The organism is uncultured Aggregatibacter sp. (assembly GCF_901873365.1).
Lineage (GTDB): Bacteria > Pseudomonadota > Gammaproteobacteria > Enterobacterales > Pasteurellaceae > Aggregatibacter.
In genome coordinates this window covers 1-57,671 of sequence record NZ_CABFLM010000126.1, presented here as the reverse complement: position 1 = coordinate 57,671, position 57,671 = coordinate 1, and the positions used below count along the sequence as shown (strand labels likewise).

Here is a 57,671-nt window from a genome sequence, read left to right as displayed (position 1 = left end):
CGATCTCGCCATGATGCAAGTTGCCGATGTCGGCGTGGCTTATCACGCCAAACCCAAAGTACAACAATTGGCGCAAGTTATCGTCAATTTTACCGATTTAACCGCACTTTTATGTATTTTAAGTGCAAACGACAAAATGAAATAAGGAGAAAACCATGCCATCATTCGACATTGTTTCCGAAATCAGCGGACACGAAATCCGCAACGCCGTGGAAAACGCCAACCGTGAACTGACTAACCGTTGGGATTTCCGCAATGTACAAGCCGCGATCGAATTTAACGAAAAAAACGAAAGCATTAAAGTGAGCAGCGAATCGGATTTCCAAGTGGAGCAACTCATCGACATCTTACGTAACGCGTGCATTAAACGTAACATCGAATCCAATTCCTTGGATATTCCTGCCGACTATGAACACAGCGGCAAAATCTACAGCAAAGAAATCAAGCTGAAACAAGGCATTGAAACCGACATGGCGAAAAAGCTCACCAAGCTTATCAAAGATTCCAAAATCAAAGTCCAAAGCCAAATCCAAGGCGAGCAAGTCCGTGTTACCGGTAAATCCCGCGATGATTTACAAGCCGTGATTCAACTCGTTAAAACCGCCGAACTGGGGCAACCATTCCAATTCAATAATTTCCGCGATTAAAAACGCCTTCAAAGGTGACCGCACTTTCACAATAAAAAAATAAGACCGCCACAACGAGCGGTCTTCTTTTTAGACGTAGATCATATTTTTAAACATTTCCGCTTGAAAATCACAGGCAAGGTCACTATGTTAGAGATAAGGATTCAAACCGAGTCGTTCGACTCATTACACAAGAGGTAAATGCTATGACAGTGAATATCACCAGCAAACAAATGGACATCACCCCTGCAATCCGTGCGCATGTTGAAGAGCGTCTTGCCAAGTTAGACAAATGGCAAACTCAGTTGATTAATCCTCATTTTATTTTGAATAAAACCCCAAAAGGTTTTTCTGTGGAAGCCTCTATCGGCACGCCGAACGGCAATCTTTTAGCCACGGCAGAAGCAGAAGATATGTATAAAGCAATTAACGACGTGGAAGAAAAACTGGAACGTCAACTCAATAAGTTACAACACAAAAGCGAAGCGCGTCGTGCCGATGAGCGTTTGAAAGATTCGTTCAAAGAATAAGCATTAGCTCTACGAGACAGAAATGTTGTTGTAAAAACATAAAAATAAAACACCGCACTTTATTTTATGAGATAAAGTGCGGTTTGTTTTTAGTTAATATTTTCATTCGTGCAAAAAGCAGAAAGCGTATTGCCCAAAGGCGTGATTAATCAATCAAACCCGCCTTCATTAAAAAGCGATAAATGCCGTCTTGGTCAAGCGGTTCCGCCACATGATCGGCAATCGCTTTGAGTTTTTCATGACCGTTGCCCATCGCCACACCTACGCCAACAGTGCTTAACATTTCCAAATCGTTTAATTGATCACCGAACGCCATCACATTATCCATTTGCAGCCCCAAATGTTTCACCACCGCTTGAATACCGCGAGCCTTTGAACCTTCCGCATCAAATAAATCCACGGAATCTTCATGCCAACGCACCACACGCAAGCCATCCAATACGCCTGAATTCCGCACCAACTCATCCTGTTCCACGCGATAAAACGGCAACACTTGTCCAACATCATTTGTTTCAAAAAAGGTTTTATCCACGATGTAATCTTTCAATATCGGATCCATCGCGAACTGCACCACGGAATTCCGCTCCGAAACCGCCACCGTATGATCCGCGACAAACGCATAAGGCATATTATGTTGCTCAAAAAAATGCACCAAACGGCGAATTTTTTCCGTTGGAATCACATGTTTCTCAATGACTTGCCCATGATAACTCGCCATTTGCCCGTTCATGGTCACAAATAAATCAATGCCTTCCTGCTCAATCACCTGATTTAATTTATGCGGGAAAGCACAGCGAGTACGCCCTGTGGCAATGGCAGGAATAATGCCGTTTTCTTTCAATTTACGCATAAACACAGGCACCGTTGCCGGCAGAAAATCACGTTGTTTCATAAACAATGTGTCATCGATATCAAAAAAGACGACTTTAATTTGGTCGCGATAATTCGGGATTGTCATGCTTTTCTCTTCTTTAAATTCAACGTTTGGCAGAAATGTTGCCGGATTTTAGCATTTTTGCGAGGCGGATCCTAAAGTTGGGCAAAAAAACACCGAAAAAAAGCACCGCACTTTATGATGTGCCGATTTTCTTCATTAAGTGCGGTCGCTTTTATGAACGTTTTTCTATCCAGCTGCGTGCATTGCCATGCGCCTCTTAAACTTGCCAAACATGGCTTATGTAGCCGTTGTAACCGAACCATTCGGCGTTTTCCTTATTGCGGTTGCTGCGGTGCGGAACTAGCAGAAAACGCCTTGCACTGTGGCAACTGTTTACAACAGGAGCCCGCGTGGGATCGCATGGTGATTATCGGGCGTTACAACGAACCGCTTTCCACACTGATTCATCGGTTTAAATTTCAACGGCAATTTTGGCTGGATCGCACGCTGGCACGTTTATTATATTTAGCTATTCGCAATGCCCGTCGTACGCACGGATTAATGCTGCCTGAGGTGATTCTGCCCGTGCCGTTACATCATGTTCGCCAATGGCAGCGGGGATATAATCAAGCAGATTTATTGGCGCGTCAACTGAGCAAATGGCTCAACATTCCCGTCAAAAACGACTTAATCATCCGTACCAAACGCACACCGACCCAACGGGGCTTGAGCGCCAAAGATCGGCGAAAAAACTTGAGAAATGCCTTCCAACTTTCCGCCAAACACCGGCATTTTCCGTATCGTCATGTGGCATTAATTGATGATGTGATCACCACCGGTTCAACATTAAACGAAATTGCCAAGTTATTGCGCCAAGCCAATGTGGCACATATTCAAGTATGGGGATTGGCACGAACATAAAACACATGATAAGGCATTTTTATTACACCAAAAGGTGGAAAAAAAACCACATGAAGCGTATCATATCCGACAAATTTAATTAGGTTTTATTGTGGGAGCGTTATGCAACAAATTACTATTTCAGCGGAAGCACAAGCCCATTTCCGCCGTTTATTAGATCAGCAAGAAGAAGGCACTAACATTCGTATTTTCGTTGTCAATCCGGGTACGCCAAGTGCCGAGTGCGGTGTGTCTTACTGCCCACCCAATTCGGTGGAAGCAAGCGATACCGAAATGAAATACGACACCTTTTCCGCCTTTGTGGATGACATTAGCCTACCGTTTTTAGAAGATGCCGAAATTGATTATGTGACGGAAGAATTAGGCGCACAACTCACCTTAAAAGCGCCAAATGCCAAAATGCGCAAAGTGGCAGATGACGCGCCGTTAATTGAACGCGTGGAATACGTCATTCAAACTCAAATCAACCCGCAATTAGCGAGCCACGGCGGTAAAATCACCTTATTAGAAATCACCGATGACGGCTATGCGATTCTACAATTCGGCGGCGGTTGTAACGGTTGCTCCATGGTGGATGTCACCTTGAAAGACGGTGTAGAAAAACAATTGGTTAGCCTTTTCCCTGAGGAGTTAAAAGGTGCAAAAGACGTGACGGAACACCAACGCGGGGAGCATTCTTATTATTAAGATCCCATGATCAAGCCCGTAGCATGAGCCAAGCGAATTCCTTGGCTCTTTTTTCATGCGTATGAATTTCCATGAAAAAAGGCTACAATGAGGCGTTTATTTCATTTTAACAAGAGAAATTATGACTGCACTTAATGTATTAATTTACCCCGAAGATCACCTGAAAGTGGTTTGCGATCCGGTTGCGAACGTGAGCGATGAAACACGCAATATTATTGATGATATGTTCGACACCATGTATCAGGAAGAAGGCATTGGCTTGGCCGCACCGCAAGTGGATATTTTGCAGCGCATTATCACTATTGATATTGAGGGCGATAAACAAAACCAGTTAGTGTTAATTAACCCGGAGATTTTGGCGTCTGAAGGGGAAACCGGCATTGAAGAAGGTTGTTTGTCGATTCCGGGCTTTCGTGCGTTAATTCCTCGTAAGGAAAAAGTCACCGTTAAAGCGCTTGATCGCAATGGTCATGAATTTACGCTGGAAGCAGACGGCTTATTGGCGATTTGTATTCAACATGAAATCGATCATCTCAACGGCATTTTGTTTGTGGATTATCTTTCTCCGCTCAAACGCCAACGGATTAAAGAAAAGCTCGTTAAATTGAAAAAACAGCGAGAAAAGCAAAAACCATTGTAACGTTCCCAAAGTGCGGTGATTTTTAACCGCACTTTTTTCATGTTATACCTCTCCCTCAATGTCATCAGTAATAGGACAATTGTCATGTGGTTTAAAAATGCCCTGATTTATCGAATCACCAAGCCGTTAGATTGGTCGCTCGACACCCTTGCGCCACAGCTTGAACAACACCGCTATCAGCCTTGCGCACAATCGGACATCCTTAAGTTTGGTTGGTCAACGCCGTTGAAAGGCAGCGAATCCCTGTATTTTGCCGTGGGCAAACAGATTTTATTGCTTGCCCAAAAAGAAGAAAAAATGTTGCCGGCACACGTCATTAAGCGTGAATTGGATGCGCGCGTAGAAAAAATTGAACAGGCGGAAAACCGCAAGTTAAAAAAAGTGGAGAAACAAACCTTAAAAGACGACGTGATTGCTACGTTATTGCCGCGCGCGTTTAGTAAATATCAACAAACTGCCTTGTGGATTGATGCGGAAAACCAGCTTATTTATGTTGATGCAGCGTCCGCCAAACGTGCAGAAGAAACGTTGGCGTTGTTACGCAAGTCGTTAGGATCTTTGCCGGTCGTACCGTTAACGTTTGCTAATGAACCCGGACTTGTGATGCAAGAATGGATCGCTCAGACGCAGGTGCCGGAATGGCTGGTTCCGTTAGAGGAAGCGGAGTTGCGCGATGTCAACAATGGGGTTATTCGTTGCAAACAACATGCGTTGGATAACGAAGACATCCTCAGTCTCGTCCATTCTCGATATGTCACGAAGCTGGCGTTGGAATGGGAAGACCGCCTCAGTTTCATGTTAAACGAAGACTGTAGCTTGAAGCGTCTCAAATTTGCCGATGCCGTTCGGGAAAAAAATGACGATATTTTAAAAGAAGATTATGCGCAGCGTTTCGATGCCGATTTCGTGCTGATGACTGGTTTACTCAGTCAGCTCACTGAAAACCTCTTGCACGACTTCGGCGGCGAAAAAGCGCGGTTATAATTTGATATGAATTTCATCTCGTTAATGTAAGGAAAAAATAATGTGGTCAGAGATTTTTATTGGCTATGGCGTATTTATTTTAGAAGTGATTACGTTGCTTTTGATCATTGCCGCCGTGGTGACAACGGTTATCTCAATTAAACAGAAAAAACACACGCAACAAGGGGAGTTGGTGATCACGGATTTATCCCAAACCTTTGAAGAAACCGGTAAAGCATTGCGCGAATTTCATCTCTCGGAGGAGGAATTAAAAGCGGTGGAAAAAGCCGAGAAGAAAGCAGAAAAAATGAAAGCAAAAGCCCTGAAAGCACAGCGCAAAAAAGGCGAAGCAACAGAGGAAGAACAAAAGCCGACGCTTTATGTGTTGCATTTTAAAGGGGATATTGCCGCCAGCGAAACCATGGCGTTAAGAGAGGAAATCAGCGCTATCATTCAAACTGCGAAGCCTAACGATGAAGTTTTGTTATGTTTAGAAAGCCCGGGCGGCATGGTGCATGGCTATGGCTTAGCTGCCTCACAGTTGGCACGTTTAAAACAGCATGACATTAAACTTACGGTTGCCGTGGATAAAGTGGCGGCGAGTGGCGGTTATATGATGGCCTGTGTTGCCGATAAAATCGTTTCGGCGCCCTTTGCGATTATCGGTTCAATCGGCGTGGTGGCACAGGTGCCAAATGTTCATCGGTTACTGAAAAAACATGATGTGGATGTAGATGTCATGACCGCGGGTGAATATAAACGCACGGTGACGATATTTGGAGAAAATACGGAAAAAGGAAAACAAAAATTCCAACAAGAATTAGACGAAACCCATCAACTTTTCAAACAATTTGTCGCTCAACATCGACCGCACTTAGACGTGGATCGTGTGGCAACGGGAGAACATTGGTTTGGACAGCAGGCGTTACGGTTAAATTTAGTGGATGAGATCCTCACAAGCGATGATGTACTATTACAGGCAATGAAAGAAAAACGTGTTTTGGGGCTTCGCTATACAGTGAAAAAGCCGTTATTACAAAGGATCGGTAAACAAGCGGAAGAAAGTGCCGATAACCTATTATTAAATTTACTAAAAAAGAATGGAAGTACACTTATGTAAAATAAGGATCGTTGTCATGGATCCTTGACAACAAGAATAACTTATTGACTTTGTTATACTTGTTATTTTTAGGGTGTCAATTTTATGTAAATCCCTGTGATTTTTCCGTTTTTTGTTTTACATGGGTAAGGAAAGTTTGTTAATATGAGTCGCTTTTAACCAAAACTTACACATAAATCATTTCACTAACCTATAAGGTAAATTAAATGAAATTATCACATTTTTTACTTTCAGCTATCGCAGTCACGACGTTGGTTGGTTGCGGTAACCTCAGCAAAGTATCCAAAGAAGGGACACCTGTTGAGGGAACAGAGTTAGTGTGGCCGAAGATTGAAAAATCTAAGTTTAACCACGATGGCACACAACTCGGTTCATGGCCGAATTGGGATAATGTTCGTATGATCGAAAGAGGTATGAACAAAGACCAAATTTATAACCTCATCGGCGTACCTCATTTTAGCGAAGGCTTATTTGCTGTTCGTGAATGGGATTATGTATTTCACTATCGTGAAAACGGTGAGCATAAAATCTGCCAATACAAGATCTTATTTGACAAAAACATGGATGCCCAAAGCTTCTTCTGGTATCCAAACGGCTGTAACGGCAACTCCACATTTTCTTTAACGGCTGATTTCTTGTTTGACTTCGACAAAGATACCTTAACCGAACAAGGCAAATCCGTAGTAGATAACGTGGCAATGCAATTAAGATCATCTCCGGCGAAAGAAGTAAGAGTCGCTGGTTATACTGACCGTTTAGGCTCTGAATCTTATAACTTGGATCTTTCCCAACGTCGTGCAGAACGTGTTAAATCACGTTTAATCGAACGTGGTATCGCGCTTCCAATTACGGCTATCGGTTACGGTAAAGCGCACCAAGTGAAGGCGTGTAACAGTGAAAAAGGTCAAGAATTAATTCGTTGTTTACACCCTAACCGTCGCGTTGAAATTACCTCTTTCAACACCGCCTCAGGCGCAATGCCAACATTGAAAGGTGTTCAAAGCGGACATCGCGATCCAGCATACTTGTACTAAGTACGCATTGTCATATTGACATCAAGCCATTCCATAGAAAGGGCAATTTAATCTGCCCTTTCTTTTTCGTTTTTCTTAATGTTACCTTTCCTCTTAATTCTTCAAATTTTTCTTTCAAGCACCTCACAGCGTTGTAACACATCATGCACAAGCTTATTGGCCAGTGCCACATAGTTGCCATGAAAACGGCTACTGAAGTTAAGCAGATGATAAAGCTGATAAATGATTTTCCGCGCTTGATACCCTTCCTCTAACGGGAAAGTGCGGTGGTAATTTTCATAGAATTCTTGTGGGAACGGCTCGAATAATTCGGTAAAAGCCAAATCACATTCCCGATCGCCCCAATAACAAGCCGGATCATAAGTCACCGTGTGTCCATCAATGTTGGCGCAGTTTTCAATCCACAAGTTGCCGTGCAAAAGCGAGGGTTTTGGCTGATGTTTTGCCAATAATGTAGCAACGGCTTTAATGATTTTTTCGTTATCCCCGAAATGTAGATTTTTTTCCGCGCAGAGTTGCAATTGCCAACCAATGCGTTGTTCACTGAAGAATTTCGCCCAATGGGAGCCCCATTCGTTCGGTTGATATTGTGGCCCGAGCCAGGTATCAAAAGATAAGCCGTAATTTTCAGAACCTTGATATTGGTGTAAGCGAGCCAATTGCTCACCAAATTCCGCCATATTTTGTGGCGTATTCGGCTGCATTGCTAATCCTTCCAACAACAGAAAACTGTGATTTTGAGAACAACCGACGCCATAGACTTCCGGCACACGAACGGTATTGGTTTTTGCCAACATGATTAACTGATCCGCTTCGGCACGGAACATGGAACGGTAGGACTTTTCATTCATTTTCACAAAAACAGGCTGAATGCCATCATCAATGATCCAAGATTCATGCATTTCGCCGGTATGAATTTTGGTTTTATTTTTGATGGAATAATACGCCCCGAATTGATCAGCTAACACTTGAGAAATCGACTTCCACATACGCTGTTCCTTTTGCTGGTGAATCATAAGGACAGTGTAAAAGATTAAGGGAAAATTACTGTGATATAAGTCAAAATTTGAGCATTTGGTTGTCATTCTAAAATATGCTAGAATTTCGTACCGCACTTGGCTTGTCCATGGTAAGGATGATAAAAGTGCGGTGCTTTTTTAAAACGTTTTTTAATGAAAGAAAACAAGCCACCTTGCGTATGGGTGACCACTGTATAAGGATGCATTATGCCAGTTATTACTTTACCTGACGGTTCACAACGTCAATTCGATAAACCTGTTACCGTATTAGAAGTTGCACAAAGTATTGGTGCAGGTCTTGCCAAAGCGACCATTGCCGGTCGTGTCAACGGCGAACGTAAAGACGCCTGCGATCTGATTACCGAAGATAGCACATTAGAAATTATTACTGCCAAAGACGAAGACGGTTTGGAAATTATTCGTCACTCCACGGCGCACTTACTCGGTCATGCGATTAAACAATTATTCCCGGATGTCAAAATGGCCATCGGTCCGACGATCGACAACGGTTTCTATTATGACGTGGATTTAGACCGCTCTTTAACCCAAGAAGATATTGATGCCCTTGAAAAACGCATGTTGGAGTTGGCGAAAACCAATTATGACGTGATTAAAACGCCGGTCAGTTGGCAAGAAGCAAGAGATACGTTTGAAAAACGTGGCGAGCCGTACAAAATGGCGATTCTAGATGAAAACATCGAACGTACTGCAACGCCTGCGCTTTATCATCACCAAGAATATATTGATATGTGTCGTGGCCCGCATGTGCCGAATATGCGTTTCTGCCATCATTTCAAATTACAAAAAGTGGCCGGAGCATACTGGCGTGGCGACAGCAAAAACAAAATGTTGCAACGGATTTACGGCACAGCCTGGGCAGATAAAAAACAACTGGATGCCTATTTGCAACGCCTAGAAGAAGCGGCAAAACGTGACCACCGTAAAATCGGTAAAGCACTTGATTTATATCATATGCAAGAAGAAGCACCAGGTATGGTGTTCTGGCACAACGATGGTTGGACAATCTTCCGTGAATTGGAAACCTTCGTACGTACTAAATTAAAAGAATACGATTATCAAGAAGTAAAAGGTCCGTTCATGATGGACCGCGTGTTATGGGAAAAAACCGGTCACTGGCAAAACTACGGTGATTTGATGTTTACTACACAATCAGAAAACCGTGAATATGCGATTAAACCGATGAACTGCCCGGGACACGTTCAAATCTTTAACCAAGGGTTAAAATCTTATCGTGATTTACCAATTCGTATGGCGGAATTTGGTTCTTGCCACCGTAATGAGCCTTCCGGTTCTTTACATGGTTTAATGCGTGTACGCGGTTTCACCCAAGATGACGCCCATATTTTCTGTACTGAAGACCAAATTGAAAGCGAAGTGACCAGCTGTATTCGCATGGTTTACGATATTTACAGCACCTTTGGCTTTACCAATATCTTCGTTAAACTTTCAACCCGTCCGGAAAAACGTATCGGTGCGGATGAAATGTGGGATCGCGCAGAGCAAGGTTTAGCCAACGCGTTAAAACACAATGGTCTTGAATATGAAATTCAAGAGGGCGAAGGCGCATTCTACGGTCCGAAAATTGAGTTTGCTTTACGCGACTGCTTAGACCGTGAATGGCAGTGCGGGACTATCCAATTAGACTTTGCACTACCGGGTCGTTTAAATGCGTCTTATGTGGCGGAAGATAATGATCGCCGTACGCCTGTTATGATTCACCGTGCGATTTTAGGTTCTATCGAACGTTTCATCGGTATCATTACCGAAGAATATGCCGGTTTCTTCCCGGCATGGTTGGCGCCAACGCAAGCGGTCGTGATGAACATCACTGACTCTCAATCCGAGTATGTGCAAAAGGTGGCGAAACAGTTATCTGATGCAGGTTTACGTGTGAAAACCGATTTACGCAACGAAAAAGTCGGTTTCAAAATCCGCGAACACACCTTACGCCGCGTGCCTTATATGCTGGTTTGTGGTGATAAGGAAATCGAAGCCGGCAAAGTGGCGGTGCGTACCCGTAAAGGTCAAGATCTCGGCACATTCACGGTGGAAGAATTCTTAGAGATTCTGAAAAAACAAGTGAGAAATCGCGACTTGAAATTATTAGGCGAAGCGTAAGTTCCGCTATTTACGCAACCACATCAAAGTGCGGTTAAAATTAACCGCACTTTTTTTATGCCTGCCCTTGTTGCATAATAATCGACATTCAAGAAAGACGCACTGTCGTATGCCCCGTGTTGCAGGAAAAGATCTGCGCCACAGCATTCGCACCGCAAACGGTAAAATCACACTGACCATAACGTAGAACATGATGAAACCACTCAATATTATCTTTGCCGGCACGCCGGACTTTGCTGCACAGCATTTACACGCTTTGCTCAATTCTTCCCATAACGTTATTGGCGTTTACACTCAGCCGGATAAACCTGCCGGGCGTGGTAAAAAATTACAAGCCAGCCCTGTGAAACAGTTAGCTGAGCAACATCAGATTCCTGTCTATCAACCGAAATCCCTGCGAAAGCCGGAAGCCCAATCCGAATTGTGTGCGTTGCATGCAGATGTCATGGTCGTGGTGGCTTACGGCTTAATTTTACCCCAAGCCGTTTTAGATGCACCAACCTATGGTTGCTTAAATGTACACGGTTCTTTGTTGCCACGTTGGCGTGGTGCGGCACCGATTCAACGATCAATTTGGGCAGGCGATGCACAGACCGGTGTCACGATTATGCAGATGGATGCCGGGTTGGACACGGGCGATATGTTGCACAAAGTGTATTGTGATATTTTGCCGACAGAAACGTCCACAAGCCTTTATCACAAACTGGCAGAGCTTGCGCCGTCGGCGTTAATTGATGTATTGGATAATTTAGGAACCGGTAAATTCACCGCGGAAAAACAAGATGATACGCAAAGCAATTACGCTGACAAACTTTCCAAAGAAGAAGCCAAGTTAAATTGGCAGCTATCGGCAGCGCAGTTGGAACGAAACATTCGCGCGTTTAATCCTTGGCCGATGGCTTATTTGGAATTAATGGATGGACAGAATAACCCGCAAACGTTGAAAGTGTATCAAGCAACCGTGTTGCCCCATGTGAATAAAACACCGGGGACGATTTTAGCCGCTGATAAACAGGGTATCCAAATCGCAACAGCGGATGGCGTACTGAATTTATTGCAATTACAACCGGCGGGCAAGAAACCGATGTCGGCGCAGGATTTATTAAACGGACGGGCTGATTGGTTCCAAGTGGGTAAGGTGCTTGCCTAATGGAAAAACAATACTCATCTAAAAAAACACCTCCAAAAACCACCGCACTTTCGACACGAGCGATGGCAGCGAAAGTGATTTTGCAAGTGTTGGATGAAGGGAAATCCTTGTCCACGTTGATACCGGAAGCGCAATCTTCGGTAAAAGCGCAAGATTTACCGTTGTTGCAAGAAATCTGTTTTGGTGTATGTCGCGTCTTGCCTCGTTTAGAACAGATCATCAAACGTCTTGTGGATAAACCACTTAAAGGCAAAATCCGCATTGTGCATTGTTTGCTATTGGTCGGTTTATATCAGCTGCTTTATATGCGAATCCCTGCGCATGCTGCGGTAGATGAAGTGGTGAATGCGACAAAATCCTTAAAATCTGACAGTTTTCGTGGTTTGGTGAATGGGGTGCTGCGTCGATTTTTGCGTGAACAAGAGGATATTCTTGCGATTGTGGATAAACATTGGCAAACGCTGCATCCCGATTGGTTTGTGAATAAACTGAAAAAGGTTCATCCGAACTGGCGCGAGATCATTGATGCCAATAATCAAAAGCCACCCATGTGGTTGCGGGTGAATACACAAAAAAACAGCTTGGAAACTTACCGCACTTTATTAGCAGCGCAGCAGATGGAAACGCAGGTGACGTCTCATCCGCAGGCACTGGGGTTAACTCAGCCGACAGCCGTGCAACATTTACCGTTGTTTGCTGAAGGTGGTGTGACAGTCCAAGATCTTCATGCGCAATGGGCTGCGTTATTATTACAGCCACAAAATCATGAGGTTATTTTAGATGCCTGTGCGGCACCGGGCGGCAAAACCACCCATATTTTAGAATTGGCGCCACAGGCTGATGTGATGGCGTTGGATGTGGAAGAAAACCGTTTACAACGGGTGAAAGAAAATTTAGCGCGGATGCAACAGCAGGCGACTGTGGTGTGTGGCGACGCGGCGAATCCACAAGCATGGCTAGACAAATTAGGCAAAAGTGCGGTGCGTTTTGATCGCATTTTATTAGATGCACCTTGTTCTGCCACCGGAGTAATTCGCCGTCATCCGGAGATTAAATGGTTGCGTCAAGAGGCTGATATCGAGCAGTTAGTCGCTTTGCAAGGGCAGATTTTGGATGCATTGTGGCATTATTTGAAACCGAATGGGGTATTGTTATATGCAACCTGTTCTGTGCTTGCAGAAGAAAATGCGCAGCAAATTGAGCGCTTTTTACAAAAGACACCTGATGCGCAATTGCTCCCGTTGGATTTACCGTCTGATGTGCTTGCGTGTAATCAAAGTGCGGTCGGTTTTCAGTTTATTCCGCAAGTCAACGGTGGCGATGGCTTTTATTATGCGAAATTGGTAAAACGTCAGGGCTAACGTTAGCCATGGAGAGAATCAAATGAAGATAATTATTTTAGGCGCCGGACAAGTGGGGTCGACCTTGGCAACGAATTTAGTGAGTGAAGATAATGACATCACGCTGGTTGACGATGAGTCGTTGAATTTAGAACATTTACAGGACAAACATGATTTACGCGTCATGCAAGGCCTCGCCTCTTCGCCTAAAATTTTGCGTGATGCCGGTGCGCCCGACGCAGATTTATTAATTGCGGTAACCAGTTCTGACGAAATTAACATGGTTGCCTGCCAAATTGCCTATACCTTGTTTAATACGCCAACTAAAATTGCCCGTATTCGTAACAGTGAGTACTTGAAAGAAAAAGAAAAATTATTTTCTACCGATGCCTTTCCGATTGATCACATTATTTCTCCGGAAAATTTGGTCACGCAGGATATTGTCCGTTTAATTAGCTATCCCGGTGCATTACAGGTGGCGTATCTTGCGAAAGATAAGATCAGTTTGGTTGTGGTGAAAGCCTATTACGGTGGGCCGTTGGTGGGGTATTCCATTTCCACACTAAAAGAACATTTGCCGCACATTGATTGTCGTATCGTATCGATTTTGCGCCAAGATAAAGTCATTCGCCCACAGGGCTCAACAATCATTGAAGCCGGCGATGAAGTTACCTTTATTTGTGCTACCGTACACATTAAAGCGGTCATGAGTGAACTGCAACGCCTCGAAAAACCCTATAAGCGCGTGATGATTGTCAGTGGTGGGAATATCGGTGCCGGCGTCGCAAAACAACTGGAAGCCCATTGCTCGGTGAAACTCATTGAACGAAATGCCGAACGGGCAACTGCGCTGGCAGAAAAATTGTCAAAAACCTTAGTATTTCACGGAGATGCCTCCGATCAAAACCTATTATTTGAAGAACATATTGAAAACATTGACGTGTTCCTTTCCCTTTCAAGTGACGATGAAGCGAATATTATGTCGGCGTTGCTTGCCAAGCGTCTTGGTGCGAAAAAAGCGATGGTATTAATTCAGCGTATGGCCTATATCAATTTGATTCAAGGCGGTACCATTGATATTGCCATTTCGCCACAGCAAGCCACGATTTCAGCCTTGCTAGGTCACGTCCGCAAAGGAGATGTGGCAAACGTCGTGTCTTTACGCCATGGTTTAGCGGAGGCATTAGAAATTGTGGTTCATGGCGATGAAAACACCTCTAATGTCATCGGCCGTGAAATAGGGTCGCTGAAACTGCCGACAGGGACCTTAATCGGTGCTATTTTGCGCGACAATGATGTAATTATCGGCAACAGCCAAACGCTGATTCAAGAGGGAGATCATGTCATCGTGTATTTAAGTGAGAAAAAATACATTTCTGATGTGGAGAAATTATTCCAACCGAGTGCGTTCTTTATTTAAACAAGAAAAAATTGTACTTCCGGCATAAACTGCCTATAATGTGCGCGATTTTTTAAACAAGCGGGGAAGATGAACCCGAGTATTCTCATAATTATTAGGAGATTTCTATGAGTTTTATTAAAGAGTTTCGCGAATTTGCCATGCGTGGCAATGTTGTGGATATGGCTGTCGGTGTGATCATCGGTGGCGCATTTGGGAAGATTGTCAGCTCATTAGTGGCAGATGTTTTTATGCCGGTATTGGGTATTTTAACCGGTGGTGTGGATTTTAAAGATCTTAAAATCACGCTCGCCGATGCTGTGGGAGAAACCCCGGCAGTGACATTAAATTACGGTGTGTTTATTCAAAACGTTTTTGATTTCATCATTATCGCATTTGCAATCTTCATGATGATTAAAGCGTTAAATAAACTGAAAAAACCGGAAGAGAAAGTCAAAGAACTGACCGGCGAAGAAAAATTATTAACCGAAATTCGCGATTTATTGAAAAAATAAGAAACATCACATCAAAATCTTCTCCTTGTGAGAAGATTTTTCTTTTTATTCCTGTATCATATTTGCACTCGCCCATCCCATTTTTAACAAGGAATCCCTATGAGTCATTTAGATGAATTAAAAGCCGAAACCCGAGACATTATTACTGATTTATTAAATGACGGCAGCGATCCGGATGCGCTGTATATTATTGAACACCATATTTCTCATCATGACTTTGATAAATTAGAAAAGATTGCCATGGAGGCGTTTAAAGCCGGCTATGAAGTGTCCGAAGCGGAAGAGTTTGAAGAAGAAAATGGCAACGTGGTATTCTGTTGCGATATTATCAGCGAAGTGGAACTGAAACCGGAAATCATTGATGCACAACAAAAAGAATTATTGCCATTGTTAGAAAAATATAAAGGCAACTATGACGGTTGGGGCACTTATTTTGAAGATCCGAATGCAGAAGAAGATGAATACGGTGATGATGGCGAGTTTTTTGATGATGAAGATGACTTAGATGATGACGAAGAAGCATTCATTAAGCATTAAAACATCCGGAAAATCCACCGCACTTTATATCCACCACACGTTATTTAGGAGAGTCGCATGAAATTAAAATCGTTCACTTTATTACTCTTGCCTTTAAGCCTTGCGTTAACCGCTCACGCAGAACCCCAATCTGTCGATGAAACGAGCAAAAATGTTATTTCTTTTGGCACAGAAGTGTCCAAAGAAGTGGATTATGACGTAATGGCCGTGACACTTTTCATCAAAGAAGAAAATAAAAGCTTAAAAGCCTTAAACCAAACCATCAATGAAAAAGTCAATGCCGCCTTAGATGTGATTAAAAAACAAAGTGCGGTAGAAATTAAGAAAAATGCCCGTAACACACAAGTGCGTTACGATGACAAAGGCAAGCAAGCCGGCTGGGCTGAACGTGCCGATTTAGTCTTAGAAAGCAAGGATTTTGTGGCACTGTCTCAAGTGATTTCTGACCTCAATGACACCTTCGCCATTGCCGATGTGATGCAAAAACTGTCCAAAGAAGCTACGGCTAAATTTGAAGATGAAATGATGAAAAGTGCTTTAGCGCAATTCCAACATAAAGCCCAATTAATCCAAACTTCACTCAATGCAAAAGGCTATGAAATTCTCAATTTAAATTTGGATAGCCGAAATGAACTTCCCTATTTTGAAGGTCGCATGATGCCACTGGCTAAAGCGAGCGCATTCGCTTCAGAAAATGCAGATGAAGTTAACTTAGATAGCCACAGTAAGGCGGAATTAAAAGCGACAGTGAGCGCACAAATTAAGTTATTCAACTAATCTCTTTTTCCCGAAAGCGATTTTTTATAGAATGACAATGTTTTTTACGGTAAAGATTGCCGTAGAAATCTTCCTTTCAACAAATGAGGTAAACAATGAAAGTTGCAAAAAATGTGGTGGTAAGTATCGCTTATCAAGTTCGTACTGAAGACGGTGTGTTAGTGGATGAAGCACCGGCAAATCAACCGTTACAATATTTACAAGGTCATAATAACCTTGTGATCGGTTTAGAAAATGCCTTAGAAGGCAAATCGGTAGGTGACAAATTTGAAGTTCGTGTAAAACCGGAAGAAGGCTACGGTGAATACAACGAAAACATGGTACAACGCGTGCCGAAAGACGTGTTCGTTGGTGTAGATGATCTGGCGGTAGGCATGCGCTTTATTGCCGACACCGATATGGGACCGTTGCCTGTGGTCATTACGGAAGTGGGTGACAATGATGTTGTCGTCGATGGTAACCATATGTTAGCCGGTCAAGAGTTACATTTCACGGTAGAAGTCATCGATACACGCGAAGCAACATTGGAAGAAATCGCACACGGCCATTTACACCAAGAAGGCGGTTGCTGCGGCGGTCATGACAGCGATGAAGAAGGCCATGGCTGCGGTTGTGGCGGTCATCACCACCATCATGATCACGCTCATGAGCACCATGAAGAAGCGCATGAAAGCCATGGTTGTGGCTGTGGATGTAACCACTAATCAACAAAAACAAATGAATGGCACCTCATTTTATTGTGATTGAGCGCCACCACTAAAAAAAATCCTAACGGGCAAACGCGCGTTAGGATTTTATTTTCACAGAAGGATTCCTCCCCCGTAGCGTGCAACTTGTTGCACGAATGATTAATCTCGATGCGTAATTCACAATTTCGTGCGTAGCGTGCAACTTGTTGCACAACCAAACCACGCACTGAACGTTATTTCCCTCTTTCGGACATTCACGATTTCGTGCGTAGCGTGCAACTTGTTGCACGACCAAACCACACACAGAACGTTATTTACCCCTTTCGGGCATTCACGATTTCGTGCGTAGCGTGCATCTTGATGCACGACCAAACCATGCACAGAACGTTATTTCACACTTTCGGGCATTCACGATTTCGTGCAACAAGTTGCACGCTACGATTCAAAAAAAATCCTAACGGGCAAAAGCGCATTAGGATTTTATTTTCACGGGAGGATTATTTTAATCCTGCCGCAGCACGTAAGTCTGCTGCGCGATCGATTTTTTCCCAAGGGAATTGTTCACGACCAAAGTGACCATAAGCCGCTGTTTGGCGATAAATCGGTTGGATTAAATCTAACATTTTGATTAAGCCGTACGGACGTAAATCAAAGAATTCACGCACTAAATTGACCAACAATTCATTGGCAACTTTGCCTGTGCCGAAAGTTTCGATCATGATAGATGTCGGTTCAGCCACACCAATCGCATAGGAAAGTTGGATTTCACAACGATCGGCAAGGCCTGCTGCAACGATGTTTTTTGCCACATAACGGGCAGCATAAGCAGCAGAGCGGTCAACTTTCGACGGGTCTTTACCGGAGAATGCACCGCCACCATGACGGGCTGCGCCGCCGTAAGTATCCACAATAATTTTACGACCGGTTAAACCGCAGTCACCCATAGGGCCACCGATAACGAAACGACCGGTTGGGTTAATGAAATATTTGGTATCTTTGGATAACCAATGCGCCGGCAATACCGGTTTGATGATTTCTTCCATCACGCCTTCGTGCAAGTCTTTTTGGCTGATGGTTTCAGCATGTTGAGTAGAAAGCACCACGGCATCAATGCCGACAATCTTGTGATCTTCATATTTAAAGGTTAATTGGCTTTTAGCATCCGGGCGCAACCAATCTAATTTGCCGCTTTTACGCACTTGTGCTTGGCGTTCCATTAAACGGTGCGCATAAGTGATAGCGGCCGGCATGAACACATCGGTTTCATTGGTGGCATAACCAAACATAATGCCTTGGTCGCCTGCACCTTGGTCTAACGGACTTTCACGATCCACGCCTTGGTTGATGTCGGCAGATTGTTTGCCAATCGCATTTAATACCGCGCAAGAACGACCATCAAAGCCCATTTCAGAGCTGGTATAGCCAATGTCGCAAATCACTTCACGCGCTAAGTTTTCAATATCAACCCAAGCAGAGGTGGTGATTTCACCGCCCACTAATGCCATCCCGGTTTTCACATAGGTTTCGCAGGCAACACGGGCTTTCGGATCTTGTTTAATGATTTCATCTAATACCGCATCAGAAATTTGATCGGCGATTTTATCCGGATGCCCTTCAGAAACGGACTCGGACGTAAATAAATATTGACTCATACTCTTCTCCAAAAATAATTCTGTGTAATAACAAACGCAAAGATGTTTAGAGGGATTTACATCTAGACGGCTATAATACGCCTTTAGCCCTAAAACGCAAGGTAATTCAGGTGGGATTTTTATCGATTTTATGCGTAGCGTGCATCTTGATGCACGAACAAACCACACACGGAACGTAAAAAAACGACCGCACTTTGGGTGGAAAGTGCGGTCGATTTTCGTCTTATTTTAAATCTTCGGCTAAGCAAGGCTGAATGTTATTCAACATTTCTTTTAACACGCGTGGTGCTGCGGCAACAATATGGCCGGCTTTTAAGTAACTATGACCGGCATGATAGTCGGTCACGATACCGCCTGCCTCACGAACGATTAAATCGCCAGCTGCCACATCCCAAGCTTTAATGCCATATTCAAAATAGCCGTCAACACGACCGGCTGCCACATAGCAAAGATCTAACGCTGCAGAACCGGTGCGACGGAAATCAGCCACCTCTTGAATAAGACTTTCCATCATGCGAAATTGCATTGGCATATATTTAGCTTGTTTAAACGGAAAACCGGTGGCAAGTACAGCGCCAGATAAATCACGCTTATTTTCCACGCGTAAACGTAGGTCATTTAATTTTGCGCCTTCACCGCGCACAGCAGTAAATAATTCGTTACGGATAGGATCATAAACCACGCCCACTTCGGTGCGGCCTTTAACACGAATAGCAATAGAAACGGAGAAATGAGGCAAACCTTTTACAAAGTTTGTGGTGCCATCCAGCGGATCAATCACCCATTGAACATCGTTATCACTGCCCTCTAACGCACCACTTTCTTCAGTGATGATGGTATGGTTAGGGTAAGATTTTTTGATGACCTCAATAATGGCTTCTTCCGAAGCTTTATCGACATTAGTCACATAATCGTTTTTACCTTTTTCCATCGTGATGATGTCGTCACGACGCTCATAATTTTTTGCAATAATATTGCCTGCTTTTCGTGCTGCACGAATCGAGATATTTAACATAGGATTCATAGATTCCACCGGATTTTAAAGAACAATTTAGGTGCGAAATTATAAGAGATTTAAAAGAAAATAGCTATCAGAAAAATTTTTAGAATTGTTGACTAAAAACAAGGGGTATTTATGGTAGAATACGCCCCGCTATTGAATAAGATAAAAATGATCATGTTGGAAAATATTCGAATTGTTTTAATTGAAACCTCGCACAGTGGCAATATCGGCTCTGCAGCGCGGGCAATGAAAACAATGGGATTAACCGATTTGGTGTTGGTGGCACCGAAACAAGGCATAGACGATCAAGCGATTGCGCTGGCTGCCGGTGCGGAAGATATCGTGAAAAGTGCGGTTGTCGTCAACACTTTTTCCGAAGCGGTTGCCGATTGTTCTTTAGTGATTGGTACCAGCGCAAGATTGCGTCATTTGCAAAACTCGCTGATTGAGCCGCGCGAATGTGGTGAAAAAGCCATTCACCATGCAATAAACGGAAAAGTTGCGATTGTCTTTGGGCGTGAACGTGTGGGGTTGACCAATGAAGAATTGCTCAAATGCCACTATCACGTCGCTATCCCTGCCAATCCTGATTATGCGTCGCTTAATCTTGCTATGGCAGTGCAATTGATCAGTTATGAAATACGCATGGCTTATTTAGCCACCACGACAGAAGCGAAAGCCACATCCGTCAATGCCGATATTTATCCATCGATGCAGGAACTGGAATATTTTTATCATCATACGGAGCAGCTTTATCAATCCCTTGGCTTTATTCAAAATCAAGGAGTTATACAAAAACTCCGTCGTTTATATGGTCGTGCCGAGTTGGAAAAAACAGAGCTCAATATTCTGCTTGGAATGCTAAGTGCGGTGAGAAAAAAGCTTAAATCGTAAAAGAATAATAGTTGACTGTAAAAGTCAACAATGTAAGATTTCTTTGTTTAGTTTATTATTTAGGAACATAAAAGATGAAATTAACCTCAAAAGGTCGTTATGCAGTCACCGCAATTCTCGATATTGCCATTCATGCCAATGATGGGCCCGTAAGTTTATCTGATATTTCCGAGCGCCAAAACATTTCTCTTTCTTACTTAGAACAATTATTCGCTAAGCTACGTCGCAATCATTTAGTCAAAAGCGTACGCGGTCCGGGCGGTGGTTATAAATTGGGTTATGCGCCTGATGAAATTTCCATCGGCATGATCATCGCTGCTGTTAATGAAAATATCGATACCACCAAATGCCTAGGGAAAGGTAATTGCCAAAATGGAAGCGAATGTCTCACACACAAATTATGGGACAAACTTAGCCAACGCATTGCCGATTTCCTCAATGAAATTACTTTGGCGGAATTGGTTTCTCAACATAAAGAGAAACAAAATGTTCGTCATCATAAACACGAGGATTTTGAAAATCTACTCGTGATTACAAATGCCCCACAACATAGCTAGAAGTGCGGTTTAAAATAAAACTATTTAGGAGTGAATAATGAAATTACCTATTTATTTGGATTATGCGGCGACTTGTCCGGTGGACGAACGTGTTGCAAAAAAAATGATGGAATATTTAACCATTGACGGTGTTTTCGGCAACCCGGCATCGCGTTCCCATAAATTCGGCTGGCAAGCAGAAGAAGCCGTTGATATTGCACGTAATCAAATTGCCGATCTCATTGGTGCGGATTCCCGTGAAATTGTATTCACTTCCGGTGCAACAGAATCAGACAACTTGGCAATCAAAGGTGCGGCGCATTTTTATCAAACCAAAGGCAAGCACATTATCACTTGCAAAACCGAACACAAAGCGGTGTTGGATACGTGCCGCCAATTAGAACGTGAAGGATTTGAAGTCACCTATTTGGATCCGGAATCTGACGGCTTAATCGATTTAGAAAAATTCAAAGCAGCACTTCGTCCAGATACGATTTTAGTTTCTATCATGCACGTGAATAATGAAATCGGCGTGATTCAGGATATTCAAGCTATCGGCGAATTATGTCGTGCGAATAAAACCATTTTCCATGTGGACGCGACCCAAAGCGTGGGCAAAGTAGAGATCAATCTTGCCGAATTACCGGTCGATTTAATGTCGATGTCCAGCCACAAATTATACGGACCAAAAGGTATCGGAGCCTTATATGTACGTCGTAAACCACGTATCCGCTTAGAAGCCATTATTCACGGTGGCGGTCATGAGCGTGGCATGCGTTCCGGGACATTGCCTGTCCACCAAATTGTGGGCATGGGTGAAGCTTATCGCATCGCAAAAGAAGAAATGGCAACAGAAATTCCACGCATTAAAGCCCTTCGTGATCGTTTATACAACGGTTTAAAAGATATCGAAGAAACCTACGTTAACGGCTCCATGGAACACCGTGTCGCCAACAACCTCAACATCAGTTTCAACTATGTGGAAGGTGAATCCTTAATGATGGCATTACGCGACATCGCGGTATCTTCCGGCTCCGCGTGTACTTCTGCAAGCCTTGAACCGTCTTATGTGTTACGTGCGTTAGGGCGCAATGATGAATTGGCACACAGCTCGATTCGTTTTACCTTAGGTCGCTTCACCACCGAAGAAGAAATCGACTACACCATCAGCTTAATGAAAAGTGCGGTAGAAAAATTACGCGCATTGTCTCCGCTTTGGGATATGTTTAAAGAAGGTATCGACTTAAACACCATTGAGTGGGCGGCTCACTAATTTGACGGGCGAAACAAACGCCCAATAAAAACAATATTTTAGGAAGGAATAAAAAATGGCATACAGCGAAAAAGTGATCGATCATTACGAAAATCCACGTAACGTGGGTTCTATGGACAAAAAAGACAGCGCCGTCGGCACCGGCATGGTGGGCGCACCGGCATGCGGTGACGTGATGCAATTACAAATTCGTGTAAATGACGAAGGTATTATCGAAGACGCCAAATTCAAAACCTACGGCTGCGGTTCCGCAATCGCTTCCAGCTCGTTAATCACTGAATGGGTGAAAGGTAAATCCTTAGAAGAAGCAGGTGCAATCAAAAACAGCCAAATTGCTGAAGAACTCGAATTACCGCCGGTGAAAGTACACTGCTCTATTTTGGCAGAAGATGCCATCAAAGCAGCGATTGCTGATTACAAAGCAAAAAAAGGCTCTTAAGACAATAAAAGTGCGGTCAGTTTTCAACGCATTTTTTAAATGCTGAGAAAACAAACCGCACTTTGTCTTTTCCTTAAGTCAGGAAAGACGATAATGACGAATAGAGTATTTTGATATCCTGAGTGTTACTTCCGTCTACTTATAACACCGCGAACCCCTTAAGTAGCATTTGATTTTGGAGAAATAAAATATGTCAGTCACATTAACCGAAAGCGCAGCAAATCGCGCCAGAACATTTTTAGAAAAACGCGGGAAAGGGATTGGTTTACGTTTGGGGATCAAAACTTCCGGCTGCTCCGGCTTGTCTTATATGCTGGAGTTCGTGGACACATTAAACAAAGACGATCAAGTGTTTGAACAACATGGCATAAAAGTGATCGTGGACACCAAAAGTCTCGTGTATTTAGATGGCACCCAATTAGACTTTGTCAAAGAAGGCCTAAATGAAGGCTTCAAATTCACCAACCCGAATGTCAAAGACGAATGCGGTTGTGGTGAAAGTTTTAACGTGTAATTGAGACGATGATGAACAATCCCTTTGCTTTATTTGATTTACCCGTTGCTTTTCAAGTGGACAGTGCGTTATTAAATGAACGTTATTTAGCCCTGCAGAAGTCCCTTCATCCGGATAATTTTTCGGCTGCGTCCGCACAAGAACAACGTCTTGCGATACAAAAATCAGCAGAAATTAATGATGCGCTGCGCATTTTAAAAGATCCGATTACGCGTGCTGACAGCATTATTGCGATAAATACCGGCGAAACAGAAAATCCGGAAGAAAAAAGCAATAACGACATTGATTTTCTGATGCAGCAAATGGAATGGCGTGAAACCTTAGAAAATATCGAAAACCGTAAAGACACGGATGAATTAACCGCATTTGCCCAAGAAATTAACCAAATCCGTCATGCCATTTTAAGCGAATTATCCACCGCACTTGATGCGCAACAATGGGACATTGCACGGGCAATCACAGACAAATTACGTTTTATCAAAAAACTTCAAGCAGAAATTGAGCGAGTTGAAGAGACTCTTTTAGATTTTTAATGTAAAGCATATCGAGAAACAACATGGCGTTACTTCAAATTGCAGAGCCGGGACAAAGTGCCGCACCCCATCAACAAAAACTTGCCGTGGGCATCGATCTCGGCACCACAAACTCCCTGATTGCCACCGTACGCAACGGCCACAGCGATGTTTTATTAGACGAACAAAATCGTCCGTTATTGCCCTCTGTTGTGCATTTTGGCAAAGATGACAACGTGATTGTCGGCTACGAAGCCGCCGAACTTGCCACGCAAGATCCGCAAAATACGGTGATTTCCGTCAAACGCTTAATCGGTCGCAGTCTTGCGGATATTCAACAACGTTATCCGAATTTACCTTATCAATTTGTCGCCAGTGAAAACGGTTTGCCTTTATTAGCAACACACCAAGGTGTACGTAGCCCGATTGAAATTTCCGCAGAAATACTGAAAAAATTGACCGCACTTGGTGAGCAACGCTTGGGCGGAAACCTTGTCGGCGCAGTAATTACTGTGCCTGCCTATTTTGATGATGCACAACGCCAAAGTACCAAAGACGCGGCGAAATTGGCAGGGCTCAATGTTCTGCGTTTATTAAACGAACCGACTGCGGCAGCCATTGCGTACGGCTTGGATAGCGGACAAGAAGGCGTGATTGCCGTGTATGATTTAGGCGGTGGCACCTTTGATATTTCCATTTTGCGCCTCTCCCGCGGCGTGTTTGAAGTGTTGGCGACCGGCGGCGACACGGCGCTAGGCGGTGATGATTTCGATTTGGTCTTAGCTAATTGGATTATCGAACAATCTGCCGTAAAACCGGAAAATGACAGCCAATATCGCGAACTGATTGAATTAGCTAATCACGTTAAAGTGGAATTAACTCACGTAACGGAAGCTAAAATTCAGTATCGCAATTGGCTTGGCAACATCAGCCGAGAACAATTTAACGAACTGATTCAACCGTTGGTTAAACGTTCTTTACTTGCTTGTCGCCGTGCCTTAAAAGATGCCGGCGTAGAAACGGAAGATGTGCGTGAAGTGGTGATGGTGGGTGGATCTACCCGAGTGCCTTATGTGCGCGAACAAGTGGGTGAATTTTTCCAAAAACAACCGCTGACCTCTATCGATCCCGATAAAGTGGTTGCCCTTGGCGCGGCGATTCAAGCCGATATTCTCGCCGGCAACAAACCGGATTCCGAGCTATTGTTACTGGACGTTATTCCGCTTTCCCTCGGCATCGAAACCATGGGCGGTTTAGTGGAAAAAATCATTCCGCGCAACACCACTATTCCTGTGGCACGTGCGCAAGAATTTACCACGTTCAAAGACGGGCAAACCGCGATGTCGGTGCATATCGTACAAGGTGAACGGGAACTGGTGAACGATTGCCGCTCTCTTGCCCGCTTCACGCTGCGCGGTATTCCACCGATGGCGGCGGGTGCGGCACATATTCGCGTGACCTACCAAGTGGATGCCGATGGATTGCTCAGCGTCACCGCCATGGAAAAAACCACCGGTGTGCAATCCTCGATTCAGGTGAAGCCGTCTTACGGTTTAACGGATAATGAAATTGCCAACATGCTGAAAGCCTCCATGGAAAACGCCAAAGAGGATATTCAAGCGCGTTTATTGGCGGAACAGCGCGTAGAAGCGGAACGTGTACTGGAAAGCGTACGCTCTGCTCTGGCACAAGATTATGATTTATTAGATGACGACGAATTAAGTGCGGTCAAAAACGCGATTATTTCGTTAGAACAATTAAAACAGCAAGATGATTCCCTTGCCATCAAACAAGGTATCAAAGCGCTGGATTTAGCAACGCAGGAATTTGCTGCCCGTCGTATGGATAAATCCATTCGCACCGCGTTAGCAGGTCACTCCGTTGACGATATTGTAGGAAAGTAAGGATGTTAAAATGCCAAAAGTGATTTTTTTACCCAATGAAGAATTTTGCCCGGAAGGCATGGTAGTTGACGCCGCCGCCGGCGACAATTTGCTTGAATTGGCGCTCAATGCTGGCGTAGAAATTCACCACGCTTGCGATGGCTCTTGCGCTTGCACCACATGCCATGTGGTGGTGCGTGAAGGAGGCGATTCTTTAAATGAACCAAGCGATCAAGAAGAAGATATGTTAGATAAAGCTTGGGGCTTAGAAATGGACAGCCGACTGTCTTGCCAATGTATTGTTGGGGATGAAGATTTAGTTGTCGAAATTCCAAAATACAACATTAACCACGCAAACGAGGCGGCACACTGATGAAATGGACGGACGCCCAACGCATTGCCGAAGCCTTATATGACAACAATCCGGAGTTAGATCCAAAAACCGTGCGTTTTACCGATTTGCACCGCTGGATTTGTGAGTTAGAGGATTTTGACGATGATCCGCAAAAATCAAACGAAGGGATTTTAGAAGCTATTTTGCTGAAGTGGTTGGAAGAATACGAGTAGAAATTCGTTCAGAAAAGTCACCGCACTTTGATCGCAAACTTTAATCGTAGGGGACAGGCTTATGCCTGTCCTATTCGTATAATCAGATTGTCGGACAGACATAAAGTCTGCCCCTACAATGTGGAATGATGCTTACTTCACCTGCATTCCCGCTTTCACGCCTGCATCAGCAGACAACAGGAATAAATCCGCGCCGCCGGTGCCCGCACTTAAAATCATGCCTTCGGACACACCAAATTTCATTTTGCGTGGTGCTAGATTTGCCACCATAATCACAAAGCGTCCTTCCAGCTCTTCCGGCTTATCGTAAGCCGCCTTGATACCGGAGAAAACTTGGCGTTTGTGATCGCCCAAATCCAGTTCAAAGCGCAATAATTTATTAGATTCCGGCACGGCTTCGCATTTCAACACTTTCGCCACGCGCATATCTAACTTAGCAAAATCATCAATCGTGATGGTCTCTGCAATCGGCTCAATTTCCCCCGCAGATTCATTTGTATTTTTGACCGCACTTTTCACGACAGGTGTAGCGTTCGCTTGTGCATTTTCTGCTTTAGATGCCTCAATCATCGTTTCAATTTGCTTACCATCCAAACGGGAGAACAAGGCTTTAAACGGTGCAATTTGATGATTTAACAATGGCTGCGCTAAATTTGCCCAGGTTAATTCTGCTAGCAAGAAGCCCTCTGCACGTTCTGCAAGTTTCGGTAACACCGGTTTCAAATAGCCTATAAGCACTCGGAATAATTGAATCCCCATGGAACACACCGCTTGCAACTCCGCGTCTTTACCCTCTTCTTTCGCAATCACCCAAGGGGCTTTATCATCAATATATTTGTTGGCTTTATCGGTTAATGCCATGATTTCACGAATGGCTTTGCCGAATTCACGATTTTCGTAATACGTGGCGATTTGCTCAGATTGTGCAATAAATTCATTAAATAACGCCTGATCATCTAATGCTGCCGCCAACTTGCCGTCAAAACGTTTTTGGATAAAACCGGCGTTACGGGAAGCCAAATTCACCAGTTTATTCACCAAATCCGTATTCACGCGCTGAACGAAATCTTCTAAGTTCAAATCCAAATCATCAATGCGATTACTTAATTTCGCCGCGTAGTAATAACGCAAGCATTCCGGATCCAGATGTTTCAAATAGGTTGCTGCTTGAATGAAGGTACCGCGGGATTTTGACATTTTCTCGCCGTTCACCGTCACATAGCCGTGCACAAAAATATTGCTCGGTTTACGGAAACCGGCACCTTCTAACATGGCAGGCCAGAACAGACTGTGGAAATACATGATGTCTTTGCCGATAAAGTGATAAAGCTCAGCATCGCTGTCTTTGCACCAGAAACTGTCGAAATCGATGTGGCTTTCGCGTTTGCACAGATTTTTGAAAGACGCCATGTAACCGATAGGCGCATCCAACCAAACGTAGAAATATTTGCCTTCCGTATTCGGAATTTGGAAACCAAAATATGGCGCATCGCGTGAAATATCCCATTGTTGAAGACCCGCTTCAAACCATTCCTGCATTTTATTCACCACTTCCGGCTGCAAAGATCCGGAGCCCAACCAGTTTTTCAACATGGCTTCAAAACTTGGCAAATCAAAGAAGAAATGCTCGGAATCTTTCATCACAGGAGTCGCACCCGACACCACAGAACGTGGGTTAATGAGTTCTGTCGGGCTGTAGGTTGCTGCGCATACTTCGCAGTTATCGCCATATTGATCCGGCGATTTACATTTCGGGCAGGTACCTTTCACAAAACGATCAGGCAAGAACATGCCTTTTTCCGGATCATAGAGTTGGGAAATGGTGCGGCTTTTAATAAAACCGTTTTCTTTTAAACGGTTGTAAATGAATTCTGAAAACTCACGATTTTCTTCGCTATGGGTGGAATGGTAGTTATCAAAACTGATATTAAAACCGGCAAAATCCGCCATATGTTTATGGCGTACATCGTCAATGAGTTGCTCCGGCGTAATGCCCATTTGGTCGGCTTTTAGCATGATTGGTGTGCCGTGTGCGTCATCGGCGCATACAAAATAAATTTCATTGCCACGCATCCGTTGAAAACGCACCCAAATGTCCGCCTGAATATGCTCCAACATATGACCTAAATGAATAGGGCCATTGGCATACGGCAAGGCACAAGTGACTAAAATTTTACGCTTGGAATTCGACATAATATTGACCTTCAAAATCCTTAAAAATACAGAAAAAAATTGGCGTTTATGTTACCTTATTGAGGGTATTTTTTCTAGTTTAATCATGATTTAGGCATTTTTAACTTAACAGATAAAGGCGTGCATGATTAAATAGCGCCCGACGAATTTATGACATAAAAAAGGAAGCATTATGGCGACATTATTTTCCGACAATTTAACGGAACAGCAAAAGGAACACCTTGTTCAGCTATTTAAACACTTTCAACATCCTACTCTGCAAAAAGATCTTGTTTCACTCAACGCGTTGAAAAAAGTCGAAAAAGGTGGAAATACGCTACGCGTGGAATTATCCATGCCTTTCGCTTGGAACACCGCGTTTGCTGAATTAAAAAATGCTTTAACCGAACCGTTAAAAGCGGCGGCAGACGTAGAAAATGTCAAATGGCAACTTAGCTACCAAATCGCCACCCTCAAACGCGCCAACAACCATCCTGCTGTGAAAGGCGTAAAAAATATTATTGCGGTGAGCTCCGGTAAAGGCGGCGTGGGTAAATCTACCGTTTCCGTCAACCTTGCCATTGCGTTACACCAACAAGGTGCACGCGTGGGAATTTTAGATGCGGATATTTACGGTCCTTCCATTCCGCACATGCTTGGTGCACCGCATCAACGCCCAACCTCACCGGATAACCAACACATCACGCCAATCGAAGCACACGGTTTGTATGCGAACTCCATCGGTTTCCTCATGGACGAAGACAACGCCACCATTTGGCGCGGTCCAATGGCAAGCAGCGCATTAAGCCAACTCTTACAAGAAACCCTATGGCCTGACTTGGATTATCTTGTGATCGATATGCCTCCGGGCACCGGCGACATTCAGCTGACGTTATCCCAACAAATTCCGGTAACCGGCGCCATTGTTGTGACAACCCCTCAAGACATCGCTTTGTTGGATGCGGTGAAAGGTATTGCCATGTTTGAGCGCGTTTCCGTGCCGGTATTAGGTATTGTGGAAAACATGTCCATGCACATTTGCAGCAACTGTGGCCATCAAGAAGCGATTTTCGGCACCGGTGGTGCAGAACGCATTGCGGATAAATACAATATCAAAGTATTAGGACAACAACCGTTACACATTCGCCTGCGTCAAGATTTAGATCGCGGCAAACCGACAGTTATCGCTGCGCCTGAAGACGACATTGCCAAATCCTTTATGCAATTGGCCGAAAAAGTGGCAAGCGAACTTTACTGGCAAGGATCGGTGATTCCGAGCGAAATTATGTTCCGCGAAGTAAAGTAACCACGTTGCATTAAATTACCTTACCTAAAAGCAAAGTGCGGTGAAAAATCTCAGTATTTTTCGCCGTATTTTTATCTCAACCATGCCATACCGTCTCCCTTTGATACCGAGAAAGAACGTCATAAGCCACGTATTTTTTCTCTACAATTTCCCAAAATACCGCTAAAATTACGCACGCTATCTTCATTGCCGTTGGTTAAACCAAGACTCAAAATCCATTGGATTTTTTGACCGCACTTTTTGTTATTTTAAGGATGTTTATGTCACCGCCACGTTTTGTTCATTTGCAGGTTCACAGTGATTTTTCCATGATTGACGGTATTGCCAAGGTGAAACCGTTGGTGAAAGCCTGTGTAGAAAACAACATGGTGGCGATGGGGCTAACGGACTTTACGAATTTCTGTGGTTTGGTCCGGTTTTATGGGGAGGCATTATCTTCCGGCGTGAAGCCGATTATCGGGGCGGATGTGCTGGTGCAAAGCGAGCTGTGTGGTGAGGAAAGATTCCGTTTAACCTTATTGGCAAAAAATAACGAAGGCTACAAAAATATCACGTTGTTGCTTTCTAAAGCCTATGAACGTGGTTATGCCGATGTGCCGTATATCGATCAGCAGTGGCTGGTGGAACACCGTGCCGGGGTGATTGTTTTATCCGGTGGCGTTAATGGCGATGTCGGTAAAAAATTACTGCGTAGTAACACTGATGAACTCAAAAGTGCGGTGGATTTTTACCACGAATTTTTCTCTAATCATTTTTATCTTACCCTTACCCGTACCGGTCGTCCCGATGAAGAACGTTATATTCAAGCGGCGTTAGCACTGGCCGAACGGGAACAGTTGCCGGTGGTGGCGACCAATGATGTGTGCTTTTTACACGAAGACGATTTTGAAGCCCATGAAATTCGCGTGGCGATTCATGACGGTTTCACATTAGATGATCCGAAACGTCCTAAAAATTATACTAGTCAACAATATTTCCGTTCCGAACAAGAAATGTGTGATTTGTTTGCCGATGTGCCGAGCGCACTGGAGAACACGCTACTGATTGCACAACGCTGTAATGTCACCATTCGATTGGGCGAATATTTCTTACCGAAATTTCCAACCGGTGATTTAAGCACCGAAGATTACCTTGTGAAACGCGCTAAAGAGGGCTTGGAAGAGCGCCTTAAGGTGTTATTCCCTGATGAAAACGTGCGTGCAGCGCGCCGTCCGGAATATGATGAACGCTTGCAGGTGGAACTGGATGTCATCAACCAAATGGGCTTCCCTGGATACTTTTTGATCGTGATGGAATTTATTCAATGGTCAAAAGATAACGATATCCCTGTCGGGCCGGGGCGGGGTTCCGGCGCGGGATCTTTGGTGGCTTATGCGCTAAAAATTACCGATTTAGATCCATTGGAATTCGATTTGCTCTTCGAGCGTTTCCTTAATCCGGAACGGGTTTCCATGCCTGACTTTGACGTGGATTTCTGTATGGACGGACGCGACCGCGTGATTGAACACGTTGCTGAAATGTATGGACGGGGTGCGGTGTCGCAAATTATTACGTTCGGTACCATGGCGGCAAAAGCGGTGATCCGCGATGTGGGGCGGGTGTTGGGACAGCCTTATGGCTTTGTGGATCGCATTTCTAAACTAGTGCCACCTGATCCCGGAATGACGCTCGCCAAAGCGTTTGAAGCCGAGCCAAAACTGCAAGAAATTTACGATGCCGATGAAGAAGTCCGCGCCATTATTGACATGGCACGCAAGCTGGAAGGCGTCACACGAAATGCCGGTAAGCATGCTGGTGGAGTGGTGATTTCGCCGACGCTAATTACGGATTTCTCGCCGCTGTATTGCGATTCGGAAGGTAAACATCCGGTCACCCACTTCGATAAAAATGACGTGGAATACGCCGGTTTGGTGAAGTTTGACTTCTTAGGTCTGCGTACCTTAACCATCATTAAATGGGCGTTGGACATGATTAACGCGCGCATGGAAAAAGAAGGCAAACCGTTGGTGGATATCAGCGCCATTCCGTTGGATGATCATCAATCTTTTGAAGTGTTGCTCAATGCCGAAACTACGGCAGTGTTCCAGCTGGAATCACGCGGCATGAAAGATTTGATTAAGCGTCTTAAGCCGGACTGTTTTGAAGATATTATCGCGTTGGTAGCCTTGTTCCGACCCGGCCCATTACAATCGGGCATGGTGGATAACTTTATCGACCGTAAACACGGGCGCGAAGAAGTGTCTTATCCGGATGCGAACTATCAACATGAATCCCTTAAGCCAATTTTAGAGCCAACCTACGGCATTATTTTGTATCAAGAGCAGGTCATGCAAATTGCGCAAGTGTTGGCGGGTTATACGTTAGGTGGTGCGGACTTATTGCGTCGTGCGATGGGTAAGAAAAAACCGGAAGAAATGGCGAAGCAGCGTTCCGTATTTAAAGAAGGCGCCATCAAAAACGGTGTAGACGGCGATCTTGCCATGAAAATCTTCGATTTGGTGGAAAAATTTGCGGGGTATGGCTTTAATAAATCGCACTCTGCCGCCTATGCTTTGGTGTCTTACCAAACCCTGTGGCTGAAGGCACACTACCCGGCGGAATTTATGGCGGCGGTAATGACTTCGGAAATGGATAATACCGACAAAATCGTTGGCCTGTATGACGAATGTATGCGCATGGGCTTGAAGGTCGTTCCGCCGGATATTAACACCGGGAAACATCATTTTAGTGTGAATGAAAACGGCGAGATTGTATACGGTATCGGTGCGATTAAAGGCGTGGGCGAAGGACCGATTGCGGCGCTAGTGGAAGCCCGTGAGAAAGACGGTATTTTCAAAAACTTGTTTGATTTATGTGCCCGGGTGGATTTAAAGAAAATCAATCGACGCACGTTTGAAAGCCTGATTAAATCAGGTGCTTTCGATAAACTTGGGCCACATCGCGCTGCCTTGCAGCAAAATCTGGAAGATGCCTTGCGTGCTTCCGATCAACATGCCAAAGACGAGGCTTTAGGGCAGACGGATATGTTCGGCGTGTTGACAGAAACCAACGAGGAAGTGGAACATTCCTATGCCAATATTGCCCCTTGGACGGAAAAAACGATTTTAGACGGTGAACGGGAAACTCTCGGACTGTATCTCAGCAGCCATCCGGTGAGTCGTTATTTGAAAGAATTGTCCCATTACAGCCCGGTTCGCTTGAAAGAATTGACACCGAATTATCGCGGACAAATGAGCACCGCCAGCGGTTTGGTGGTGAATACGCGCATTGCCGTGACCAAAAAAGGCAACCACATCGGCATTGCTACCATTGATGATCGCTCTGGTCGTTTAGATTTAACGCTGTTTGGCGAAGCGCTGGATAAATTCGGTGAGAAACTGCAAAAAGACAGGGTAATCGTGGTGTCGGGACAAGTCAGTTTTGACGATTTCTCACAAGGTTTGCGTATGTCTGTGCGGGATTTGATGACGATTGATGAAGCCCGTGCACGTTATGCGAAAAGCCTGGCGATTTGCCTGTCTCAAGAACAGATTACACCGCAATTTATTAAACAATTTAAACGGATTTTACAGCCTTACAGTGGCAATTCTCTGCCGGTGCATATTTATTACCAAAGCCCACAAGGCAGAGCCTTAGTCAAAATGGGCGTGCAATGGTCGGTCAATCCAACCGATGAATTGCTGACAGAACTTGTGACGTTGCTTGGTGAAAGTGCGGTTGAATTGGAGTTTGAATAAGAGGAGCGGGTAAAGCAAAACGCATGATGCTTGCCATGACTTACCATGCCAAATAGAAGCCTTTCGTTAATGCGATGAAATCGGTATGGTACTGATTCTGCACATCATAAATCGTCAGTTGTTGATATGCCGTTTGTTGTGCTTGCGCAGAAAAAGTCAATAACACGCGCTGAGGTGTTTTTCCGGCTTTCGTCACTACATCGCAACGGGCAATGCAAGAAAGTGCAGTGGATTTTAGCAACGTTTCGGCGGCCTCAAAAGGTAAGACAAAGCTGATTTTGCCCTGTGACGTGAGGCAAGAATGTGCTGCCTCCAACCACGCAACATGAGATTGAATCACATAGCGTGCGGTGTTGCGCTGAGTGTCTCGGCAAGCAATGCCGCTTTCAAAATAGGGCGGATTCGCCACAATTAAATCAAACTTTACTGAGGTTTGCTGACAAAACGTAAAAACATCTTGTTGATACACATGAACCTTTTCCGCCCAAGGCGAGGCGGCGACATTTTCTTGTGCCTGTTGTGCGGCAGCAGGATCCAATTCAACGGCATGAATTTGACTTTCTGCGGCACTGCGTTGCGCTAACATTAACGCAATCAATCCGCTGCCGGTGCCTAAATCTAAAATCTGTTGGGCGTAATTTACATCCGCCCAAGCACCTAATAAAACACCGTCAGTACCCACTTTCATGGCGCAACGATCATGATTGACATGAAATTGCTTAAAACGAAATCCTGCACTGCGCATGGTAGAAATTCGTGCTTATTCCGCCGGAAAAATAAACGGATTTAAGCCACTTTTCATAAAGCCTTTTTCTTCCATTTCCATGTCTAAGAAAAGAGAAGCCAAATCATCGGCAATCACTTCCACTTTCGGTTCTTTTTCTTGGAACATAATTTTTAAATAACTTTTACAACTGCCGCAGCTTTCGCTTCGAATGGCTGCCATATAATCATCAATTGACCAATAATCTAATTCTTTGTTTTGTCCACAATTAGAACATTGGCTACGTACCATATTCCATTCGCTTTCACAAAGCGCACAGTGCAAATAACGCAGACCTTGTTGGCTGCCGAAATGCACTAAACTTGCCGTTGGCGCAGTGTTACACACCGGACAACAATGAAGGTTTTCCGTGCTTTCTTGTTTCGCATTATGAGGAATTTGTTGCACTAATTGAAGCCAATACAAGGATAATGCAGCCCAAACAAAGACGGCTTTGTCACTGGAAATAGTGGCAAATTCTTGTGCCAAGACGTTATCGGCCAGTTCTTCTAATTCACTGTCTGCCGCTTTTTCTAACCATTCGATAGTGGTGAGAATCTGGTCGTTGGCAGAAGGTTTTAATTTCTCTAAAAGTGCGGTCAATAATTTGCGCCAAATTGGATCACGCTGCCAATGTTGTGCATTTAACGGTTGATGCGCTAATTGTTCGCCGGACAGTTTTTCCAATCTCGGATCTTGCGGAATCGGCATATTTTCAAGCAGTTCTAATTGTGCATCGGCAATCGCGGCGGCAAACAACAGATAATCAGCGAGTGGATGATCCTGCGCTAACTCTCTTAAACGCGCAGCGCGACGTTGATATAAATTTTTCGGGCTAGAAAACAACAACGGTGGCGCAGTATAAGAGGCAGCTGCTTGTTTAATTTCATTTTCAGGTAGAATTCGAATACTCATAATTTTAGGGTTTATTGTTAATAGAAAGTAAAAATTCGCGCCTATTATAGGCGCATAATTTTGTGGTTCAATGACTGGAATGGGTAATTTTTATTTATTTGCCAGCCAGCGTTTAATGCGGTTTACCCCTTCTTGCAAATGCTCGATGTTGCGTGTGTAAGCAAAACGCAAATAATGTTTCGTGCCGTTTTGTCCGAAATCAATGCCCGGCGTGGTGGCGACCTGAATTTCATGGAGCATTTGTTTGGCAAATTCGTAACTGTCATTGGTGTATTTGGAGACATCCGCCCACAAATAAAAAGCGCCTTGCGGTTTAAATTCAATGGTGAAAATGTCTTTTAATGCGTTATATAAAAAATCGCGACGTGCTTGGAATTGCTGTTTTACCTGCGCTAAATGTGCTTCATCGAAGGCCTCTAATGCCGCATATTGGCTTAATGTCGGTGCGGAAATAAAGATATTTTGCGCAATAATTTCCGCTTCACGCACTTTATCCTCCGGCACGATAATCCAACCTAAACGTAATCCCGGCATACAGAAATATTTAGAAAAACCGTTGATGACATACGCCTTGTCGTTAAATTGCAATGCTGTTGCAGCCGTTTCGTCATACACCAAACCGTGATACAACTCATCGGAAATAAACGCAATGTCGTGTTCGCGGCAATAGTCATTAAGCGCTTTCAAGCGTTCGGTGGTGTAAATATTGCCTGTCGGGTTTGCCGGCGAGGAAATTTGTAACGCTTTAATTTGATGGCGTTTTAATTGCTCCACGCCTAATTGATAACAATCTTGTTTATCTACCGGCATGAATTCCGGCTGAATATCCATCATATAGGCAAAATTTTTATAACAAGGATAAGACGGATCCGTTAAACCCAATTTGTCACCGTGATTTAAGGTAAGGGCATAAGCCACTAGGAATGCACCGCTGGTACCGGGCGTAAGCAAAATACGATTCGGGTTAATTTTTACCTGATAAGTGCGGTCATAATACGCGGCGATTTTTTCTCGCAACGCCAGAATCCCAAGGCTTTCTGTGTAACTAAACTGATTGTGCTGCACGGCATTTTGCAGTGCGGCTTTGACCTTATCGGAAGGCGGTAAATCCGGCTGACCGATTTCAAAATGAATGGCGTTCGGGTATTTCGCCGCTTCTCGTACAATATCCATCACAATAAAAGCGGACATGTTGTCGTAACGCATAATATTTCCTTTTTTCTCTTTTTTTTAGAAAATTTTAAGCTTCTTAATCTTTTCTTAATTTTTACTTGATTTAATTACTCGCAACAAAGCAAGGGGCTTTGTGATAATGAACTTTATGAAGGAGATTTCAAATGAAGAAACGTAGTTTAGCAACAATTTTCGTATTAGCAACCGTTGCCGCAAGCGGCGCTTTTGCCAAAGGTGGTTTCCAAGATCCTAATGCGTCACAAGTACAACACCATCAAAAAGGGGATTTTAAACGTGGTGGGTTCGTTAATGGCGAACAAACACTAAGCAAAGCAGCAGACGCCACTTCGTGGGTTGACGATCAATATGTGATTTTACAAGGCAATATCGTTAAACAAGTGGGTAAAGATGACTATATTTTCAAAGATGCCAGCGGTGAACTCCAAGTAGAAATCGACCGCAAAGCATGGCGTGGTCAGGATATTTCACCAAGCGATGAAGTGAAACTTTACGGCGAAGTGGATAAATCTTGGAATAAAACGGAAGTGGATATTGATCGTGTCGAAAAAATTGTAAAATAATCTGACAAAAAACAGAAAGTGGTGATGAGCCACTTTTTGTTTGTTTTTATTATGGCGATCTCTCAAGTGAAAAGTGCGGTGATTTTTTTATGCGAATTTTATTAATCGAAGACGATGCGCTTATTGGCAACGGCATTCAAATCGGTTTGACCAAATCAGGTTTTGCGGTAGATTGGTTTACTGACGGCAAAAGCGGATTGACGGCAGCGCAAGGTGCACCTTACGATGCGGTGGTGTTAGATTTAACCTTGCCCAAAATGGACGGTTTAGACGTGCTGCAGGTATGGCGTAAAAACGGGCAGGATGTGCCGGTGTTAATTCTGACTGCGCGAGATACCTTAGATGAGCGCATTACGGGCTTACAACGCGGCGCAGACGATTATTTATGCAAGCCGTTTGCGTTGGCGGAAGTGGTGGCACGCTTGCAAGCATTGATTCGTCGTCGTTATGGACACGCCAGTCCGATTATTCAGCATAGCTGTGTCAAATTCGATCCGAATCAACACAAAGTGTTGTTGAATGAACAAGAAATTGCATTAACCACGCGTGAATACAAACTGCTTGAGCTGTTTATGCTGAATAAAGAACGTGTCCTCACCCGTGATTTTATTGAAGAAAAACTTTACAACTGGGATGACGAAGTCAACAGCAACGCCTTGGAAGTGCATATTTATAATTTGCGCCAAAAACTCGGTAAACAATTTATTCGCACCGTGCATGGCGTGGGCTATGCCTTAGGAAAAAATGATGAAGAAACTGAATTGGCACAAGCGTAGCCTCCGTTTTCGATTAATTGCCACCTTGTCTCTGGCATCGATTTTCGTGTGGTTGCTTTCCACGGCAGTGGCGTGGTTTCAAGTCCGTAAAGAAGTGAACCAAGTCTTTGATGCACAACAAATCCTCTTTGCTGAACGGCTAGCTTCCTCTGACTTACGGAATCTTTTAATGGAACGTCATGATAAAGAGAAACCACGCCGTCCTTTTAAAAAGCACCGCTTTGATGATGATGCCCTAGCCTTTGCGATTTTTACTCCCGACGGCAATATCGTGCTTAGCGATGGTGAAAATGGTGAGAATTTTATTTATGCGCCTAAAAAAGGCTTTTCACTCAGTAAAATTCGAGAGGACGATGATGACTGGCGTATTTTCTGGTTGCCTGTCGCCGGTGGGCGTTTGCTGGTTGCCGTGGGGCAGGAACAGGAATATCGCGATGAACTGATCAATAAAATGGTATTCGGACAAATGTGGATTTGGTTTGCCGGTTTGCCGTTTTTATTGGCGGCACTCGGATTGATTATCCGCCGAGAATTACGCAGCCTAAAAGCCGTGGGCGAACAAGTGGCAAAACGCTTGCCTGACGACACGTCGTTGTTACCGACCGACAACCTACCAACGGAAATCTTGCCGTTAATTCAAAATTTGAATCAATTTTTTGACCGCACTTCGGCCACCTTATTGCGTGAACGTCGTTTTACGTCCGATGCCGCCCATGAATTGCGCAGCCCGCTTGCCGCTTTGCGTATTCAAACGGAAGTGGCACAACTTGCCGGTGATGACGCCCACTTACGTGAACAGGCATTGGAAAATCTGACCAAAGGCATCGATCGCGCAACCCAGCTGATCGAGCAATTATTAACCCTTTCTCGCTTGGATAATTTGAAAGAACTGGAGAATTTACAGGAAATTCATTGGGAACAGTTGATTCCGTCGCTGATGGGGGAATTGTATTTTCATGCGGAAAAACACCAAATCACGTTGGCATTTGAGCCAATCGCCGCGCCTCCGGTAAAAATGGGGCAGCCGTTGTTGCTGGCGCTTATGCTGCGTAATCTGATCGACAACGCCATTCATTATTGCCCGGCGGGCAGTCAGGTTAAAGTGCGGTTGGAAAAAAACAAGATTTTGGTGGAAGACAACGGTGGCGGTGTGGATGAGGCGGATCTGGCTAAACTCGGTCAACGGTTCTATCGCCCCGCAGGTCAAAATGAAAAAGGCAGCGGATTAGGCTTGTCTATTGTTCGCCGCATTGCCGAATTGCATCATTACCAACTCAACCTTTCTAACCGTAAAAATGCTGCCGGCGAACGCATCGGGTTGTGTGCGGAGATTTTGTTGTAAAGTCGATAAAAAGGCGGGGCTAAAAGTGCGGTGAATTTTCACCGCACTTTGTGCTTTTAGTGCGCCTCCTTACGTATCCCTACGACAAATTACGATAACGTTTAGCACGAATTTCATCAGGCAAATCCATTCATTCTGTGGCATAATTGACAAGATTTATTCACAGTGAGGAAAACCAAATGCGAATTTTACACACAATGTTACGTGTCGGCGATTTACAACGTTCCATTCAATTTTATCAAGACGTGTTGGGGATGCGTTTATTGCGTACCAGCGAAAATCCTGAATATAAATATTCTTTAGCATTTTTAGGCTACGATGATGAAGACAAGGCGTCCGTCTTGGAATTAACTTATAACTGGGGTGTTGAGAAATACGACTTGGGCAATGCCTACGGCCATATCGCCATTGGGGTTGATGATATTTACGCCACCTGCGAAGCCGTGCGTCAAGCGGGCGGCAATGTTACCCGCGAACCGGGCCCGGTGAAAGGCGGAACCACTGTGATTGCTTTCGTCAAAGATCCGGACGGTTACAAAATCGAATTCATTGAAAATAAAAGCGCACAAGCCGGTTTAGGCAACTAAGCTAAAAGTGCGGTGAAAATTTCAACTGTTTTTTAACGTGGATTATGAACGATAATCCACGTTTTATTTTTAGGAATAGGTATGTCTGACACGCAAGAAACCATCAACTATCATTTATTAAAACACCGCTTCCGGGGGTATTTACCGGTCATTATTGATGTGGAAACCGCCGGCTTGAACGCAAAAACCGATGCGCTATTAGAATTGGCGGCGATTACGGTCAAAATGGATGAACAGGGCAATCTCTTACCCGATCAAAAATGCCATTTTCATATTCAACCTTTTGAAGGCGCCAATATTAACCCGGAAGCGATTAAGTTTAACGGCATTGATGTTGATAACCCATTGCGTGGCGCCGTGAGTGAAACTATTGCCATCAGCGAGATGTTTAAAATGGTGCGACGTGCGCAAAAAGAGGCGGACTGCCAACGTTCTATTATTGTGGCGCATAATGCCGCTTTTGATCAGGGATTTATTATGGCGGCAGCACAACGCACCAATGCTAAACGCAACCCTTTCCATCCCTTTTCCACCTTCGACACCGCCACATTAAGCGGTTTTATGTTCGGTCAAACGGTGCTGATCAAAGCCTGCCAAGCGGCAAACATTCCTTTCGATAGCCGACAAGCACATTCCGCCCTTTACGACACAGAACGCACCGCCGAGCTGTTTTGTTATATGGTAAATCACCTAAAAGCCCTCGGTGGATTCCCGCATATTGTGACAAAAGAATAACGCGACAAGGTATAGTCCACTTGGTCGCGTGCATTTTGATGCACGATAAATTTTCCTCATGCGCGTATTTTCATTTATCCCTGTAGCGTGCATCTTGATGCACGACCTATCCATCCCATGAGCGTATTTTCATTTCGTGCAACAAGTTGCACGCTACGAGGGGATGGATTCTCCTCATGTGCGTGTTTCATTTATCATTGTAGCGTGCATCTTGATGCACGACCTATCCACCTCATGTGCGTATTTTCATTTCGTGCAACAAGTTGCACGCTACGAGGCGACATATCCATCTCATGAGCGTGTTTTCATTTCGTGCAATAAGTTGCATGCTACAAGGGGACGGATTCCCCTCATGTGCGTGTTTTCATTCGTTCAACAAGTTGCACGCTACGAGGCGACCTATCCCTCTCATGAGCGTGTTTTCATTCGTGCAACACGTTACATGAAATGTGGGGAATGGAGTTTTGATATCGTCTATTTGTGGTGAAAATTTCCTGCGCCATCGCTTTTTTTGAGGTAAAGCAATGTCCATAGCAAGGCTATGCCGAAAAGGGCGGAAGTGAGGAACGTGTAGCTGAATGCCTGTTGTAGTTGCTCGCCTTGTTCGCCGATAACATGGCGGTAACGATCTAAAATGACGGCAGAGACGGCGATGCCGATGCTGATGCCGACTTGTTGGATGACGCTGAGGTACGTGGCGCCTGTACTGGCATTGTGGTCGCTGAGTTCACAAACAGTGAGGGTGTTGATGGCAGTGAAGATAATGGACATACAACAACCATACCATGCCAAGACACAGACAAGCAGCCATAATGCAGCGTGTTGATTAAGTAGGCTCATAGCAATAACTGCAATCGTCATGGAAAGTGCGGTGGAAATAAGCGTTGTTTTGTAGCCGAAACGCGCTAAAACTTTGCCGGCAAAGGATTTTGTGATAATGGAACTGAGTGCAATAGGCGCAAGTAACCAGCCGGCAATATCAGCGCCGTAATGGAAGACGAGCTGTAACATCAGAGGCATGAGGAAAGGAATGCCCGAGGCGGTTAAACGGATAAAGATGTTGGCAATCATGCCAATACGAAACGTACGAACCCGAAAGACATTCAGCGGTAACAACGGATTTTGCGCACGTTTTGCGTAGAAATAATAAAGCAGAAAACTGATGAAACCTGCACTTAACATGACAGCGGTGAGCCCTGAATTGGCGCGCTCTTCCGACAGCAAGTCCAACCCGAGGGTAACGCCTGCTAAGCCACCCGCAAATAAGATGAAACCAATCCAATCCAGCTTCTTTATTTTTCCTGTGCTATTTGGCATATAACGGCCGGCAAATACTATGCCAAGTACGCCAATGGGAATATTAATTAAGAAAATCCAATGCCATGTGGCATGTGTGACCAACCAACCGCCCACGATAGGCCCTAATACAGGGCCGATAAGTCCTGCCATCGCCATAGCGTTCCACGCAGCAACCAACTGGGTTTTGGGAACATTTCGAATAATCGTTAAACGCGCAACAGGCATCATCAACGCACCGCCCACACCTTGCAAAATCCGTGACCAAATTAAGGCGTTTAGCGAATTTGCCATGGCACAAGCCACCGATCCCAACACAAAAACACCCACGGCAGCACGGAAAACATTTAACGTGCCATATTTATCTGCCATCCAGCCGGTGAGTGGAATAAACAAGGCAACCGTGAGTGAATAGCTGATAATCGTCATTTGCATTTCTAATGGCGATTCATTCAAGCTGGCGGAAATCGCCGGCAACGCGGTATTGAGAATCGTTGCGTCAAGGGATTGCATAAACAATGCCATGGCGGCGATAAGGGCAAGGTGTCGGTAATGTTGATGCTGAGTCATAAAAATACGCTTAAATTTCACCGCACTTGTGTTGGTACCACGCCACAATAAAGTCGGCGATTTGATCGATGTGATTGATGTCTAAAACCGGTTTTTCGCAGGCTAACGAATAATCGGTCGCCACGGCAAGAACATAGTCGTCAAGCGCTGGCAATGGCTTTGTCATTCCTTGGCGGTGAAGCAGAATTTTTTCAATCGGCTCTTGCTTAAAGCCTTCCACCAACACAAAATCGGTTAATGCACGGTCAAATTGTTGGGCTAAATAAGTCAAAGAGACACTTTGTGGCGTTTCCGTCATTAACGCCCAACGTTGATCACAGGCCATAATCACTTGCGCCGCGCCCGCTTCTTTCATGCGCCAACTGTCTTTGCCTTCTTTGTCAATTTGCGCATTGTGATGACTATGTTTAATCACGGCTGGGCGTAAATTGCGCTGTTGCAATGCCGGTAACAATTTTTCTAATAATGTGGTTTTGCCGCTACCGCTGTAACCGGTAATACCAAGCATGGGAAGCATATAAGATCCTTAGAGAGGGGTGAATGAGGTCGATTATATAACAACCTGAGACAGAAAAGGAATTCGCTGAAGTACGCTTGTTTCTTGTTTTCTCTCCGGTTTTAACGTACTTTCCGAGCAGTTTGTTGTAACATATCTTCTTTCTTAAGGGCATTACCGAATAGGATGCCTTAATCCATCCCCGAATAATCGCGAGTAATATGACGTCATGAAGAAACCGCACGTTTTTCCACATACGGCTTGGGCTGCCAAATCGCTATGGTCGATTGAATTAAAATCCCTTAGCGTTTTGCTATGCGCCTTGACGGTCATTGGATTCGGCGAGGGGTTGCTATTGCTGTCAGATTTAGGCTCAGCGCCTTGGACGGTATTATCCCAAGGCGTGGCAACACAAGGACAATTTAGCGTAGGTTGGGCCTCTTGGATGATCAGCCTTATTGTCATGTTGGCGTGGTTTCCGTTAAAACTCAAACCTGGGCTTGCCACCGTCATAAACATTTTTGTGATTGCGTTTGTTTTGGGCGTAACGACCTATTTACTGCAAAAACCCACCGCACTTTATGCCCGTTTTGCTTATGCTATTGTCGGCATTTTGTTGTTCGGCATCGGCACCGCCTTTTATTTAACCTGCCACCAAGGCTCCGGCCCACGAGATGGCTTAATGGTCGGCTTATGCCAACATTTTCATTGGAAAATCGGCATCGTACGCACGTCTATTGAAGTGTTGGTTTGTGTGTTCGGTTTCCTACTTGGCGGCGTATTAGGCATTGGCACGCTCATGTTTGCCTTCGGCATTGGCTGGGTGGTGCAATATACCTTATTTTTTATCAGCCGCGTGCCATATTTTCGTCATAAAACCGATAATTTCCTCTAGCTTTTCTTCAATCTTAATTTGCGTTAAATCCGTTTGGCTGGCTTTATCATTCGGTGGGCAGAACGCTAAATGCTTATGGGCATCATTAATCGGCTGCCAACGCAAAGGCGTCGCGGAACGACGGCTTGGGTAAAATCCGATGGTCGGCACGTTTAACGCACCGCTTAGGTGCAAAGGTCCGGTGGAACCGGCGATAAATAAATCAGCACAGGCTAAAGAATGCGCAAAATCCACCAACCCTTTATTTTTATCATAAATCACAACACGTGAATCCTGCACCAGTTCCGCTAATTCATGGGCTTTTTCACTTTCAGTTGGGCCGGCGGTTAAAATCACATAGACATCCAAATGGCACAAGAGACCTTGGATTAATTGCGCATATTGCGTAAGCGACAAATTATTGGCAGAGCCACCGGAGCCGCTGTGTAGAAAAATCCATTTTTTCGAGGTATCGATCTGGAGCTGGTCGCACAAAAATTTACGCTGAATCTCCACCGCACTTTGCTCAAAGGAAAGATACGGTGTGCGTGGCTCAACCACAGGGATTTTGTGATCGCGTAAAAATGCACGCGCCAAATCCAAGTTATATTCAAATTCCGGCTTGGCCGATTGAGAACGACGTTGCGTCAGACGATGATTATAAAAAAACTGCACCCATTTGGTCGCCGGTGCCAAGCGGTAAGGAATGCGGCATTTCCACGCTAATTTAGCGTTATGTGTATTGGAAAAGAAGCTGATCATCGCATCAAATTGCCGTGCTTTAATCTCACTGACAACGCGCTGAAATGCCATTTTGTCGTTTTTAGGTGCATCAATGATGACATCATCTAAATAAGGGCAAGCACGCGCCAACTCGGCAGTGTAAGACGGCACAAGTGCGGTCAGTTTTAACGATGAATCTGACGCTTTCAACATCGCAAACGCCGGCCACGCCAACATAAAATCGCCCAATTTATCGTTTCTGATCACTAATACGTTCATGATGAAGTTTCCATTCTTTAGCCCAAATTGGGCGTATTCTAGCCCGACTGCGACAGATTAAAAAGATTTATGCCAATGAAAATCGCCTAATTAACTAATTGTAAAATAAATGCAACATTCGTCACATTTTTGTTAAATTCCTTAAATTTCCCCTGAAAAACAACGGATTGCCTATAGAAGTGATGAATTTTTTCTGTTACATTGAAAATCCTTTCCTGATAGATAAGAAAAATTTATTTATCACATAAATTTTCCTATTGTTAAGCCTTCAATATGGATTGAGGTCAATAACCATCAAAAAGAGGACAGTCTATGAATTTTAATACCTATGAAACCCTCGCATTAGCCGGCTTTGTGCTGTTGCTTGGGTATTTCCTTGTAAAACGTATTTCCATTTTAAAAAACTATAATATTCCTGAACCCGTTGTCGGTGGTTTTTTAGTCGCAATCGCATTGACCGTGTTATACCAAGGTTGGGGCATTTCTTTTACTTTTGACACCAACTTACAAACTGCCATGATGCTTGTCTTTTTCTCTTCTATCGGGTTAAGTGCAAACTTTGCTCGCTTAGTAAAAGGCGGCAAGCCGTTAATTATTTTTGTTATTGCGGCCGCAATTTTAATCGCTTTACAAAACATCTTAGGCATCGCAGGTTCTTTATTGCTGAATATTGATCCGGCCTATGGTTTAATCGCGGGTTCCGTTACCCTCACCGGGGGGCATGGTACCGGTGCTGCTTGGGCGAAAACCTTTACAGAAACCTTCGGATTACAAGGCGCCACTGAATTAGCCATGGCTTGTGCCACCTTTGGTTTGGTGTGCGGCGGCGTGATTGGTGGCCCGGTCGCGCGCCATTTATTAAAGAAAATGCGTCGTGATGAAAGCCCTGAAAATGATGAACATAGCGATATTCAAGAAGCCTTCGAACATCCAACGTTCCAACGTAAAATTACTACCCGCTCATTAATTGAAACCATCACCATGCTTGTTTGTTGCTTATTGGTCGGTCAATTTTTAGATGCGCAAACTAAAGGCACGGCATTAGCCTTGCCAACCTTCGTATGGTGTTTATTTACCGGTGTAATCATTCGCAACACCCTTACCCATGTGTTTAAATTTAACGTGGCGGATTCCGCCGTGGATGTCTTGGGTAACGTCGGCTTATCTTTATTCCTTGCCATTGCGTTAATGTCCCTAAAATTATGGCAATTAGCCGGATTAGCATTACCGGTGATGATTATTTTGGCGTTACAAGTGATACTCATGGCAGCCTTTGCCATTTATGTGACCTACCGCATGATGGGGAAAGACTACGATGCAGTGGTGTTAAGTGCCGGTCACTGTGGGTTTGGCTTAGGAGCAACACCAACCGCCGTTGCCAATATGCAAGCCATCACCAGTCGTTTTGGACCGTCTCACAAAGCCTTCTTGATTGTTCCGATGGTCGGTGCGTTTTTTATTGACTTAGTGAATGCCGCCTTGTTGAAAGTCTTTATGGTGGTTGTCACTGCCTTACATTAATATTGTAAAACAATAAAAAACCCTATTGAGGTATCAATAGGGTTTTTTATTATAGTCATCCAAAGTCTGGCTATAAAAACCATACGCTATGCGTATGGAGTCCTTCCTCGTAGCGTGCAACTTGTTGCACGAATAATTAACCTCGATACGTAATTTACGATTTTGTGCGTAGCGCGCAACTTGTTGCACGAATAATTAACCTCGATACGTAATTCACGATTTCATGCGTAGCGTGCATCTTGATGCACGACCAAATTACGCACGGAACGTTATTTAACGCTTTCGGGCATTCATAATTTCGTGCAACAAGTTGCACGCTACGATTCACTAAAATAGTGATATGAAAATAAACACGGTTACCAGTTTTAGGGGAGCCTAAAAACCGCACGTTTTAGGTGCGGATTGTTATTGTTTATTTTTATGCGTTTTTCACCGGAATTTCTGCCAATAATTTGGTGATTAACGACCAATAAATTTGCACGGCAGGAATATGGACTTTTTCATCCGGCGAATGGGCGTTTTTAATGGTTGGACCGATGGATACCATATCCATATTCGGATAGATTTTCTTCAACAAACCACATTCCAAACCGGCATGAATAACTTTAATTGCCGGCTCATAACCTAAAACCTCCGCATAGATTTTATGGGTTAAATCCACAATTTCAGAATGTGCTTGTGGTTCCCAGCCCGGGTAAGTGCCGGAGAATTCCACTTTTGCGCCGCTTAATGTTGCCAATGATTTTAACATCGCAGCCACATATTCTTTACCGCTTTCAATTAAAGAACGCACTAAAATCGTGGCTTTCACTTGTGCCTCTTCCGTTTTTAGCACGCCGACACTCAATGACGTTTCCACCACATTGTCCAACACATCGCTATTGCGAATCACGCCGTTAGGCAACACATTCAACAAATGAATCAGACGTTGGCTGTCGGTGACAGAGAAGATTTGCGCCGCTTTTTCGGCGGCTTGTAATGTCAATGTGAGGTTCGGTTCAATTAATGCCAGTTCGGTTTTTAATAAAACGTTGAAATTTTCCACCGCACTTTTTAACGTGGTGACATCACCGTCAAAGGCTAATGTCGCAAACGCTTCACGCGGAATCGCATTGCGCACGGAACCGCCGCGAATATCGCTCAAGGCAAAAACAAAGTGCGGTTGATTTTGTGAAAATTCCGCTAAGAATCGCGCCATGACTTTAATGGCGTTGGCGCGTCCGGTATGAATGTCGCAACCGGAATGTCCTCCGCGCAAGCCTTTTAACACCAGCTGATAACTGTGTGTGAAGGCATTATTTTCATATTGAATCGGGAAAAGGATGTTCGCATTTTCACCGCCGGCACAGCCGACATAAATTTCCCCATTTTCTTCGGTGTCGGTATTGATCATGATTTCACTTTGTAACCAATTGGCGCGTAAGCCAAGGGCACCTTCCATGCCGCGTTCTTCGGTCATGGTGAGTAACACTTCCAAATCCGGATGAGCGATATCGTCGCTGTCTAAAATGGCTAAAGTGGATGCCATGCCGATGCCGTTATCGGCACCTAATGTGGTGTTGGTGGCGTGAACCCATTCACCGTCAATGTAAGGCAAAATCGGATCGGTGGCGAAGTTATGGTGGCTACCTTCATTGGCTTGCGGCACCATGTCTAAATGGGCTTGTAGGGCAACTTTTTTGCGGTTTTCCATCCCTTTGGTGGCCGGTTTGCGGATTAAAACGTTGCCCGCCTCGTCACGTTCTGCATAAAATCCTTTGCCTTTTGCCCAATTAACAATAAATTCCGCCAGTTCATTTTCTTGATAGGACGGGTGCGGAATGGCACAAATTTGATCGAACCATTTCCACAATGAAGTTGGGTTGAGTTGTTGTATTTCTGACATATTTCCTCCTTAAAAATGAGTGAAAATAATAGCATAAAATGCCATTTCAGGTTATCCTAACGCCATTTTATTTCTTGGGCTATGCGCCACAAAAATCCTGAAAGGTGAATATTTATGAGTGAAAAATACGTTGTGACGTGGGATATGTTTCATATGCACGCACGAAAATTATCCGAACGCTTACTTCCCGCTTCTCAATGGAAAGGCATTGTTGCCGTCAGTCGTGGCGGCTTATTTCCGGCTGCCGTATTGGCCCGTGAGTTAGGCATTCGCCATGTGGAAACCGTGTGTATTGCCAGTTATAATCATGACAAACAAGGCGAATTGCAGGTGTTACACGCAGCACAATTAGACAATGGCGGTGAAGGTTTCATCGTGATTGACGATTTAGTGGATACCGGCAACACCGCTCGCGCCATTCGCGAAATGTATCCGAACGCCCGTTTTGTTACCGTTTTTGCAAAACCGGCCGGTGCAGAATTGGTGGATGATTATGTGGTGGATATTCCACAAAATACATGGATCGAACAGCCTTGGGATATGGGCATTTGTTTCGTTCCACCGTTGGCTCGAAAATAATGTAAAAAGCCACCGCACTTTTTATTCATCGCGCTGGATGGTTTAGTCTATCGAATGCGCTATATAAAGCCCGCCGATTAGCCTGATGCTAAAAAGTGGGTTTTTATTTTTAATGACAAAGAAAATATATTAAAGGTTGCAATGATGATAGAGAACTCATGCCGAAAGATTAAAACAGAAACGACGCTTTTTTCTCGCTATCGTTCATCTTCCATCAAAACACTGCCGATATTGACCGCACTTTTCTGTGTTATGCCTTTGGCTTTTGCTGCGCAAGGGGATAATTTGTCAAAAATTCATCAGCAAATTCAACAACAAAAACAGAAAATTGAGCAGCAAAAGCGGGAACAGCAGAAACTACAGAGCACATTAAAAACTCAAGAAAATCAGATTAATTCGGTGATCGGGCAATTACGTCAAACGGAATCGGATTTAAAAGAAATTCGCAAAACGATCAGCGATACTGATAGACAAATCAAACAGTTACAAAAACAAGAAAAAGAGCAAAAAGCCAAACTGGCGAAGCAGTTGGATTCTGCCTATCGTTCCGGTACGAACCCATCAGTGGCGGAGCGAATGCTATCCGATAAAGGGCAAAATGCAGAACGCATGAAAGCTTACTATGCCCATTTGAATCAAGTACGAATGGCATTAATTGAGGATTTAAAGCAGACGCAGGAACAACTGGAGAAACAAAAAGCCGCCATTGCAGAACAACATAAAGAACAACAAACACAACTTGCCGATCAGAAAAAACAACAACAAGAATTGCAAAAAGTGCAGAAGGAACGGCAAAGCACGTTGAACCAACTGAATCAAAACTTAACGCGTGATGAAAATAAATTAGAAGCGCTGAAAGCGAACGAAAATGCGTTGCGCCAAGAAATCCAACGTGCGGAACAGACAGCGCGTCAGCAAGAACAACGTGAGCGTGAGGCGCTAGCGCAGAAAAAACAGGCAGAAGAAACAAAAAATCACAAGCCTTATCAACCCACCGCGCAAGAGCGCCAACTGTTGAACAGCACTGCCGGATTAGGCACACCGAAAAAACAATATGGTTTTCCAGTGGCTGGCAAAGTCGTGAACAGTTTTGGGTCTGCGCAAATGGGCGAATTACGCTGGAAAGGTATCGTGATTGCGGCAGGTGCCGGTACGCCGGTGAAAGCCATTGCCGACGGGCGGGTGATTCTGGCTAATTGGCTGCAAGGTTACGGCTTAATGGTGATCGTGAAACACGGTGAGAGCGATTTGAGTTTGTATGGCTATAACCAATCGGTCGCGGTGAAAGAAGGGCAGCTTGTGAAAGCCGGACAGAAACTCGGTGAAGTGGGTAATAGCGGCGGTCAATCGAAAAGTGGATTGTATTTTGAGATTCGCCGCAAAGGCGTAGCAGTGAATCCGCTAAGTTGGTTGCGATGACCTTAGCAGTCAGAAAAACGTTGTTGTTGGTAACCGCACTTTTGGCAGCGTCCTTTGCCTATTCCGCTAAACTTGCCATAGTGATTGACGATTTAGGTTATCACGCAAAAGAAGACGAACAAATTTTGGCGATGCCGAAAGCAGTGTCGGTGGCAATTATTCCGGCTGCGCCTTACGCCAAACAACGTAATCAACAGGCGTTCCAACAAGGGCGCGATATTCTCATTCATATGCCCATGGAAACGGTGTCTAAAATGAAAATTGAAGATGGCGGGTTGCATTTGGGAATGTCGCAAGGGGAGGTGAATCACCGCGTTCAAACAGCTCACAATATTGTTTCCAACGCCATTGGGATGAACAATCACATGGGCAGTGCGGCTACGGCAGATGGGCCTTTAATGACCAAATTAATGACCGCACTTCGTGAGCGTCATTTGGCTTTCCTAGATAGCCGCACCATCGGCCGCAGTGTGGCAGGTAAAATTGCGAAAGAACAAGGCGTGCGCACGTTAGATCGGCATATCTTTTTAGACGATAGCGATGCGTTTGCTGATGTGCAACGACAATTTCAAGCCGCCGTGCAATATGCGCAAAAACACGGCATCGCCATTGCCATCGGACATCCGCGAAAAAATACCATTGCCGTCTTGCAAGCGGGCATCGCCAATTTGCCGGAGGACGTTCAGCTTGTTTCTATGGGCAGTTTGTGGCGAAATGAAAAAATCGCACCGCCAAAACCTTTTATGCTTCTCTTTAGCGAAATGCCTGCGCCTACCTCCATTCCACCTTATACCGCTGTGCCATTGTTGCGTGGCGTGCCTTAGTCTTGCCGGTTGGTTACACAGACGCTTTGGAAAGCTTCTGCAATAGTCTATCCATCGCACGATAGCCCAAGGCTTCTGCTAAGTGTCGCTGGTGAATTTGCTTTTCCCCTTCTAAATCCGCAATGGTGCGGGAAACCTTGAGTATGCGGTGGTATGCCCGCACAGACAGCCCAAGTTTGGTCAACGCATTTTCTAAAAATAGCGCATCTTTCTCTTCCAGCTTGCAATCTCGTTCAATTTCTTTGCTGGTTAAATGGGCGTTAATTTTGCCGGCACGTTGCAGTTGAATAGCGCGTGCTTTTAAGACTTTTTCTCTCACGGTGGCACTGGATTCACCACGGTCACCGCTATTTTGCAGACTCCCTTGCGGCAATAACGGCACCTCAATGGATAAATCGAAACGATCTAAAAACGGGCCGGAGAGGCGATTTAAATAGCGCATGATTTGTTGTGGTGACGTGCGGTTATGGGTGCCTTGATAATGCCCTGTCGGGCTGGGATTCATGGCGGCAATCAACTGAAATCTTGCCGGAAATTGAATCTTGGCATTGGCGCGGGAAATGATGATTTCACCGCTTTCTAACGGTTGGCGGAGCGCATCTAATACCTTGCGTTCGAATTCAGGCAGTTCGTCCAAAAATAACACGCCATTGTGTGCGAGGGAGATTTCCCCGGGTTTTGGAATCGAACCGCCCCCCACCAATGCCGGTGTGGAGGCGCTGTGGTGAGGCGCACGAAAAGGACGCTGTTTCCAGTTGTGAAAATTCAGTTCATTTTGTACAAGGCTTGCAACCGCGGCAGTTTCAATGGCTTCTTGATCGGTCATTTCCGGCAGTAATCCCGTTAAGCGACTGGCGAGCATAGTCTTTCCTGTACCGGGCGGGCCTAAAAATAACAGATTGTGCTGTCCTGCTGCGGCAATCATTAAAGCGCGCTTGGCATGTTGTTGCCCGATGATGTCTGTCAGATCTTTGGGATTTTCAGGGAAAAAATCCACCGCACTTTGGGTTTTGATGTCACCTGCAAGAGGCAATTCACCCTGCTGATTGAGAAATTGCACCACATCCAATAAAGAATTGGCGTAATAGGTTTCCTGCTCAGAAACCAGTGACGCTTCGTTGGCATTGCCTTGTGCAATAATGCATTTTCGCTTGGCTTGTTTCGCCGCCAGAATCGCAGGAATGACACCATGCACGGCACGCAGTTGACCGGTTAAGGCAAGTTCGCCGATAAATTCAAACTGTTTTAATTTTTCCGGATCGATATAACCAAAGGCGGCAATCATACCAATCGCAATAGGCAAATCAAAACGTCCACCTTCTTTGGGTAAATCTGCCGGGGCAAGGTTGACGGTAATGCGCTTGGCGGGGTAGCGAAATTCGGCATTGAGCAACGCACTGCGGACACGGTCTTGGGCTTCTTTCACCGTTTTTTCCGGTAACCCAACCAGCGTAAAACTTGGCTTACCGTTGCTCAAATGCACCTCAATGGTGACCAGTGGCGCTTGAACGCCCATGGAGGCGCGGCTGTAAACGATGGCTAAAGACATATTGGGCTCCGTAATGCTGAAGAAAAAGGCGGAGCGCCAAAATAAAAAAAGTGCGAAATGAAAGAAATTCACACCGCACTTTTTTGCGATCAGAATCGCAGAAATGGCTTTTTTTAGGCAAAAACCGGCGCAAACCACGCGTCTAATTTGGCGGCCAAACGATCAATTCCGGTGCGTTTCAAGGCTGAAAACGCCTCCACTTGAATGTCACCTTGGAACGGTAAAATCGCTTCACGCACCATTTTGACTTGTTTGCTGCGTTCGCTTTGGCTCAGTTTATCCGCTTTTGTAAGCAGTAATAACACCGGTTTTTCAGAGGTCACCGCCCATTCAATCATTTGCTGGTCCAAATCTTTGAGCGGATGGCGAATGTCCATCAAAATCACAATTCCGGCAAGGCATTCGCGCTTTTGCAAATATTCACCAAGGGCTTGTTGCCATTGTAATTTCATTTGTTCCGGCACGGCAGCATAGCCATAGCCCGGCAAATCCACTAGCTTGCATTGTGGCTCCACCTCAAACAAATTGATGAGTTGGGTACGCCCGGGGGTTTTTGACGTACGAGCAAGGTTTTTCTGATTCGTTAAGGCATTCAGTGCGGTCGATTTTCCTGCATTAGAGCGGCCGGCAAAGGCGATTTCAACGCCGCTATCTTCCGGCAGACTTTTGAGGTTCGGCGAACTGGTTAAAAAATGGGTTTTGTGATAATTCAGTTTAATTTCTGACATGATGTGCTTTGTGTCCAAGGTGATAAATTGCCGGCTAGGATACTTTATCAACCGCAAAAAAACGACAAAAAAATGCAAAAAAGGGGAGATTATGCGAAAATGTGCCTTGATTTTATTTCTATTTCGATTGTGACACCCAATGACTCAACACGCTCTTTATCAATGGCCTCATCCTCTCGCTTTGTATCCGGATCGAGGTAAAAAATCGTATCGCATGAAACGCTTACGTTATCGCTTACGCTCACTTCTTCACCGACAAGCTATTAAAAAATTTGAATGTTTTGTCAATCAGAATGCGTCGCTTGTGCCTCTGCTGAATGCCCGCCCGGATTTTAGTTATCCCTTGGCGCATCGTTTTTTGGATAAACGCTTTAGTGCTAAACAACGCTTGGATGCCATGTGCGACAACCTGACTTTTTTACCGGAAAAATTGACCGCACTTGGGTTGCCGCCGTTGTGGCAACAAGCCATTTCTTTTGGTGAAGTGATTCCTGACTTTGAGCTTAAATTAATGCTCAGCGAGCATCAGCCGATGGAGGGGTTTTGGACATTGGAACTGATTCATTCACCAAGCCAAGAATTGGTGTATTTATTGACCTTTGGCAAAGTGCAACAGGCGCTTTTAATTGCGGTGATTCAAGGGCCGAATTTTGAAGGTTCAAAAGACATGGTGAAATTGCTAACGAAAAAGTGCCATGGTTTACGTCCGGCTTATTTGATGGTGGAAGCCATGAAAGCCCTAACTAATGTGTTAGGTTATTCCGCGCTGTGGGGCATTCCGCATAAGTATCAAAACAAATCCCGCATTGTGCAAAGCAAACGTTATGTGGTGGATTATGATGCGATTTTCGCAGAATCTGCCGGCATATTAAAAGATTATTGGGAATTGCCATTGCATTTTGAAACCAAAAATATGGACAATATTCCAAGCAATAAGCGTTCTATGTACCGTAAACGCTATGCCATGTTGGAACAATTACAGGAAAATATGGCGACCGTACTCAAAGTGCGGTAGAAATTTAACGCAAAAATACGTTTACTTCCCCATTTTCTCTCACAGGGAGATTAGAAATTTTATGAAAAAATTATTCATCGCCGTTTTAATTGCCGGTGTGATGGGACTCACAGCTTGCCATGATAAAGACACTCAAAAGCAAGCAGAAACAATCGCCCAATTAAATGAACAGGTTGCGACCTTGCAAAAACAGGTAACTGATTTAGCGGAAAATCAAATGATTCGCGTAGAACCGGAAGTGTTACTTCAAAAAACAGAAAAGATTCCTTCCTCCACGAGCGAGGGAAACGATCAGGAATGGCATCAAGTGAAATTTGATATTACCACGTTAAAAACGTCTTCAGATTGGTTAACCGAGTTATTATTAAATGAAGTCATTAAACGGTTTGGCGTAGATAAAAATATAAAAATCGATAATAAGCAACAATTTATCGAATTTTTACAACATAACATGGCAGACGCACTCAAAGAGGCGAAAGAATACGAAATGTCAGCCTATGAAACCCAAATGCTGACCGAATATTTAGGGCAACGGGAAAATATTGCCACGTTTACCATTTTCTCACACAATTATACCGGTGGTGCACACGGTCTTTATGGGACGGATTTTGTCCTTGTGGATTTAAAGAAAAAAGCAGTAATTAAAGTAGAGGATATTTTCGTTAAATCCGCACAAGAGAAATTAAAATCTTTATTGTGGGAGAGATATAGAGATCAATATCGCAATGAACAAGGTGAACTTATCGAACCGTTTATGTCAAAAGATGATTTCTATGTCAGTGAAAATGTCTATTTTTCTCGTGAAGGTATTACCTTTGTTTATCCGCCCTATGCATTAGGATCTTATGCTGAAGGGGAAAAAGAATTGACCCTGTCATTTTATGAAAACGATTTAAAAAGCATATTAACCCCTGAGTTTCAATTTTTAGTCAAAGATACGCCCGAATAAATCGGCATAAAAAAAAAGAGTTGATATATCAACTCTTTTTTATATCCCATAAATGACATGATGATATTCTTCTAATTATTCGGAATGGTTAATTCTCGACTTCTAAATGAAGAATATGCGGTGATTGTTTTAATAATGCATATAATTCATGTGCGGTTTCTTTATTATTCATTGCACAACGGAGCGTTAATTTTGTTTCACCGTTGCCCTGATCTTTAATATTCATATTTTCAATAAGATGATGATGTGCTTTTAATAACAAGATAAATTGACCAATGGCTTCAGCGGAAGAAAGCGTGGCGCTAATGCGTGTTTTTCCTTTCTTTTCGTGGCGACGAACCCATTTATGCACATAAGGACTTAAGCGAATCGCAACAAGGATCATCATCGTGGCAATAAGTGCATCAAAATAAAATCCCGCACCTGACGCAATACCAATACCTGCCGCAGCCCAAATGATCGCCGCTGTGGTTAACCCTGAAATGGCGTCATTGTGTTTACGCAAAATAACTCCGGCGCCAAGAAAACCGATTCCGCTGATCACTTGTGCCGCCAGCCGCATAGGATCGGTACGGATATTTTCAGACACTTGGGCATAATGTTCGGCAGATTGAATGGAGACAATGGTTAACACGCAAGTGGTCACCGCGATAATCATGCAAGTTTTTACGCCCACAGGCTTCGCTTTCAATTCCCTTTCTAAACCGATAACTCCGCCAAGTACCATGGCAAAGAGGATTTTAATGAAGATGAAGACATGGCTATCTTGGGCAAAATCGGCGATAAATTGTGTTAAGTCTGTCATGGTTTTAGTCAGTCAGTTCCAGTAATTGATAAAGTTGTTGAAGCTCGGTTGTCGTTAAAGTGCGGTAACTTTTCGGCGGTAAATTTTTAACATCAAAGCCGGCTTGCCGATAACGAATTAAACGTAATGTAGGGAAACCAATATGGGCAGTCATTCTGCGGACTTGTCGATTTTTTCCCTCGTGAATTTGAATTTCTAACCAAGCGGTGGGAATCTGCTTTCGTTCACGAATAGGCGGCACACGCGCCCATAAAAAATCCGGCGGCAAAATCGACCGCACTTTCGCCGGTTGTGTCATGCCATCTTTTAACAACACGCCTTTACGCAGTTGTTCCAACGCCTCTTCGTTCGGAATGCCTTCCACTTGCACCCAATACGTTTTCGCCATTTTAAATTGCGGATTCGCCAAACGATGTTGAATCTCCCCGTTATTCGTCAAGAGAAGTAAGCCCTCGCTGTCTTTATCCAACCGCCCAATGGGATACACATCAGGAATATCAATAAAATCCTTCAAGGTGGCACGCCCCTCACCATCGGTAAATTGGCTGAGCACATCAAAAGGCTTATTAAATAAAATCACCTTTGTTTGCGAAAAACTTAAAGAGGGTTTCGACAGAATTTTGCCTTTTTTTCTAAAGATTTTCGTTATGCCTTGCTTGGGTATACGTAAATGAGGCCTTTTCATCACGGAGGCTATCCTCGTTATTCAAAAATTGCGCTTAATCTTACTCTTTTCTTTTTAAAAAGAAAGATTTCCAGTAGAATGCGCTGCTTCAGCTCATCTGATGAGTGAAAATTACTCTACTTTTACTTTACATTGCCATCAAATGATTGATTTTATTATAACAATTACATAGTGGCGGACTTTACAAAAGGATCATTTATGAAAAAGCCCTTAAATACTGTTCGGAAACTTTCTATTGTCTCCGAATTCACTTCTTCAAAAGCTATTCTAAGTGCAGCACTGGTTGTCGGTGGTTTGCAATTTAGCCCTTTCGTTTCAGCTTTTCCTGCATTACCCGGTGCGGATAATATAGAGGTTGGTATCCACTCTAAAAATGAGAAAATAAACCCACTTCAAGAACTAAAGATTGGGGCAATAGATGTTGGTAAAACAGCAGCAGGAGAGATTAAGAAGACTGATGGTGTTATTTCTGTTGGTAATAAAGATATGGGGCTTTATCGCCAGTTGCAGAATGTGGGTGCTGGACAAATTTCTGCAACGTCCACAGATGCTGTAAACGGCTCTCAGCTTTATACCTTAGCGAATGCCACAAAGGGCATTTATGATGATGTTGATGGAATCAAACAACGTATTTATGACTTTAAAGTTGCAAATGGTCAAAGTTCACTTGGAAAAGATAAGGATAATGCAGGACAATGGAAGCCTTTGGCTGACGGATCATTCACTTTAGGTGCCACTGATGAACTTTCTGTGACGACAGACGGAAATGGCAGTATCGTTTATGGTTTTTCAGACGCCTCCAAGAAAACCATGAAAGAGGCGAAAGACGCAGCAACAACGGTCACGAATTCCCTTACAGCAATTAATGCATCTGTTAAAAAAGCAGAAGATGCGGCAAAAGCAGCTAAAGATTCAGAAACTGCCGCAAAAACTTCAGAAGATAATGCTAAAGCTTCTGAAACCGCAGCAAAAACTGCAGAAACTAACGCTAAGGCCTCTGAAACTGCCGCAAAAACTTCAGAAGATAACGCTAAAGCATCAGAAACCGCAGCTCAAACTGCAGAAACCAATGCGAAAGCTTCTGAAACCGCAGCAAAAACTGCAGAAACTAACGCTAAGGCCTCTGAAACTGCCGCAAAAACTTCAGAAGA

The 57,671-nt window shown here is 44.2% G+C and carries 56 protein-coding genes and 1 pseudogene (1 of these 57 running past the window's edge); 41 read left to right on the top strand and 16 right to left on the bottom strand.

Annotated features, from left to right (window positions below):
• The 3 genes from serB to raiA all read left to right on the top strand — a co-directional run.
• Positions 1-145, top strand: the final stretch of a protein-coding gene (serB, locus tag QZ106_RS10160; protein ID WP_295976690.1) for a phosphoserine phosphatase. Its footprint begins 800 nt before the window's first position; only the last 145 of its 945 coding nucleotides appear in the window; its start codon lies off the left edge, out of view; its stop codon occupies positions 143-145.
• A 10-nt stretch (positions 146-155) separates the two neighbouring features.
• Positions 156-647 (top strand): YajQ family cyclic di-GMP-binding protein, encoded by a 492-nt coding sequence (locus tag QZ106_RS10155; RefSeq protein ID WP_295976689.1) that lies wholly within the window; start codon positions 156-158, stop codon positions 645-647.
• Between the two features lie 185 nt (positions 648-832).
• Positions 833-1,156: a ribosome-associated translation inhibitor RaiA gene (gene raiA / locus QZ106_RS10150; protein WP_021616828.1), complete on the top strand. Its 324-nt coding sequence runs from the start codon at positions 833-835 to the stop codon at positions 1,154-1,156.
• Positions 1,157-1,301: 145 nt separating this feature from the next.
• Here the strand turns inward: raiA and QZ106_RS10145 are convergent, their stop codons facing one another.
• On the bottom strand, positions 1,302-2,114 hold the full coding sequence (locus tag QZ106_RS10145; RefSeq protein ID WP_295976687.1) for a Cof-type HAD-IIB family hydrolase: 813 nt from the start codon (positions 2,112-2,114) through the stop codon (positions 1,302-1,304).
• 153 nt (positions 2,115-2,267) lie between these two features.
• Here QZ106_RS10145 and QZ106_RS10140 point away from each other — a divergent pair, with 153 nt between their 5' ends.
• From QZ106_RS10140 to QZ106_RS10115, 6 genes are all read left to right on the top strand, one after another.
• On the top strand, positions 2,268-2,954 hold the full coding sequence (locus QZ106_RS10140) for a phosphoribosyltransferase family protein (protein WP_295976686.1): 687 nt from the start codon (positions 2,268-2,270) through the stop codon (positions 2,952-2,954).
• 102 nt (positions 2,955-3,056) lie between these two features.
• Complete coding sequence (gene nfuA, locus QZ106_RS10135) at positions 3,057-3,641, top strand: Fe-S biogenesis protein NfuA (protein WP_295976685.1); 585 nt, start codon at positions 3,057-3,059, stop codon at positions 3,639-3,641.
• A 121-nt stretch (positions 3,642-3,762) separates the two neighbouring features.
• On the top strand, positions 3,763-4,281 hold the full coding sequence (def, locus tag QZ106_RS10130) for a peptide deformylase (RefSeq protein WP_295976684.1): 519 nt from the start codon (positions 3,763-3,765) through the stop codon (positions 4,279-4,281).
• Between the two features lie 84 nt (positions 4,282-4,365).
• Positions 4,366-5,265, top strand: a complete 900-nt coding sequence (gene rdgC / locus QZ106_RS10125; protein ID WP_295976683.1) for a recombination-associated protein RdgC — start codon at positions 4,366-4,368, stop codon at positions 5,263-5,265.
• Between the two features lie 40 nt (positions 5,266-5,305).
• Complete coding sequence (gene sohB, locus QZ106_RS10120; RefSeq protein ID WP_295976682.1) at positions 5,306-6,364, top strand: protease SohB; 1,059 nt, start codon at positions 5,306-5,308, stop codon at positions 6,362-6,364.
• 206 nt (positions 6,365-6,570) lie between these two features.
• Positions 6,571-7,398, top strand: a complete 828-nt coding sequence (locus QZ106_RS10115; RefSeq protein ID WP_209363570.1) for an OmpA family protein — start codon at positions 6,571-6,573, stop codon at positions 7,396-7,398.
• A 101-nt stretch (positions 7,399-7,499) separates the two neighbouring features.
• On the opposite strand, the gene QZ106_RS10110 is transcribed toward QZ106_RS10115, so the two are convergent.
• The gene (locus tag QZ106_RS10110) at positions 7,500-8,387 is read right to left on the bottom strand and encodes a fructosamine kinase family protein (RefSeq protein WP_295976681.1); all 888 of its coding nucleotides are present in this window, start codon (positions 8,385-8,387) and stop codon (positions 7,500-7,502) included.
• A gap of 237 nt (positions 8,388-8,624) precedes the next feature.
• Here QZ106_RS10110 and thrS point away from each other — a divergent pair, with 237 nt between their 5' ends.
• The 8 genes from thrS (at position 8,625) to slyD (ending at position 16,978) form a co-directional block, all read left to right on the top strand.
• Complete coding sequence (gene thrS, locus QZ106_RS10105) at positions 8,625-10,556, top strand: threonine--tRNA ligase (RefSeq protein ID WP_295976680.1); 1,932 nt, start codon at positions 8,625-8,627, stop codon at positions 10,554-10,556.
• A gap of 193 nt (positions 10,557-10,749) precedes the next feature.
• A complete protein-coding gene (gene fmt, locus QZ106_RS10100; RefSeq protein WP_295976703.1) occupies positions 10,750-11,706 on the top strand; it encodes a methionyl-tRNA formyltransferase in 957 nt (318 codons plus the stop codon).
• Entirely contained in the window at positions 11,706-13,067 is a 1,362-nt protein-coding gene (gene rsmB, locus QZ106_RS10095; protein WP_295976679.1) for a 16S rRNA (cytosine(967)-C(5))-methyltransferase RsmB, read from the top strand. The genes fmt and rsmB overlap by 1 nt, the downstream gene beginning before the upstream one ends.
• Positions 13,068-13,089: 22 nt before the next feature.
• Entirely contained in the window at positions 13,090-14,466 is a 1,377-nt protein-coding gene (gene trkA / locus QZ106_RS10090) for a Trk system potassium transporter TrkA (RefSeq protein ID WP_021616841.1), read from the top strand.
• Positions 14,467-14,573: 107 nt separating this feature from the next.
• Positions 14,574-14,960, top strand: coding sequence for a large-conductance mechanosensitive channel protein MscL (gene mscL, locus QZ106_RS10085; RefSeq protein ID WP_209363578.1), 387 nt, complete (start codon positions 14,574-14,576; stop codon positions 14,958-14,960).
• A 99-nt stretch (positions 14,961-15,059) separates the two neighbouring features.
• Positions 15,060-15,497: a ribonuclease E inhibitor RraB gene (gene rraB / locus QZ106_RS10080; RefSeq protein WP_295976678.1), complete on the top strand. Its 438-nt coding sequence runs from the start codon at positions 15,060-15,062 to the stop codon at positions 15,495-15,497.
• A 57-nt stretch (positions 15,498-15,554) separates the two neighbouring features.
• The gene (locus QZ106_RS10075) at positions 15,555-16,274 is read left to right on the top strand and encodes an SIMPL domain-containing protein (RefSeq protein ID WP_295976677.1); all 720 of its coding nucleotides are present in this window, start codon (positions 15,555-15,557) and stop codon (positions 16,272-16,274) included.
• Positions 16,275-16,369: 95 nt separating this feature from the next.
• Positions 16,370-16,978, top strand: coding sequence for a peptidylprolyl isomerase (gene slyD / locus QZ106_RS10070; RefSeq protein WP_295976675.1), 609 nt, complete (start codon positions 16,370-16,372; stop codon positions 16,976-16,978).
• 482 nt (positions 16,979-17,460) lie between these two features.
• On the opposite strand, the gene metK is transcribed toward slyD, so the two are convergent.
• Both metK and suhB read right to left on the bottom strand, forming a co-directional pair.
• Positions 17,461-18,615: a methionine adenosyltransferase gene (gene metK / locus QZ106_RS10065; protein ID WP_295976674.1), complete on the bottom strand. Its 1,155-nt coding sequence runs from the start codon at positions 18,613-18,615 to the stop codon at positions 17,461-17,463.
• A gap of 223 nt (positions 18,616-18,838) precedes the next feature.
• The gene (gene suhB, locus QZ106_RS10060) at positions 18,839-19,639 is read right to left on the bottom strand and encodes an inositol-1-monophosphatase (RefSeq protein ID WP_295976673.1); all 801 of its coding nucleotides are present in this window, start codon (positions 19,637-19,639) and stop codon (positions 18,839-18,841) included.
• 153 nt (positions 19,640-19,792) lie between these two features.
• On the opposite strand from suhB, the gene trmJ reads away from it, so the two are divergent.
• The 9 genes from trmJ (at position 19,793) to iscX (ending at position 26,236) form a co-directional block, all read left to right on the top strand.
• The gene (gene trmJ / locus QZ106_RS10055; RefSeq protein WP_295976702.1) at positions 19,793-20,512 is read left to right on the top strand and encodes a tRNA (cytosine(32)/uridine(32)-2'-O)-methyltransferase TrmJ; all 720 of its coding nucleotides are present in this window, start codon (positions 19,793-19,795) and stop codon (positions 20,510-20,512) included.
• Between the two features lie 74 nt (positions 20,513-20,586).
• Positions 20,587-21,069, top strand: coding sequence for a Fe-S cluster assembly transcriptional regulator IscR (gene iscR / locus QZ106_RS10050; RefSeq protein ID WP_209363591.1), 483 nt, complete (start codon positions 20,587-20,589; stop codon positions 21,067-21,069).
• A gap of 37 nt (positions 21,070-21,106) precedes the next feature.
• Complete coding sequence (locus QZ106_RS10045) at positions 21,107-22,321, top strand: IscS subfamily cysteine desulfurase (protein WP_295976672.1); 1,215 nt, start codon at positions 21,107-21,109, stop codon at positions 22,319-22,321.
• A 55-nt stretch (positions 22,322-22,376) separates the two neighbouring features.
• Positions 22,377-22,760, top strand: a complete 384-nt coding sequence (iscU, locus tag QZ106_RS10040) for a Fe-S cluster assembly scaffold IscU (RefSeq protein WP_021616852.1) — start codon at positions 22,377-22,379, stop codon at positions 22,758-22,760.
• A gap of 190 nt (positions 22,761-22,950) precedes the next feature.
• On the top strand, positions 22,951-23,274 hold the full coding sequence (iscA, locus tag QZ106_RS10035; protein ID WP_295976671.1) for an iron-sulfur cluster assembly protein IscA: 324 nt from the start codon (positions 22,951-22,953) through the stop codon (positions 23,272-23,274).
• 11 nt (positions 23,275-23,285) lie between these two features.
• Positions 23,286-23,807, top strand: a complete 522-nt coding sequence (gene hscB / locus QZ106_RS10030; protein WP_295976670.1) for a Fe-S protein assembly co-chaperone HscB — start codon at positions 23,286-23,288, stop codon at positions 23,805-23,807.
• A gap of 23 nt (positions 23,808-23,830) precedes the next feature.
• Positions 23,831-25,690 (top strand): Fe-S protein assembly chaperone HscA, encoded by a 1,860-nt coding sequence (gene hscA, locus QZ106_RS10025; RefSeq protein ID WP_295976669.1) that lies wholly within the window; start codon positions 23,831-23,833, stop codon positions 25,688-25,690.
• Between the two features lie 10 nt (positions 25,691-25,700).
• A complete protein-coding gene (gene fdx, locus QZ106_RS10020; protein WP_209363595.1) occupies positions 25,701-26,042 on the top strand; it encodes an ISC system 2Fe-2S type ferredoxin in 342 nt (113 codons plus the stop codon).
• Positions 26,042-26,236 (top strand): Fe-S cluster assembly protein IscX, encoded by a 195-nt coding sequence (gene iscX / locus QZ106_RS10015; RefSeq protein ID WP_290521175.1) that lies wholly within the window; start codon positions 26,042-26,044, stop codon positions 26,234-26,236. The genes fdx and iscX overlap by 1 nt, the downstream gene beginning before the upstream one ends.
• A gap of 132 nt (positions 26,237-26,368) precedes the next feature.
• On the opposite strand, the gene metG is transcribed toward iscX, so the two are convergent.
• Positions 26,369-28,429 (bottom strand): methionine--tRNA ligase, encoded by a 2,061-nt coding sequence (gene metG / locus QZ106_RS10010; protein ID WP_295976668.1) that lies wholly within the window; start codon positions 28,427-28,429, stop codon positions 26,369-26,371.
• 172 nt (positions 28,430-28,601) lie between these two features.
• On the opposite strand from metG, the gene apbC reads away from it, so the two are divergent.
• Both apbC and dnaE read left to right on the top strand, forming a co-directional pair.
• Positions 28,602-29,714 (top strand): iron-sulfur cluster carrier protein ApbC, encoded by a 1,113-nt coding sequence (gene apbC, locus QZ106_RS10005; protein WP_295976667.1) that lies wholly within the window; start codon positions 28,602-28,604, stop codon positions 29,712-29,714.
• A gap of 260 nt (positions 29,715-29,974) precedes the next feature.
• On the top strand, positions 29,975-33,451 hold the full coding sequence (gene dnaE, locus QZ106_RS10000) for a DNA polymerase III subunit alpha (RefSeq protein ID WP_295976666.1): 3,477 nt from the start codon (positions 29,975-29,977) through the stop codon (positions 33,449-33,451).
• 40 nt (positions 33,452-33,491) lie between these two features.
• Here the strand turns inward: dnaE and QZ106_RS09995 are convergent, their stop codons facing one another.
• The 3 genes from QZ106_RS09995 to QZ106_RS09985 all read right to left on the bottom strand — a co-directional run bounded on the left by QZ106_RS09995 (position 33,492) and on the right by QZ106_RS09985 (position 36,335).
• Entirely contained in the window at positions 33,492-34,196 is a 705-nt protein-coding gene (locus tag QZ106_RS09995) for a tRNA1(Val) (adenine(37)-N6)-methyltransferase (RefSeq protein ID WP_295976665.1), read from the bottom strand.
• A gap of 15 nt (positions 34,197-34,211) precedes the next feature.
• Entirely contained in the window at positions 34,212-35,129 is a 918-nt protein-coding gene (gene fdhE, locus QZ106_RS09990) for a formate dehydrogenase accessory protein FdhE (RefSeq protein ID WP_295976664.1), read from the bottom strand.
• 90 nt (positions 35,130-35,219) lie between these two features.
• Positions 35,220-36,335, bottom strand: a complete 1,116-nt coding sequence (locus QZ106_RS09985) for an aminotransferase class I/II-fold pyridoxal phosphate-dependent enzyme (RefSeq protein WP_295976663.1) — start codon at positions 36,333-36,335, stop codon at positions 35,220-35,222.
• A gap of 131 nt (positions 36,336-36,466) precedes the next feature.
• On the opposite strand from QZ106_RS09985, the gene QZ106_RS09980 reads away from it, so the two are divergent.
• The 5 genes from QZ106_RS09980 to rnt all read left to right on the top strand — a co-directional run bounded on the left by QZ106_RS09980 (position 36,467) and on the right by rnt (position 40,323).
• Entirely contained in the window at positions 36,467-36,883 is a 417-nt protein-coding gene (locus QZ106_RS09980; protein ID WP_295976662.1) for a YgiW/YdeI family stress tolerance OB fold protein, read from the top strand.
• 89 nt (positions 36,884-36,972) lie between these two features.
• Positions 36,973-37,659 carry a response regulator gene (locus tag QZ106_RS09975; RefSeq protein ID WP_295976661.1) on the top strand — a complete coding sequence of 229 codons (687 nt, stop codon included), beginning with the start codon at positions 36,973-36,975 and terminating at the stop codon, positions 37,657-37,659.
• On the top strand, positions 37,628-39,001 hold the full coding sequence (gene qseC / locus QZ106_RS09970) for a quorum sensing histidine kinase QseC (RefSeq protein WP_295976660.1): 1,374 nt from the start codon (positions 37,628-37,630) through the stop codon (positions 38,999-39,001). Before QZ106_RS09975 ends, qseC begins: the two co-directional genes overlap by 32 nt.
• A gap of 179 nt (positions 39,002-39,180) precedes the next feature.
• On the top strand, positions 39,181-39,588 hold the full coding sequence (gloA, locus tag QZ106_RS09965) for a lactoylglutathione lyase (protein ID WP_295976659.1): 408 nt from the start codon (positions 39,181-39,183) through the stop codon (positions 39,586-39,588).
• Between the two features lie 81 nt (positions 39,589-39,669).
• Entirely contained in the window at positions 39,670-40,323 is a 654-nt protein-coding gene (gene rnt / locus QZ106_RS09960; RefSeq protein WP_295976658.1) for a ribonuclease T, read from the top strand.
• 474 nt (positions 40,324-40,797) lie between these two features.
• Here rnt and QZ106_RS09955 read toward each other — a convergent pair whose 3' ends face one another.
• Together QZ106_RS09955 and mobB are read right to left on the bottom strand one after the other, a co-directional pair.
• Positions 40,798-42,189: a DHA2 family efflux MFS transporter permease subunit gene (locus QZ106_RS09955; protein WP_295976657.1), complete on the bottom strand. Its 1,392-nt coding sequence runs from the start codon at positions 42,187-42,189 to the stop codon at positions 40,798-40,800.
• A gap of 10 nt (positions 42,190-42,199) precedes the next feature.
• On the bottom strand, positions 42,200-42,706 hold the full coding sequence (gene mobB / locus QZ106_RS09950; RefSeq protein WP_295976656.1) for a molybdopterin-guanine dinucleotide biosynthesis protein MobB: 507 nt from the start codon (positions 42,704-42,706) through the stop codon (positions 42,200-42,202).
• A 208-nt stretch (positions 42,707-42,914) separates the two neighbouring features.
• Here mobB and QZ106_RS09945 point away from each other — a divergent pair, with 208 nt between their 5' ends.
• On the top strand, positions 42,915-43,580 hold the full coding sequence (locus QZ106_RS09945; protein ID WP_295976655.1) for a YitT family protein: 666 nt from the start codon (positions 42,915-42,917) through the stop codon (positions 43,578-43,580).
• On the opposite strand, the gene QZ106_RS09940 is transcribed toward QZ106_RS09945, so the two are convergent.
• The gene (locus QZ106_RS09940; protein ID WP_295976701.1) at positions 43,524-44,564 is read right to left on the bottom strand and encodes a glycosyltransferase family 9 protein; all 1,041 of its coding nucleotides are present in this window, start codon (positions 44,562-44,564) and stop codon (positions 43,524-43,526) included. The genes QZ106_RS09945 and QZ106_RS09940 overlap by 57 nt on opposite strands.
• Before the next feature lie 309 nt (positions 44,565-44,873).
• Here QZ106_RS09940 and gltS point away from each other — a divergent pair, with 309 nt between their 5' ends.
• On the top strand, positions 44,874-46,082 hold the full coding sequence (gene gltS / locus QZ106_RS09935; RefSeq protein ID WP_021616868.1) for a sodium/glutamate symporter: 1,209 nt from the start codon (positions 44,874-44,876) through the stop codon (positions 46,080-46,082).
• A 418-nt stretch (positions 46,083-46,500) separates the two neighbouring features.
• Here gltS and QZ106_RS09930 read toward each other — a convergent pair whose 3' ends face one another.
• Entirely contained in the window at positions 46,501-47,967 is a 1,467-nt protein-coding gene (locus QZ106_RS09930; RefSeq protein WP_290521731.1) for an aminoacyl-histidine dipeptidase, read from the bottom strand.
• Between the two features lie 114 nt (positions 47,968-48,081).
• Here QZ106_RS09930 and gpt point away from each other — a divergent pair, with 114 nt between their 5' ends.
• The 3 genes from gpt to QZ106_RS09915 all read left to right on the top strand — a co-directional run bounded on the left by gpt (position 48,082) and on the right by QZ106_RS09915 (position 50,789).
• Positions 48,082-48,546 carry a xanthine phosphoribosyltransferase gene (gene gpt / locus QZ106_RS09925; protein ID WP_021616013.1) on the top strand — a complete coding sequence of 155 codons (465 nt, stop codon included), beginning with the start codon at positions 48,082-48,084 and terminating at the stop codon, positions 48,544-48,546.
• Between the two features lie 252 nt (positions 48,547-48,798).
• Positions 48,799-49,965, top strand: coding sequence for a murein hydrolase activator EnvC (envC, locus tag QZ106_RS09920; protein WP_290521739.1), 1,167 nt, complete (start codon positions 48,799-48,801; stop codon positions 49,963-49,965).
• On the top strand, positions 49,962-50,789 hold the full coding sequence (locus QZ106_RS09915) for a divergent polysaccharide deacetylase family protein (protein ID WP_290521732.1): 828 nt from the start codon (positions 49,962-49,964) through the stop codon (positions 50,787-50,789). Before envC ends, QZ106_RS09915 begins: the two co-directional genes overlap by 4 nt.
• Positions 50,790-50,802: 13 nt before the next feature.
• Here QZ106_RS09915 and QZ106_RS09910 read toward each other — a convergent pair whose 3' ends face one another.
• Positions 50,803-52,338 carry a YifB family Mg chelatase-like AAA ATPase gene (locus tag QZ106_RS09910; RefSeq protein ID WP_295976654.1) on the bottom strand — a complete coding sequence of 512 codons (1,536 nt, stop codon included), beginning with the start codon at positions 52,336-52,338 and terminating at the stop codon, positions 50,803-50,805.
• Between the two features lie 113 nt (positions 52,339-52,451).
• On the bottom strand, positions 52,452-53,066 hold the full coding sequence (yihA, locus tag QZ106_RS09905) for a ribosome biogenesis GTP-binding protein YihA/YsxC (RefSeq protein ID WP_295976653.1): 615 nt from the start codon (positions 53,064-53,066) through the stop codon (positions 52,452-52,454).
• A gap of 139 nt (positions 53,067-53,205) precedes the next feature.
• Between yihA and QZ106_RS09900 the strand changes: the two genes are divergently transcribed.
• Together QZ106_RS09900 and QZ106_RS09895 are read left to right on the top strand one after the other, a co-directional pair.
• Positions 53,206-54,081 carry a DUF535 family protein gene (locus QZ106_RS09900; RefSeq protein ID WP_295976652.1) on the top strand — a complete coding sequence of 292 codons (876 nt, stop codon included), beginning with the start codon at positions 53,206-53,208 and terminating at the stop codon, positions 54,079-54,081.
• 61 nt (positions 54,082-54,142) lie between these two features.
• Entirely contained in the window at positions 54,143-55,030 is an 888-nt protein-coding gene (locus QZ106_RS09895) for an RsiV family protein (RefSeq protein WP_295976651.1), read from the top strand.
• Positions 55,031-55,118: 88 nt separating this feature from the next.
• On the opposite strand, the gene QZ106_RS09890 is transcribed toward QZ106_RS09895, so the two are convergent.
• Both QZ106_RS09890 and QZ106_RS09885 read right to left on the bottom strand, forming a co-directional pair.
• Complete coding sequence (locus tag QZ106_RS09890) at positions 55,119-55,835, bottom strand: MgtC/SapB family protein (protein WP_290521737.1); 717 nt, start codon at positions 55,833-55,835, stop codon at positions 55,119-55,121.
• 4 nt (positions 55,836-55,839) lie between these two features.
• Positions 55,840-56,520 (bottom strand): pseudouridine synthase, encoded by a 681-nt coding sequence (locus QZ106_RS09885; RefSeq protein ID WP_367259990.1) that lies wholly within the window; start codon positions 56,518-56,520, stop codon positions 55,840-55,842.
• A 198-nt stretch (positions 56,521-56,718) separates the two neighbouring features.
• Here QZ106_RS09885 and QZ106_RS09880 point away from each other — a divergent pair.
• Positions 56,719-57,671, top strand: a pseudogene (locus tag QZ106_RS09880) (hypothetical protein); the annotation flags it as partial.

Excerpts from the sequence above, each read along its gene's own strand:
- QZ106_RS09955 (WP_295976657.1), bottom strand. The coding sequence starts at position 42,189 with ATGACTCAGCATCAACATTACCGACACCTTGCCCTTATCGCCGCCATG.
- QZ106_RS09915 (WP_290521732.1), top strand. The coding sequence starts at position 49,962 with ATGACCTTAGCAGTCAGAAAAACGTTGTTGTTGGTAACCGCACTTTTG.
- qseC (WP_295976660.1), top strand. The coding sequence starts at position 37,628 with ATGATGAAGAAACTGAATTGGCACAAGCGTAGCCTCCGTTTTCGATTA.
- gltS (WP_021616868.1), top strand. The coding sequence starts at position 44,874 with ATGAATTTTAATACCTATGAAACCCTCGCATTAGCCGGCTTTGTGCTG.
- QZ106_RS09945 (WP_295976655.1), top strand. The coding sequence starts at position 42,915 with ATGAAGAAACCGCACGTTTTTCCACATACGGCTTGGGCTGCCAAATCG.
- thrS (WP_295976680.1), top strand. The coding sequence starts at position 8,625 with ATGCCAGTTATTACTTTACCTGACGGTTCACAACGTCAATTCGATAAA.
- metK (WP_295976674.1), bottom strand. The coding sequence starts at position 18,615 with ATGAGTCAATATTTATTTACGTCCGAGTCCGTTTCTGAAGGGCATCCG.
- sohB (WP_295976682.1), top strand. The coding sequence starts at position 5,306 with ATGTGGTCAGAGATTTTTATTGGCTATGGCGTATTTATTTTAGAAGTG.
- rnt (WP_295976658.1), top strand. The coding sequence starts at position 39,670 with ATGTCTGACACGCAAGAAACCATCAACTATCATTTATTAAAACACCGC.
- QZ106_RS09980 (WP_295976662.1), top strand. The coding sequence starts at position 36,467 with ATGAAGAAACGTAGTTTAGCAACAATTTTCGTATTAGCAACCGTTGCC.
- QZ106_RS09985 (WP_295976663.1), bottom strand. The coding sequence starts at position 36,335 with ATGCGTTACGACAACATGTCCGCTTTTATTGTGATGGATATTGTACGA.
- hscA (WP_295976669.1), top strand. The coding sequence starts at position 23,831 with ATGGCGTTACTTCAAATTGCAGAGCCGGGACAAAGTGCCGCACCCCAT.
- iscU (WP_021616852.1), top strand. The coding sequence starts at position 22,377 with ATGGCATACAGCGAAAAAGTGATCGATCATTACGAAAATCCACGTAAC.
- trmJ (WP_295976702.1), top strand. The coding sequence starts at position 19,793 with ATGTTGGAAAATATTCGAATTGTTTTAATTGAAACCTCGCACAGTGGC.
- QZ106_RS09995 (WP_295976665.1), bottom strand. The coding sequence starts at position 34,196 with ATGCGCAGTGCAGGATTTCGTTTTAAGCAATTTCATGTCAATCATGAT.
- mscL (WP_209363578.1), top strand. The coding sequence starts at position 14,574 with ATGAGTTTTATTAAAGAGTTTCGCGAATTTGCCATGCGTGGCAATGTT.
- nfuA (WP_295976685.1), top strand. The coding sequence starts at position 3,057 with ATGCAACAAATTACTATTTCAGCGGAAGCACAAGCCCATTTCCGCCGT.
- slyD (WP_295976675.1), top strand. The coding sequence starts at position 16,370 with ATGAAAGTTGCAAAAAATGTGGTGGTAAGTATCGCTTATCAAGTTCGT.
- QZ106_RS09975 (WP_295976661.1), top strand. The coding sequence starts at position 36,973 with ATGCGAATTTTATTAATCGAAGACGATGCGCTTATTGGCAACGGCATT.
- rsmB (WP_295976679.1), top strand. The coding sequence starts at position 11,706 with ATGGAAAAACAATACTCATCTAAAAAAACACCTCCAAAAACCACCGCA.
- suhB (WP_295976673.1), bottom strand. The coding sequence starts at position 19,639 with ATGAATCCTATGTTAAATATCTCGATTCGTGCAGCACGAAAAGCAGGC.
- metG (WP_295976668.1), bottom strand. The coding sequence starts at position 28,429 with ATGTCGAATTCCAAGCGTAAAATTTTAGTCACTTGTGCCTTGCCGTAT.
- mobB (WP_295976656.1), bottom strand. The coding sequence starts at position 42,706 with ATGCTTCCCATGCTTGGTATTACCGGTTACAGCGGTAGCGGCAAAACC.
- hscB (WP_295976670.1), top strand. The coding sequence starts at position 23,286 with ATGAACAATCCCTTTGCTTTATTTGATTTACCCGTTGCTTTTCAAGTG.
- QZ106_RS10140 (WP_295976686.1), top strand. The coding sequence starts at position 2,268 with ATGAACGTTTTTCTATCCAGCTGCGTGCATTGCCATGCGCCTCTTAAA.
- iscA (WP_295976671.1), top strand. The coding sequence starts at position 22,951 with ATGTCAGTCACATTAACCGAAAGCGCAGCAAATCGCGCCAGAACATTT.
- trkA (WP_021616841.1), top strand. The coding sequence starts at position 13,090 with ATGAAGATAATTATTTTAGGCGCCGGACAAGTGGGGTCGACCTTGGCA.
- gpt (WP_021616013.1), top strand. The coding sequence starts at position 48,082 with ATGAGTGAAAAATACGTTGTGACGTGGGATATGTTTCATATGCACGCA.
- QZ106_RS09890 (WP_290521737.1), bottom strand. The coding sequence starts at position 55,835 with ATGACAGACTTAACACAATTTATCGCCGATTTTGCCCAAGATAGCCAT.
- QZ106_RS09930 (WP_290521731.1), bottom strand. The coding sequence starts at position 47,967 with ATGTCAGAAATACAACAACTCAACCCAACTTCATTGTGGAAATGGTTC.
- QZ106_RS09910 (WP_295976654.1), bottom strand. The coding sequence starts at position 52,338 with ATGTCTTTAGCCATCGTTTACAGCCGCGCCTCCATGGGCGTTCAAGCG.
- QZ106_RS10155 (WP_295976689.1), top strand. The coding sequence starts at position 156 with ATGCCATCATTCGACATTGTTTCCGAAATCAGCGGACACGAAATCCGC.
- def (WP_295976684.1), top strand. The coding sequence starts at position 3,763 with ATGACTGCACTTAATGTATTAATTTACCCCGAAGATCACCTGAAAGTG.
- QZ106_RS10045 (WP_295976672.1), top strand. The coding sequence starts at position 21,107 with ATGAAATTACCTATTTATTTGGATTATGCGGCGACTTGTCCGGTGGAC.
- QZ106_RS10115 (WP_209363570.1), top strand. The coding sequence starts at position 6,571 with ATGAAATTATCACATTTTTTACTTTCAGCTATCGCAGTCACGACGTTG.
- QZ106_RS09885 (WP_367259990.1), bottom strand. The coding sequence starts at position 56,520 with ATGAAAAGGCCTCATTTACGTATACCCAAGCAAGGCATAACGAAAATC.
- QZ106_RS09900 (WP_295976652.1), top strand. The coding sequence starts at position 53,206 with ATGACTCAACACGCTCTTTATCAATGGCCTCATCCTCTCGCTTTGTAT.
- gloA (WP_295976659.1), top strand. The coding sequence starts at position 39,181 with ATGCGAATTTTACACACAATGTTACGTGTCGGCGATTTACAACGTTCC.
- QZ106_RS10075 (WP_295976677.1), top strand. The coding sequence starts at position 15,555 with ATGAAATTAAAATCGTTCACTTTATTACTCTTGCCTTTAAGCCTTGCG.
- rdgC (WP_295976683.1), top strand. The coding sequence starts at position 4,366 with ATGTGGTTTAAAAATGCCCTGATTTATCGAATCACCAAGCCGTTAGAT.
- fmt (WP_295976703.1), top strand. The coding sequence starts at position 10,750 with ATGAAACCACTCAATATTATCTTTGCCGGCACGCCGGACTTTGCTGCA.
- raiA (WP_021616828.1), top strand. The coding sequence starts at position 833 with ATGACAGTGAATATCACCAGCAAACAAATGGACATCACCCCTGCAATC.
- yihA (WP_295976653.1), bottom strand. The coding sequence starts at position 53,066 with ATGTCAGAAATTAAACTGAATTATCACAAAACCCATTTTTTAACCAGT.
- apbC (WP_295976667.1), top strand. The coding sequence starts at position 28,602 with ATGGCGACATTATTTTCCGACAATTTAACGGAACAGCAAAAGGAACAC.
- QZ106_RS10145 (WP_295976687.1), bottom strand. The coding sequence starts at position 2,114 with ATGACAATCCCGAATTATCGCGACCAAATTAAAGTCGTCTTTTTTGAT.
- QZ106_RS09895 (WP_295976651.1), top strand. The coding sequence starts at position 54,143 with ATGAAAAAATTATTCATCGCCGTTTTAATTGCCGGTGTGATGGGACTC.
- iscX (WP_290521175.1), top strand. The coding sequence starts at position 26,042 with ATGAAATGGACGGACGCCCAACGCATTGCCGAAGCCTTATATGACAAC.
- dnaE (WP_295976666.1), top strand. The coding sequence starts at position 29,975 with ATGTCACCGCCACGTTTTGTTCATTTGCAGGTTCACAGTGATTTTTCC.
- iscR (WP_209363591.1), top strand. The coding sequence starts at position 20,587 with ATGAAATTAACCTCAAAAGGTCGTTATGCAGTCACCGCAATTCTCGAT.
- QZ106_RS10110 (WP_295976681.1), bottom strand. The coding sequence starts at position 8,387 with ATGTGGAAGTCGATTTCTCAAGTGTTAGCTGATCAATTCGGGGCGTAT.
- envC (WP_290521739.1), top strand. The coding sequence starts at position 48,799 with ATGCCTTTGGCTTTTGCTGCGCAAGGGGATAATTTGTCAAAAATTCAT.
- fdhE (WP_295976664.1), bottom strand. The coding sequence starts at position 35,129 with ATGAGTATTCGAATTCTACCTGAAAATGAAATTAAACAAGCAGCTGCC.
- fdx (WP_209363595.1), top strand. The coding sequence starts at position 25,701 with ATGCCAAAAGTGATTTTTTTACCCAATGAAGAATTTTGCCCGGAAGGC.
- rraB (WP_295976678.1), top strand. The coding sequence starts at position 15,060 with ATGAGTCATTTAGATGAATTAAAAGCCGAAACCCGAGACATTATTACT.